This window comes from Tsukamurella sputi (genome assembly GCF_007858445.1).
GTDB lineage: Bacteria > Actinomycetota > Actinomycetes > Mycobacteriales > Mycobacteriaceae > Tsukamurella > Tsukamurella sputi.
The window spans coordinates 1-57,671 of sequence record NZ_VIGV01000013.1 but is presented as its reverse complement, the minus strand read 5'-3'; the positions used below and the strand labels follow the sequence as shown (position 1 = coordinate 57,671).

Sequence of the window (57,671 nt, the reverse complement as noted above, 5' to 3'; positions counted from 1 at the left end):
GTGCGGCTCGCGTCCGCCGCCGACGTCGACGCTGTCGTGGCGCAAGCCCGGGCCGCCCAGGTGGATTGGGGCGAGGCATCGGTCGCCCGCCGCTTGGACGTGCTGTTCCGGTTCCGCGAGCTCCTCACCACCCGTCGCGACGAGCTGGCGCAGATCCTTACCGCCGAGCACGGCAAGGTGCTCGCCGACGCCGCGGGCGAGATCGCCCGCGGGATCGAGGTTGTCGACTTCGCGCTCACCATGCCGCACCTGAACAAGGGCGAGTTCACCCAGAACGCGTCCACCGGCGTCGATGTGTACTCGGTGCGCGAACCGCTCGGGGTGGTCGGCATCATCAGTCCGTTCAACTTCCCGGCCATGGTGCCGCTGTGGTTCTTCCCGCTCGCCATCGCCGCCGGGAACGCCGTGGTGCTCAAGCCGAGCGAGAAGGATCCGTCGGCCTCGAACTGGTTGGCCGCTCTGCTGCACGAGGCCGGCTTGCCGCCCGGGGTGATGAACGTGGTGCACGGCGACAAGGAGGCCGTCGATGCGCTGCTGGTGCACCCCGGTGTGGCGGCGATCTCGTTTGTCGGCTCCACTCCCATCGCGCAGTACGTGTACCAGCAGGCGACCGCGGCGGGGAAGCGAGTACAGGCGCTCGGCGGCGCCAAGAACCACATGCTCGTGCTGCCGGACGCCGATCTGGACCTTGCCGCCGACGCCGCGGTGAACGCCGGATTCGGCAGTGCGGGTGAGCGGTGCATGGCGGTATCCGCACTCCTGGTAGTCGATTCGGTGGCCGACGCACTGATCGAGCGGATCCGCACACGCATGGCGGCCCTGCGCACGGGCGACGGCCGACGGGGGTGCGACATGGGTCCCCTGATCACCGCCGCGCACCGCGACCGCGTGTCCGGATACATCGACGTGGCCGCCGCCGATGGCGCCACCGTCGTCGTCGACGGGCGCGGCGGCGAGTTCGACGGTGCTGCCGACGGCTTCTGGCTCGGCCCCACCCTGCTCGACCGGGTCCCGCTCGACTCCGCTGCCTACCGCGACGAGATCTTCGGCCCGGTGCTGTCGGTGATCCGGGTGTCCGGGTTCGCCGAAGCGATCGACATCATCAACGCCTCGCCCTACGGCAACGGCACCGCGATCTTCACCAATGACGGCGGCGCCGCCCGCCGCTTCCAACGCCAGGTCCAAGTGGGCATGATCGGGATCAACGTCCCGATCCCGGTTCCCGTGGCCTACTACAGCTTCGGCGGTTGGAAAGCGTCGATGTTCGGTGACTCGAAGGCCTACGGCGCTGCCGGCTATGCCTTCTTCACCCGCGAGAAGGCCGTCACCTCGCGCTGGCTGGATCCCAGCCACGGCGGCATCAACCTCGGCTTCCCCCAGAACGACTGACCGAACGACAGGGGCCCGTCATGTCCGAGAAGGTAACCGCGCCCGCCGGTTCGGCACTGTTGAACGCCGATCTCGCACCCACCACCAAGGAGAACGCGACCTGGAAGTCGTGGGACCTGTTCTGCCTGTGGATGACCTCGGCGCACAGCCTGGGCAGCTACGGATTCGCCGTCGGCATGCTGGCGCTCGGTCTGAGCGGTTGGCAGACCGTGGCAGCGTTGTTCGCCGGCGTGCTCATGCTGTGGGCCGGGTCGAACCTGATCGGCGTGGCCGGGCAGAAGGTCGGCGTGCCCTTCCCCGTGTTCGCCCGCGCCACCTTCGGCATCTTCGGCGCCAACATTCCCGCGCTGCTGCGCGGCCTGGTCGCCGTGTTCTGGTACGGCATCCAGACCTACCTCGCGGCGCTCGCAGTGATCGCGCTCATCGTGCGGATCTGGCCCGCCGCCGAGGCGTGGACGCACGGAGGCTTCCTCGGACAGAGCCCGCTCGGATGGATCGTGTTCATGAGCCTGTGGGTGGCGCAGCTGCTGATCCTGTCCTACGGCATGGACATCGTCCGCCGGGTCTCGGACTTCGCGGGGCCGGTGGTGTGGATCGGGATGTTCGCGCTCGCGCTGTGGATGCTGAACAAGGCGGACTGGAGCATCGACTGGAACGCTCGTACCGGATCCCCGCTCTCCGGGCCCAGCACCGTAGCGGCGTTCGTGGCCGTCGCTTTCCTCATGGTGGCATTCATGGCCGGACCTCTCGTGAACTACGCCGACTTCGCCCGGCTGTCGCCCTCTACGCGCGCCATCCGGCGCGGGAACGCGCTCGGGATCCCGCTCAACGAGACCGCCTTCGTGTTGATCTCCCTGGTGATCTCGCTGTGCTCGCTGAAGGTCTTCGGCGACAGCTCGAAGGATCCGGTGGCGCTGGTATCGGAGATCGACTCCGACGTCGTCGTCGTGATCGCCGCGCTCCTGTTCGCGATCGCCACCGTGGGGATCAACGTGGTGCTGAACTTCGTCTCGCCGTCCTACGACATCAGCAACGTTGCACCCAAGTACATCTCCTTCCGGACCGGCGGGATCATCACCGCCGTGCTGTCCATCGTCGTGCTGCCGTGGAAGGTGTGGGGCAGCGAGACCGCGGTGGTGTACTTCCTCGGCGGTGTGGGGGCGCTGATGGGACCGGTGTTCGGCATCCTGGTGGTGGACTACTACCTGATCCGCAGACAGGGCACGCGGATCGCCGACCTGTACTCCACCCGCCCCGACGGCTCCTACTACTTCGTTCGCGGCGTCAATCCCGCAGCGGTGGCGGCCCTGGTGATCTCCGGGGCGGTGGCGGTGGTGATCGCCCTCGTACCGAGCTCGCAGTACGTGACGGCGCTGAGCTGGCCGATCGGAGCGGCCCTCGGCGCGGTGCTCGTCCTCGTGCTGACACCGTTCCTGGGCGGTAGCGGCCGGACCCCGGACCCGGAGACGGTGGCTGCCCCGCCGCAACCGCCTCGGGAGCCCGAGGACGATGCGGGAGCGCCGGCGCAGGGAACGCCGGCGTGAGCCGACGCCCCGTCGCACCTGGACCCGATGGGGTAGTGGTCAGCTGAAGGCGGCCTCGATCGCGATGGCGGCCGCGGCGGCGAAACCGTTCTCCCGGTCCTCGGGCGGCATCGCCTCCTCCCGGAACATGTGATCGGTCACCGTCAGGACGGTGAGTGCCTCGCGCCCCTCCGCTGCGGCGACGGCGTAGAGGGCGGCGGTCTCCATGTCGACCCCGAGGACGCCGTGATCGCGCAGGCCCTCGTGCAGGCCCGGGCGGGCCAGGTAGAAGTGGTCCGAGGAGTACACGGACCCGATCCGGGCCGGTGTGCCCGCCCGCTCGGCGGCGTCCGCCGCGGCGCGGAGCAGGGGGTAGGACGCCGCCGGCGCGAACCGCACGCCGGGGATGCGCGGGTCGTTGATCGCGGAATCGGTGTGCGCGGCGGTCGCGATGATCACGTCGCCGAGGGCCATGTCGTCCTGGTACCCGCCCGACGTGCCCACCCGGATGATCCGCCGCACGCCGTACTCGCGGAACAGCTCCGTCGCGTAGATGGTCATGGTGGGCAGGCCCATGCCGGAGCCCATGACCGAGATCGCCCGCCCACCGACGGTGCCGGTGTAGGCCTCCATGCCGCGCACCTCGTTGACCAGACGGGCATCGTCGAACAGCGTCTCCGCGATGCGGCGGGCGCGCCGCGGGTCGCCCGGCATGAGGACGGCGGGCGCGTAGTCACCGGGGGCGGCGGAGTTGTGCGGAGTCGGCATGGTGCTCCTATCGAAAAGTGTTCAGGCCCAGACCGGGTCGTGGAGTCGGTGGCGGCGGTTCCGGAGGTTGGAACCCGTCCGGTCAGGCCCAGCCCAGGTCGTGGAGTCGGTGGTCGTCTATTCCGAAGTGATGGCCGATCTCGTGCAGCACGGTCACGCGGATCTCGTGACGCAGCTGCTCCTCGGTGTCGCAGATGTCCATCAGCGCCTCGCGGTAGATGGTGATGGTGTCGGGCAGGGTGCCCACGTAGTTCCAGTCCCGCTCGGTGAGCGCGATGCCCTCGTAGAGGCCGAGCAGCGTGGGCTCCTCCTCGTTGCGGTCGCGCACCAGCACGACCACGTTGTCCATGGCCTTGGCGAGCTCGGGCGGGACGTCGTCGAGGGCGTCGGACACCCACTCCTGGAAGGCGCGCCGGGAGACGTGCACGGCTTACCGGCCGGGAGTGGGAGCCGGGGCGGGCGCGCCGGGCAGGGTCGGCATGACGGGCTTCTTGCCGTCGATGAGCAGGTCGGGGGACTTCGCGGAGCCGGTGATCGGGGTGAACGTCCGCCCGTCCTTCGACGAGGCGAGGAAGCAGATCACCGATCGCGAGCCCGCGGTCCAGGACGGCTGCGAGAGCGTGTTCCACGCCAGTTGCAGACCGGACTTGCGGAATCCGTCCTGCGAGCCGAACCACCCCGTCGTCCGCGACGGGCAGATCCGCTCCAGGTAGTCCTTCTGCTGCCGCTCGGTGGGCCACGAGGCGTCGGGGAAGGCCTGGCGCATGTCGATCACGGCGGTCACCTCGATGCCGTGCGGCTGCGCGCAGCCGACGGGGCCGGTGAACTGCCCGCGGTTGTCGAGGCCGATGCAGGTGCCCGGCGGCCAGGTCAGCGACTTGTCCTGGTTCACGACCCTGCCCTGGACCTCCTGCGGCTCGCCGGCCCCGTCGGACACCTGGATGCCGCAGCGCATCGTCCGATCGCCGGACTCCCAGGCCTTCTCGCCGGGCGCGAGCAGACCCATCTGGAACCGGCCCTTCGGATCGAGCCGGGTACCGAGGTACTCCGTGACGACCGGCGGGCAGAGCTGATCGCGCTGCGCCTCGATCACCGATTGGGAGGGATAGGGCGCGTTCTCCGGCAGGGTGCGCGCCGGCTCGCCGGCCACCTCGAACTTGTGCGGCTGGAGGCAGTCGACGGGGGCCATGACCGTGGGGTCCTTGTCCCAGGTCAGGCAGGTTCCGGGCTTGGAGCGGGCGAGCGTGGTGCCCGCGGCCGCGAGCCGGGGCGCCTTCTCCTCGTTCTTGGGCTCGAAGGCGCCGGTGAAGTACAGGCCCGCGCCGATCGCGAGCGCACCCACGATCACCGCGGCCAGAACGACGCGCACGGGCAGGGCTCCGGCGCGGCCGGTCTTCTCGGCGGGCGCGGGCTGGGTATCGGTGTCATCGGCCATCACCTCCCATCATGCCTGGCCCGGGCTGCGACGGGCGCGCGGATATCGATTGGGGTGGCGCGACGGTGCCGTAATAGGCTGGTCGGGTGATCGACGTCAAGCTGGTACGCGAGAACCCCGACCGTGTGCGCGCCTCGCAGCGCTCCCGTGGAGAGGACCCGGCGCTGGTCGACGCCCTGCTGTCCGCGGACGCGGACCGTCGGGCTGCGGTCCTGGCGGCCGACACCCTGCGGGCCGAGCACAAGGCATCGTCGAAGTCGATCGGCAAGGCGGCGCCCGAGGACCGCAAGGCCCTGGTGGCCGCGGCCGCCGAGCTGGCCGCGAAGGTCAAGGAGGCCGAGGCCGCCCAGGCCCGCGCCGACGAGGTCTTCGACGAGGTGGCGCGCAAGATCGGCAATGTCATCATCGACGGTGTGCCGGCCGGCGGCGAGGACGACTTCGTCGTCCTCGAGCACGTGGGCGAGATCCCGGAGATCGAGAACCCCAAGGACCACCTGGAGCTCGCCGAGGGGCTCGGCCTGCTCGACATGGAGCGTGGTGCGAAGGTATCGGGCTCGCGGTTCTACTTCATGAAGGGCCACGGCGCGCTGTTCCAGATGGCTCTGCTGCAGCTCGCCGTGCAGAAGGCCGTGGCGAACGGCTTCACACTGATGATCCCGCCCGTGCTGGTCAAGCCCGAGGTCATGGCGGGCACCGGCTTCCTCGGCGCGCACGCCGACGAGATCTACCGCCTCGAGGCCGACGACCTGTACCTCGTGGGCACCTCGGAGGTGCCCCTGGCCGGCTACCACATGGACGAGATCCTCGACCTGTCGAACGGTCCCGTCCGCTACGCCGCGCAGTCGAGCTGCTTCCGGCGCGAGGCCGGCTCGTACGGCAAGGACACCCGCGGCATCATCCGCGTGCACCAGTTCGACAAGATCGAGATGTTCGTCTACTGCAAGCCGGAGGACGCGGAGGCCGAGCACCAGCGCCTCCTGAACTGGGAGAAGGAGATGCTCGCGGCCGTCGAGGTGCCCTACCGGGTGATCGACGTCGCGGCGGGCGACCTCGGTTCGTCGGCGGCGCGCAAGTTCGACAGTGAGGCCTGGGTGCCGTCGCAGGGCCGCTACCGCGAACTCACGTCGACCTCGAACTGCACCACCTTCCAGGCGCGGCGGCTCGGTATCCGCTACCGCGACGAGGACGGCCGGCCGCAGATCGCCGCGACCCTCAACGGCACCCTGGCCACCACGCGCTGGCTCGTCGCGATCTGGGAGAACCACCAGCAGCCCGACGGATCCGTGCGCGTCCCCGCAGCGCTGCAGCCGTTCATCGGCACGGATGTGCTCCGGCCGTAGGAATGGCCGCACATCGGCGGCACCGACGGCAGCTTGATGTGAATGAATGTTCACAAACTCTTGCGATCGCGTGTGACGTGGTTCACGATAGGTTCATGACTGATTTCTATCGCATGCGGCGGCGGACGCCGGAGACCCTGGACGATCTCGTGACCCTGGCCGGACTGTCGAACAACGCTGCCAACGTGGTGATGCAGCTGGCGATCCCCGGCGTCGGGCACGGCGTGCAGGAGAGCCGGGTGGCCTCGGGAAGGGTCGTCGACCGGCCGTTCAAGCGGGCGCGGACGACGACGCAGTACCTCGCCGTCGCGCTGTACGGCTCCGAGCGGGACCGGTCGGCGTACCGTCGGGCGATCGCGGCGGTGCACGCGCACGTCCACTCCACCGAGAAGAGCCCGGTCCGGTACAGCGGCAACGCCCGCAAGCTGCAGCTCTGGGTGGCCGCGTGCCTGTTCTACTACTACATCGACCAGTACCAGCTGCTCTACGGGGCGCTGGACGAGCCGACCCTCGACCGCCTGACCGCCGACGCCGTCACGCTGGCCACCGGCGTGAACCTGACCGCCGAGGAGTGGCCGGCCACCTGGGCCGAGTTCACCGCGTACTGGGAGTCCTCGCTCGACGACGTCGCGATCGCGCAGCCCGTGCGTGACTACCTCGAGGACCTCGCGACGCTCGACTTCATCAAGGAGCCGATGGGGCCCGTCGGCGTGGTCCTCGCCGGGCTGCTGGGCCGACCGTTCCGGTTCTTCACCCGCGGCACGGTCCATCCGCGCATCCGCGAGGCGATGGGCTGGACCTGGTCGGACGCCGAGCAGCGCCGCCTCGAACTCCTCATGCGTGTGGTGCGCGTGGCCGACCGCTTCTACCCCGCGAGCCTGCTCTACCGCGGCCACCTCGTCGACCTGCGCGCCCGCCTCGCCCTGGGGCTCGACCCCCTCGGCCGCACGCGACTCGACGAGGGTGCCCGAGCAGCCTGATCAGACCTCGATCTGCTCCGCGAGCTTGGTGAGGCGGAAGCGGGCCATCGCGAGGTTGGCACGCGAACGGTCGAGGACCAGGTAGAGGAACAGATCGTCGGAACCCTGATTGATCGGGCGCACGATCTGGTACTGCGAGCCCAGGGTGATCAGGATGTCCTCGATGTGATCGTCGAGGTCCAGATCGCCGAGGGTGCGGCCCATGGCCTGCACCAGCGCCGAATTCCCTGCCGCCGCGATCTCGAGGTTGAAGTCGGCGGGATCGCCGGCCGTCGCGAGCGCCATGCCGCTCTGCGCGTCGACGAGCGCGACGCCCAGCGCACCGTCGATGTTCATGGCTTCGTTCAGGGACTCGTTGAATTCGGTCATGTCGCCGGGTTCCTTCCCTTCGTGCGGAGACTGCGCGTTCTGGAGATTCTGCAACGTCTCCGCGTCGACGTAGGTCTCATCGATCTGCGTGTACGGGAACGGGTCGATGGCGAGAGGCTCCGGCAGGGTCGGCGCGGCCTGCTCGGTGGGTGCTTCCGAGACGGGCGCGTCGGCGACGGATGCCGCGGTGGCGGTCTCCGGGGCGGTCTCGGTGGCGAGATCCCCGGCCGACGGTGCGTCGGCGGCGACCGCCGCGGTCGTCTCCGCGGTCGCTTCAGCGTTCTCGGCGGCGACGTCCCGGGCCTCGCCGTTATCCTCGCCGTCCTCCTCGGCGTGCTCCGCCAGGATCTCGTCGGCGGACTGCTGCGCCGGGACCTCGATGGGCTCGTCGGCCGGCACGTCGAAGGGCACGTCGGTCGCCGGCTCGGGCGCTGCCGTCTCGGCCGTCGGGGCCGCGTGCGCCTCGACGTCCACCACCTCGACATCGATGTACGACTCGTCGGGCTCGTCCAGCGTCTCGGTCGCCGGCTCGTGATGCTCCGCGAACGTCGCCTCCAGCGTCTCACCGTCCGCATGCGCCGACTGCGGTGCGGCATCGGACCACAGGTCCTCCGTGCGGCCCTCGGCGCGCGGCTCGAAGCGCGGCGGCGCGAACTGGTCGACGCCGCCGTCGAAGGCGGTGGCGGACGTGTTCGACGCGGTCTGCGGCCCCGTCGACGCGCTGTAGCCGAACCCGCCGACCACACCCGCCTCGAACGTGTCCGACGCGGGCTGCACCCCCTGGAAGGTCTCCGAGGTCAGCGGGTCGGTCAGGGGATCGGGCTTGGTCCGCGGCGCGTCGGGTGCGGGGCTGCCGGGCTGCGGGAACGACGGTGCCGCGAGGCCGGCCAGCGGGTCCGACGATCCCGGGCCCGGAGTGCCCGGGGCGGCCGGCGGCGCGCCGGCAGCGGCCCGGGCGGCCTCCTTCGCCGCGACCTGCACCTCGGGCGGCGGGATCACCCGCGGCCGGCGCGGAGCCTGCGGCGCCGCTCCCTGCGGAGCCTGCCCCGGAGGCGGGCCCTGCGGCGCACCGGCCGGGGGCACCGTCGGGGGAGCGGGCGGTGCGGCGGGCGCCGGACGCGAACCCATGCCCGTGTCGTGCACGCCGTAGTAGTCCTCGACGCGCTGCCGGTTGTTGCGCGGACGCCGTGGCCCGCTCACGACAGCTTCTTCGCTCGCAGCTCGTGGCCGCTCGACGTCAGGCAGCGGCCCGACTCGAGATCCCACTGCCAGCCGTGCAGGTTGCAGGTGAGCTTGCCGCCGTCGACCACGCCGAACTTCGACAGGTCCGCCTTGAGGTGCGGGCAGCGGCGCTGCACCTCCCAGCCGTCCAGCTCGGTGGATGCGGTGTCGTCGTGCGCCTCGGAGAACCAGCCGTCGGCGTAGGCGATCCGCTCGTCCGTGAGGCACTTGAAGAAGGTGTAGAGGAACTCGTTGTACCCGCCGATGCGCCACGTGGTGAAGCGCGTCGACAGGAAGATCGTGTTCACCCAGTCCGGCTCGTCGTCGCGCAGCACGGTGCGCACCAGCTCGGCGGCGATGCGGAAGCCGTACCGGTACTTGCCGTCGCCCTCCTGCGGCGCGCGCACGATGCGCTGCGGGAAGTCGAGCACCACGGTCTCCACGGAGCCGTCGGCCGAGGCCATCTCCAGCCCGACCGGATAGCCGATACCATCGCTGATCAGCGCGGACGCCTGCATGATCGGCTCGAACTTGGCCTTGAGGGCGGGGAGGAGCGGCGCACCGTCGTCCTTGGCCCAGGTGGCCTTCTCGGCCTCCAGGACCGGGGCCTGCCGCTCCGCGAAGGCGTCCAGGTAGGCCGTCTTGTTCTCGAAGATGTCCATCACCTCGGCCTCGGGGACCGGGTGCGTGAGCGAGACGAGCTCCTTGCCGCGGAACTCGCCGACGGTGCCGGGGATCATCAGCAGGCCCCCGTCGTTGCCGTTCTTGCGCATCTCCTCGAGGAAGGTGATCTGGTCCGGGAAGATGTTCGACGGGTCGCCGCCGATCGTCTCGCGGTCCACCCGGCTCTCGTCGTTGAGGTAGCGCAGCTCGGGGTCGAGGAAGGCGGGCGGGCCCGCCGACGGCACGACCCAGGTGCCGGCCACCTGGTCGACGTAGCTGCGGGCGCGGTCCATGCCGCGCTGGCGCTTCTGCTCGGCGAAGCGGCGCTTGGAGCCCTTCGGCATGTCGTAGACCATCGGGTACCAGATGGCGCCCGAGTACTGCAGCAGGTGCACGTCGACGCCGCCGAACTCGTCGAGCACCTCCATGTCGACGGGGCGGGCGTCGTTCATGTTGAACAGCACCGTCTCACCGTCGGAGACGACGAGGCCCGAGTCGCCGATGGGGCCGTCGGCGGGGGCGCGCAGCGCGATGATCATCACGTCCAGGTCGCCCTTGGGGCCGCTGATCGTGTGCTTCACCGAGTCCTGCGTCTCGAAGAACTTCGTGAAGCCCAGCTTCTCCAGCTCGCGCCGCAGGTCCGGCACGGGGTAGTCGGGCAGCAGGACGGTGGCGTCCTTGCTGACGTTCTCCGCGAGGTTGCGCGCGTCGAAGTGGTCCCGGTGCAGGTGGGAGACGTAGAGGTAGTCGACGTCGCCGAGCGCCTTCCAGTCCAGCTGCGTGTTGTCCGGGAAGGGGAACCACGACGCGAAGTACGCGGGGTTCACCCACGGATCACACAGGATGGTGCCTGCGGCGGTGGAGACGTGGAAACCCGCGTGCCCGACGCTGGTGACCTGCACAGTGGAGCCTTTCGCCTGTGTTCGTTACCGCTACAGCCTAATGGGCGCCCGAGCGCCCGGCTGACACACCGCGGACTCGGGTCCGCGGCTACGCTGGCGGTGTGGAACCCGTCTACGGAACGATTCTCGAAGTTGCCCGCGGTATGTGGGCCTTCCAAGGCATCAAGTTCACCGAGGTGGACTTCCATAAGTTCCCCCGTTCGGGCGGGGCTGTGGTCGCCATCAACCACACCGGCTACCTGGACTTCCCCTTCGCCGGGAAGCCCGCGTACGCGGCCGGTCGCCGCAAGGTGCGTTTCATGGCGAAGAAGGAGGTCTTCGACAACTCCAAGTCGGGGCCCATCATGCGTGCGCTCAAGCACATCCCCGTCGACCGTGAGGCGGGCGCGTCGGCGTACCAGGCGGCCGTCGATGCGCTCAAGGCCGGCGAGCTCGTGGGTGTCTACCCCGAGGCCACGCACAGCCGCAGCTTCGAGCTCAAGGGCTTCAAGTCCGGCGCCGCGCGCATGGCCATCGAGGCGAACGTGCCGATCGTCCCCGTCGTGGTGTGGGGCGCCCAGCAGATCTGGACCAAGGGCCTGCCCAAGAAGCTCGGCCGGAACAAGTTCCGCATCCTCATCGGCGTGTGCGATCCGCTCGACCCCGTCGGGCCGCCCGACGAGCTGACCGCGCGGCTCAAGGAGTCGATGCAGGCCATGCTGCTGCAGCTGCAGGATCTGTACGGCCCGCACCCGCAGGGCGAGCCCTGGGTGCCCGCGCGCCTCGGCGGCAGCGCGCCCACGCTGGAGGAGGCCGACGCAATGGACGCGGCCGATCTCGACGAGCGTCGTCGCGCCCGGGAGGACCGGCAGGCCGACGGTGCCTGACGGCGCCCCGGGCCTCGACGAGCTCGGGTCGGCGCCGCTGCTCGTCGCGAGCGACGTCGACGGCACGCTCGTCGACGATCACGAGCGGCTCACGCTGCGCACCCACGTCGCCGTGAACGCGGTGCGCGCTGCCGGCGGACACTTCGTGCTCGCCACGGGGCGCCCGCCGCGCGCCGTCGACCCGATCGCCGCGCAGCTGGACTTCGCGCCGCTCGCGGTGTGCGCGAACGGTGCGGTGCTCTACGACACCGGGTCGGGCCGGGTGGTCTCGGCGGCGCTGATGTCGCCGGAGCTGCTGGGGACCGTCGCCGAACTCGTCCGCCGGTACCTGCCCGGCGCGGGCTTCGCCGCGGAGCGGGTAGCACAGGGTGAGCACGACTCCGCGACGCCGCGGTTCGCCGCATCCACCGGGTACCAGCACGCCTGGCTCGAGCCCGACACCGTGACCGCCGCCGACGCCGAGGTGCTCGCGCATCCGGCGGTGAAACTGCTGGTCCGGCAGCCGGGGATGACCTCCGACGAGATGCACGCCCGCATCGCGCCGCACCTGAACGGCCTGGCCGATGTCACCTACGCCACGAACAACGGGCTCATCGAGTTCCACGTCCCCGGCGTCACCAAGGCCACGGGGATACGGCTGGCGATCGAGCACCTGGGGCTGACCGACGACGTCCGCACCGCCGCCTTCGGCGACATGCCCAATGACGCCGAGATGCTCCGCTGGGCCAGCATGGGCGTGGCCATGGGCAACGCCCACCCGCTCGCCCGCGGCGCCGCGAACGTGGTGACCGCCACCAACCTGGACGACGGTGTCGCCCGGGTGCTGGAGCGCTGGTTCTAGCTCCGGCACATCTTTTCAAGCGTTCTGCGACGGATCCGGGCCATGTCGTCGCAGAACGCTTGAAAAGATGTCGCCGGAGGATCCGTTCACCGCGCTGGTGCGTCCAATGGGTATGGGGATCCGCACGCGCCAACTGGTGCAGGTGCTGTCGCCGTACGAAGTTCGTGCGCAGTATCAGCAGGTGATCCGCGGTGTCCGAATACCCGCCGATCGGCCGGTGACCTTCCGCGACCGACTCGACGCCGTCCTCCTGCTGTACCCCGACGCCGTCTTCTGCGGGTGGACTGCGGCCGCGCTGCACGGCGCCGCCTACTGTGCGGATCGCCCCGTCGAGATCTGGCTGCCGAACCCTCGCCGTCGCCAGGGGGTGGTCATCCGCGGGGGCACGATGCCGCGCGAGGACGTGCTCGTCGTCCACGGCATCAGGATGACGAGTGGCGTTCGCACTTTCGTCGACATCGCGCGATTCACCGACGGCGACGATGCCGTCGTCGGAGCGGACCAGTGCCTCCGGGTGCGCGACGATGGACGATCCGTGACGACGGTGCGCGACGTCGGCGACTATCTCGATTCTCACGCGCACCTGCACCGATCCCGGCGGGTACGCGCAGTGCTCGCCGAGGCGGACGGTGGGGCGGAATCTCCTCCGGAGACCGTCACCCGGCTCCTACTGCACCGTGACGGACTCACCATGTTCCGGACGCAGGTCGCGATCGACCGCGGTTCCTACCGCCTGGATCTGGGCTCCGAAGAGTTCAAGGTCGCCGTCGAGTACGACGGCCGTGACCACGCCGACCCCGATCAGCAGGCGCTCGACGCGGCGCGGCGGAACACCCTGCGCCACGATCACGGCTGGGAAGTCATCGTCGTCACCAAGAAGATCCTCGCCGAAAGCGCTCACGACCTTCTCCGCCAAGTGCGATCCGCCCTTCGTGACCGCGGGAGGGCGGCTGCATGAACATCTTTCGAAGCGTTCTGCGATGGATCCGGGCCATCTTGTCGCAGAACGGTTCGAAAGATGTGGTCCTTCGCTCTGCGGTGCCGCCCGCACCTCTCGACATGTGACGCATGTGACGACTGTTGCTCACGTGACGATTGTTGCAGATGGTGTTAGTCTCGACCTCACGTTGAGCTTTGCCCGTTCGGGCACGGCTCACCTGTCGAGCTAAGGAGAAGCCATGCCCGTGTGGATCGACGGCGGTCCTCGTCGCCGCCGCGGACGGCGCACCGTCGCGCTCGCACTGCTTCCGGCCCTGGCCGTGGGCGGTGCCGCCGCGCTGCTCAGCACCACGAACATCGTCGGCGATCCGGAGCTGGCCGCCGGCAGCGACGTGACCTTCACCGGACAGGGCAACGGCCACGGCCGCGGCCTGGGCCAGTGGGGCGCGTTCGGCTACGCGAAGTCCGGCTGGAAGGCCGAGCAGATCGTCGCGCACTACTACGGCGGCTCCCAGCTCGCCCGCGCCGACGTGAACCTGCCCGTCCGCGTGCAGTTGACCACCCAGAAGACCGCCAACGTGCTGGCCCCGGCCGGTGCGAAGATCGGCGACCAGCCGGTGGCGGCGGGCCAGGCCGTCCGCCTCGAGGGCGGCAACGCCGTCATCACGACCGGCTGCGGTGGCCCCGTCATCAAGACGATCCCCGCCGGCGACGACACCGTCATCGCCCCGCTCAACGCGCAGGCGGGCCGCCCCGCGGGTGAGCTCCTGAAGTTCTGCGGCACGAACGCCACCTACCGCGGCGGCATCGCGGCCAAGGACGGCAAGGTCTTCAACGTGGTCAACATCGAGGACTACCTCCGCGGTGTGGTCCCCGTCGAGAGCAAGGTCGAGTGGGCCGATCAGGGCGGCTACGAGGCCCTGCGGGCCCAGGCCATCGCCGCCCGCTCCTACGCGCTGGCCGAGGGCTCCAAGCGCGGTGACCGCTACAACGACACCCAGGATTCCCAGGTCTACGGTGGCGCCGGCAAGGAGGACCCGCGTACCGACAAGGCCGTCGCGAGCACCGCGGGCCTGGTCATGGCGAAGAACGGCTACGCCGTGCCGACCGAGTTCTCCAGCTCGACGGGCGGCTGGACCGCCGGTGGCGAGTTCACCGCGGTCAAGGACGACGGCGACGTCGTCTCACCGTTCAAGAACTGGACCCAGAAGGTCCCCGCCGCGAAGATCTCGCAGGAGTTCGGCGTGGGCGAGCTGAAGTCGGTCCGCGTCCTCAAGGTGCAGTCGGCGCAGTCCGGCCGCGTCGAGGCGGTCGAGATCGTCGGCGCGAACCGCACCGTCACGGCGAAGGGCGACGAGGTCCGCAAGAAGCTGGGCCTGCGCTCCGACTGGTTCACGATCGACGGCCAGGCCCCGGCGTCGGCGCCCGCGCCCGGCGCCCCGAGCGCCCCGGGTGCGGCCTCCGCACCGTCGACCGCGACCCAGGCCCCGGTGCCCGGACGCGTGGTGGACCGGCCGATCGTCGCGGCTCCCGTCGACCCGTTCAACCCGGTCCCGACCGCGCCCAATGCAGCGCAGACCGCCCCGGAAGCGACCACCGCGACGGCCACCGCGCCGGCTGCCGGTGCCGTCGCGGCTGCTCCCGCGGCACCCGCCGCCCCCGCGGCTCCCGCCGTCCCGACGGTGCCCGGTGCAGCTCCCGCCGTGGCCGCTGCCGGTTCTCCCGCGGCGCCCGTCGCGCCCGCCGCCCCGGCTGCGCCTGCGGCTCCCACCGCGCCCGCAGCGCCGGGGATCCCCGGCATCCCCGCGCCTCCGGCCGCATCCGCCGCGGCACCGGTCACGCAGGCCGTCACCGGGAAGGCCGCCATCGAGGCCGCGTACGCCGCCGCGGGCGGCGAGAAGGGCACGCTGGGCCGCGCCGTCGCGAACCCGATCACCTTCCCGGACGGCTCGACGCTGCAGTCGTACCAGAACGGCACCATCTACTACACGAAGGCGAACGGCGCCCAGGTCGTTCCGTCCGGTGTCTCCGCACCTGCGACGCTGCTCAACTGGGCCACCGCCTTCGCCTCGGGCGGCGCTCCGAGTCTGCCGCCGCTGCCGCTGCTCAACCTGATCCCCGGCTGGGGCGACGTGCTCGGCATCAATCCGGCGGCGGGTTCGGCGCCGACCGGTGTGCCGGCCGTGCCCGTGACCCCGGGCGACACCGCTGCCGCGGCCCCGTCGGCCACCTCCGGTGCTCCCGCGGCCCCGTCCGCCCCGGCGGCGCCCGCAGCCCCGTCCGCTCCTGCGGCGCCTGCCGCCCCGTCGACTCCGGCGGCACCCGTGACCCCGGCGGGATCGACCCCGCTCGCGGTCCCGACGGTGCCGAACGCTCCTGCTTGATCACAGGGCCGGGCCGGGTGGCGTCATCCACGCCGCCCGGCCGGTACCCTGAACGTCCGTGGCAACCTCTTCTCCCCAGTCCTATGACCTGATCGTGGTGGGCTCCGGCTTCTTCGGCCTGACAGTCGCCGAGCGCACGGCCGCTGAGCTGGGAAAGCGGGTGCTGATCGTCGAGCGCCGCCCGCACCTCGGCGGCAACGCGTACTCGGAGGCCGAGCCCGAGACCGGCATCGAGATCCACAAGTACGGCGCGCACCTGTTCCACACGTCCAACGAGCGGGTGTGGGAGTACGTCAACAGGTTCACCGACTTCACCGGCTACCAGCACCGCGTCTTCGCGATGCACAACGGCCAGGCCTACCAGTTCCCGCTGGGCCTGGGCCTGGTCAGCCAGTTCTTCGGCCGCTACTTCACGCCCGACGAGGCGAAGGCGCTGATCCAGGAGCAGGCCGCGGAGTTCGACTCCAAGGAGGCGCAGAACTTCGAGGAGAAGGCGATCTCGCTGATCGGCCGTCCCCTGTACGAGGCCTTCATCAAGCACTACACGGCCAAGCAGTGGGAGACCGACCCGAAGAACCTGCCCGCGGGCAACATCACGCGCCTGCCCGTGCGCTACACCTTCGACAACCGGTACTTCAACGACACCTATGAGGGCCTGCCCGTCGACGGGTACACGGCGTGGCTCGAGAACATGGCCGCGTCGGACCTCATCGACGTGCGCCTGGACACCGACTGGTTCGACGTCCGCGACGAGGTCCGCGCCGCCAGCCCCGACGCCCCCGTCGTCTACACCGGCCCGCTCGACCGGTACTTCGACTACTCCGCGGGCCGCCTCGGCTGGCGCACCCTCGACTTCGAGACCGAGGTGCTCCCGACGGGAGACTTCCAGGGCACCCCGGTCATGAACTACAACGACGCCGACGTGCAGTACACGCGCATCCACGAGTTCCGCCACTTCCACCCGGAGCGCAAGGACTACCCGACCGACAAGACGGTCATCATGCGCGAGTACGGCCGCTTCGCGAACGACGACGACGAGCCCTACTACCCGATCAACACCCCGTCGGACCGCGAGATGCTCGCGGCCTACCGGGAGCTGGCCAAGCGGGAGGCGGCGGAGCGCAAGGTGCTCTTCGGCGGCCGGCTCGGCACCTACCAGTACCTCGACATGCACATGGCGATCGCCAGTGCGCTGTCGATGTTCGACAACACCCTGCGTCCGCATCTCGAAACCGGTGCCGCGCTCACCGAGGAGACCGCATCGTGACCGATCAGGCCAAGACCCTGCTGCAGCGCGTCATCCTGCCGCGCCCGGGCGAACCGCTCGACGTGCGCTCGCTGTACATCGAGGAGGCCGAGACCAACTCGCGCCGCTCGCACGCGCCCACCCGCACGTCGCTGAACATCGCGGGTGAGTCCGAGGTCAGCTTCGCCACCTACTTCAACGCCTTCCCGGCGTCCTACTGGCGCCGCTGGACGGTCCTGAAGGACGTGGTGCTGCGGATCGAGCTCAAGGGCACCGCCCGCGTGGACCTCTACCGCTCCAAGGTCGACGGTGCGCGCATCGCCCTGGGCGGCGGCTTGGTCCAGACCGACGCTACCGGCTACGGCGTCGCCGAATTCGGCACCGACCTCGGCCCGTTCGAGGACGGCGGCTGGATCTGGTTCGACGTCACCGCCGACAGCGACACCGAGATCATCTCCGCCGGCTGGTACGCCACCGTCGGCGAGGAGGGCCTGCCGGCCAAGCGCGTCACCGTCGGCATCCCCACCTTCAACCGGCCCGACGACGCCGTCGCCGCGATCGCGGCGCTGACCAGCGATCCGCTGGTCGACGAGGTGATCGACGCCGTGCTCATGCCCGACCAGGGCAACAAGAAGGTCATCGACCACCCGGACTTCGAGGCCGCGATCGCGCCGCTCGGCGATCGCTACCGCCGTTTCGAGCAGGGCAACCTCGGCGGTTCCGGCGGCTACGGCCGGATCATGTACGAGGCGCTGCGCCTGACCGACAGCCCGTACGTGCTGTACATGGACGACGACATCGCCATCGAGCCCGATTCGATCCTGCGCGCGCTGGCCTTCGCCCGCTTCGCGAAGTCCCCGATGCTCGTCGGTGGGCAGATGCTCAACCTGCAGGACCGCAGCCACCTGCACTGCATGGGCGAGGTCATCGACCGCAACTCCTTCATGTGGACTGCGGCGCCCTTCGTCGAGTACGACCACGACTTCTCGAAGTACCCGCTGAAGGACAAGGACTACAGCAAGAACCTGCATCGGCGCATCGACGTCGACGGCAACGGCTGGTGGATGTGCCTCATCCCGCGCGTCGCCGCCGAGGAGATCGGCCTGCCGATGCCCCTGTTCATCAAGTGGGACGACTGGGACTACGGCCTGCGCGCCGCCCGCGCCGGCTACCCCACGGCGACGGTGCCCGGCATCGCGATCTGGCACATGGCCTGGTCCGACAAGGACGACGCGATCGATTGGCAGGCCTACTTCCACCTGCGCAACCGGCTCGTCGTCGCCGCGATCCACCACGAGGGCAGCCCTCGCGGCATCATGACCAGCTCCATCAAGGCGCTCATGAAGCACCTGCTGTGCCTCGAGTACTCGACGGTCGCGATCCAGATCGAGGCGATGCGCGACTTCCTGCGCGGCCCCGAGGGCCTGTACGAGTTGCTGCCCACCGCGCTGCCGAAGGTCGCCGCGATGCGCAAGGAGTACCCGGACGCCGTGGTGCTGCCCAGCGCCACCGAGCTGCCGCGGACCTCCGGCCAGGCCACCGCCTTCGGCACGAGGATCCCGCTGAATCCGATCGCCAAGGTCACCACGCTGGCCAAGGCCGTGCGCAACAACCTGCGCCCGGCGGACCCGCGCAATCACGAGGTCCCGCAGGCCAACTACCCGCCGCTCGAGGCGCGTTGGTTCAGCCTGGGCCGGGTCGACGGGGTCACGGTCACCACCGCCGACGGCCGCGGCGTGGTCTACCGCCAGCGCGACCGGGAGAAGATGTTCGCGCTGATGCGCGAGAGCCTGGCCGTGCACCGCGAGGTGGATCGGCGGTTCGCCGAGATGCAGCAGCGCTACCGTGCGGCCTACACGGATCTGACCAGCCGCGAGGCGTGGTCGAAGATCTTCGAGCCCGAGCTGTCGGCGCCGGGAGCGGAGCGAGCGGGCGGGATCGACGCCGCATCCGAGAAGGAGACGACGAAGTGAGCAACGCCCCGGAGCAGGCCCTGAGCCCCGAGGAGATGATCCTCGTGGGCGTGCAGGCGCAGCTGGCCGGTCGCCCCGGCGTCCTGCCCGCCGCGCGCGGCCTCAGCCACTTCGGCGAGCACTCCCTCGGCTGGCTCGGTCTCGCCGCGCTCGGTGCGGTGCTGCAGCCGAAGCGCCGGACGGAGTACGTCACCGCCGGCGTCGGTGCGTTCGTCGCGCACGCCGCGTCGGTCGTGATCAAGCGGATCGTGCGGCGCAAGCGTCCGGACCACCCGTACATCACCGTCGGCGTCGGCACGCCCAGCAAGCTGAGCTTCCCCTCCTCGCACGCCACCAGCTCGACGGCCGGAGCGATCCTCCTGGGCCGCGCCTCGGGCGTCCCCGGCGGTGCCGTGCTGGCGCCCGCCGCGATCGTCCCGCCGATGCTCACCTCCCGCATGGTGCTGGGCGTGCACTACCCGACGGACGTCGCCGCCGGTGCCGCGATCGGTGCGGCGACCGCGCTGGCCGCGATCGAGGGTGAGAGACTGTGGGTCGATCGAGCGGCGCGGCGCGGCTCGAAGAACCGGACGAAGGGATGCAGCAGCTGATGAGCGAGGAGCCGATCGAGCACGGCGAGCCGAAGGCACCGTCGAACCTCGCCACCGGACTGATCAAGGCGATCCGGCCCCGGCAGTGGGTCAAGAACGTCCTCGTCGTGGTGGCGCCGCTGGCCGCCGGCCGGGACCAGCTGGAGTTCGTCAAGTTCGGCAACGTCGGGATCGCGTTCATCGCGTTCTGCCTGGCAGCGTCGTCGATCTACCTGATCAACGACGCCCTCGACGTCGAGGCCGACCGCGCGCACCCGACCAAGCGCTACCGTCCGATCGCCGCCGGCGTGGTGCCGGTGAACCTGGCCTACGTGCTGTCCCTGCTGTTCGGTGCGGGCGCCATCGCGGTCTCCTTCCTCGCGAACTGGCAGTTGGCCGTGGTGATCGCGGTGTACATCGTGATCCAGCTGGGGTACTGCTTCGGTCTCAAGCACCAGGCGGTGCTCGACATCTGCATCGTCAGCTCGGGCTTCCTGCTGCGCGCCGTCGCCGGTGGCGTGGCCGCCGAGCTGCCCAAGGGCCTGTCGCAGTGGTTCCTGCTGGTGATGGCCTTCGGCTCGCTGTTCATGGCCGCGGGCAAGCGCTACGCGGAGCTGCAGCTCGCCGAGCGCACGGGCGCGAAGATCCGCAAGTCGCTGGAGTACTACACCACCACCTACCTGCGCTTCGTGTGGACGCTGGCCGCCACCGCGGTGGTGCTCTGCTACGGACTGTGGGCGTTCGACAAGACCGCGCATCCGAACAACATCTGGTACTCGGTGTCGATGGTGCCCTTCACCATCGCCATCCTCCGCTACGCCGTCGACGTCGACGGCGGCGAGGCCGGTGAGCCGGAGGAGATCGCCCTGGGTGACCGCGTGCTGCAGGTGCTCGCGATCGCGTGGATTGGAACCGTCGTTGCCGCGGTCTACTTCGCCTGACGCCACGGCCGGCGAGAGCGCCGGCACGTCCTCGTCGCACTTCTCCGCACCCCGGGTCAGCTTCTGGCTCGGGGTGGCGGCGTGCGCGGTCCTGTTCGGGTACGGCGCGTGGGAGCGGCGGTGGATCGCCGACGACGGCCTGATCGTGCTGCGAACCGTCCGGAACCTGCTGGCCGGGAACGGCCCCGTCTTCAACGCGGGCGAGCGCGTGGAGGTCAACACCTCCGCCGCCTGGACCTACCTGATCTGGTTCTTCTCCTGGATCAGCGGCGTGCAGACCGAGTACGTCGTGCTCACCGTCGCGCTGGTGCTTTCCGTCGCCGCGATCCCGCTCGCGATGCTCGGCACGGCGCGCCTGTACCGCGGCGGACCCGGCTGGGCGCGGCTGCGCGGCTCCGGCCTGCTGCTCCTGCCCGCCGGCGGACTGGTCTACATGGCGCTGCCCCCGGCGCGCGACTTCGCGACCTCGGGCCTCGAGGTCTCGCTCACCATCTTCTGGGTGGCGCTGCTGTGGTACCTGGCGATCTGCTGGTCGCAGGCCGATCGTGATCCCGCTCCGGGCCGCGACCGGACGCGCTACTGGATCCTCACGTGCAGCACGGCCTTCGTCGCCGGCCTGTCCTGGTTGGTGCGCCCGGAGATGGCCGTCGTCGGCGGCCTGGTGCTGATCGTCATGTTCGCCGCTCCCGTCGGGCTCAAGCTGCGTCTCGCGCTGACCGCCGCCGCCGGGCTGCTGCCCGTCGGGTACCAGATCTTCCGGATGGGCTACTACGGCCTGCCGGTCCCGAACACGGCTGTCGCGAAGGACGCCAGCGGCTCCAAGTGGGGCCAGGGCTTCACCTATCTGCTCAACCTCGTCGAGCCCTACTCGCTGTGGCTGCCGGTGCTGGCACTGCTCATCGCGATGCCGCTGATCCTGCTCCCCGCACGCGGCGCCCGCACCCCGCTGACCGGCGGTTTCCGCCTGCCGCGCGGCGGCATCACGGGCCTGCGCGACCAGCTGCAGCGCCCCGCCGTGATCGTGGCAGTGATGTTCCTCGGCGGCGTCATCGAGACGCTGTACTGGCTGCGTCAGGGCGGCGACTTCATGTCGGGCCGCGTGCTCCTCGCGCCCCTGTTCCTGCTGCTCCTGCCGGTGATGGTGATCCCGCTGCGGATCCCGTCGCGCCGCCCCGAGGATTCGACGGTCCGCGGCATCGCCCGCCTCGCGACCGGCACCGCGGGCGCCGCGGTGGCCGCCGTGCTGTGGGTGCTGGTGATCGGCTGGGCCCTGCACGCCACGACCTTCCGCGGCCAGCCCGACGGCACCGCGATCGGCACCACCGGCATCGTCGACGAGCGGGCCTTCTACTCGCTGCAGACGGGCCACGCGCACCCGCTCACCGCGGACGACTACCTCGACTACCCGCGCATGAAGTCGTTGCAGGAGATCCTGCGCACCACCCCGCGCGGCGGCGTCTACCTGCCGTCCTTCGACTACGACTGGTGGTTCATCGATCCGCTGCCGTACCCCCGGCCGGACGATGTGCCGCTGCGGCAGACGGTCTTCTTCACCAACCTCGGCATGACCGGCATGAACCTGCCGCTGGACGTGCGCGTATGGGATCAGATCGGCCTCGCGTGGCCGATGGCCTCGCACACGGCGCGGCTCGAGGACGGCCGCATCGGGCACGACAAGGAGATGTTCCCGGACTGGGCCGTCGCGGAGGCGAAGGCCTACCCGAAGCGTCCCGCGCTGCCGCCGTTCATCGACCCGGACTGGGTGAACCAATCGCGAGTCGCGTTGACCTGCCCGCAGATCCAGCAGCTGCAGGACTCGTATGCCGCGCCGCTCACCTTCGACCTGTTCAAGCGCAATCTCAAGCTCTCGCTCGCGAACATGAAGCTGCGCATCGACCGGGTGCCGGAGTACACGCTGCGCATGTGCCGCCTGGACGTGCCGCCGCCGCTCACCGACGACCAGAAGTCGATGCCGAAGCCCTGATGGACCTCGACGGGACGCTGCGGGAGATCGCCGACTGCTCGGTGCTCTCCGACGCGGATGCCGTCGCCGGGTACGCCGTCGATTGGACCGGCCGCTGGCGGGGCGGGCCCGCGCTCGTCGCGCGCCCGCGCACCGTGGAGGCCGTCGCCGCCGTGCTCGCCGCGTGCGCCCGGGCGGGCGTGCCGGTGGTGCCGCAGGGCGGCAACACGGGTCTGGTCGCCGGGTCGGTCCCGCCCGCCGGGGCGGTCGTGCTGTCCCTGACCGGGCTCGACGCGATCGGTTCCGTGGTCGACGGTGTCGTCACCGCCGGTGCCGGCGTCACGCTCGCCGCACTCGAATCCTTCGCGGCCGCACGCGGCCTGACCTGCGGCCTGTCGCTCGCCTCGGGGGAGTCCGCCACCGTCGGCGGCGCGGCCGCCACGAATGCAGGGGGAGCGGAGGTGCTGCGCTACGGCACCGCGCGCGCCCGCATCGCCGGGCTGCGGGCCGTCCTGTCCGACGGTGCCGTCCTCGACCGCTGCCGCCCGCCCGCGAAGGACAACACCGGCTACGACCTCGTCGACCAGCTCATCGGCTCCGAGGGCACCCTCGCCGTCATCACCGACGTCACCTGGCGCCTCGACCCGGCCCCCGGCGAGCGCACGGTGCTCGCGCTCGCCTTTCCGTCCGTGAGCGAAGCCGTCGCGGCCGTGCCCGTGCTGCGGGGCCTCCCGGGTCTCCTCGCCCTCGAGTGGTCCGACGGTGCCGCCGTCGCCCGCGTCGCCGCGCATCTGGACGCGCCCGCGCCGCTCCCGACGGACGGCTGCTGGGTGTTCGCCGAGTTCGACGGTGCGCCCGAGGCGGCGGGTGTCGTCGCCGGACTGCTGCCCGACGACCGGATCGCCGTCGGTGCCGGACCGGAGGATCGAGTCAGGTTGTGGCGCTACCGCGCCCGCACGACGGAGGCGGTGAACGCGGCCGGGGTGCCCGTGAAGCTGGACGTCGGTGTGCCGCTGGAGGAGTTCGCGGCCGCTCGCGCGGCCATCGTCGATGCGGTGGCCGCTGTCTCGCCGGACGTCGAGCCCGTGCTCTTCGGGCACCTGGCGGAGGGCAACCTGCACGTGAACCTCCTCGCCCGCGCCGGCGACAGGATCCCAGAGGGCCTGGCGGAGGAGTTGGAATCGGCTGTGCTGGAGCAGGTCCTGACCTTCGGTGGCACCGTCAGCGCCGAGCACGGCATCGGCCGCGCCAAGCGCGCCTGGCTGGCCCGGCAGCGCGGCGACGGCCAGGTCGCGCTCATGCGTCGCCTCAAGTCCGCGTGGGACCCGTCGGGACTGCTCAACCCCGGCGTCCTGTTCGAGCGTGAGGACCGGTGATCCGTCATTCAGCGATGACCCTAAAAATACTGCGGCGACATCCCACCTACAGAGTTGGAAGCCGCGTACTGAGCTGCGAGAGCAACCCTCACCATCAGGTGCAGGTGACTGTTTGTGTCAGTCTCCGGTATCCGGGACGGTTCACCTTTGTTGGACAGTGCCCGCTTACCTGTTCTGTTCGGGGCGGGTGAGGAAGATCGGTTTGCCGAAGGTGGTGAGGGTGTCGTCGGTGGCGTCGGTGCTGATGGCGACGGTGGCGTAGGTGCGGACTTGGACGCCGCCGATGCAGTTGTCGACGGCGATGCGGATGTCGCGGGACATGACCTGGGCGTTGGGGCCGACGACGGCTTTCTTGGCGTAGGGGATGTCTTTGGTGGTGCCGGGTTTGAGGATGCCGGAGATGTTGCCGGTTTCGGTGACGGTGTCGGACAGGGTGCCGGAGAGGCTGCCGGTTCCGGTGCCGGAGACGCTGCCGCCGCCGGAGCCGCCGTTGGAGCCGCCTTGGCCTTGTCCGGTGACGGTGCCGGACGCGGTGACGGTCGGGGTGATCGACGCGGTCGTGGCGTTCGACAGTGACCCACCAACGGTCAAGCTATCGGCGGTCACGGCGCAGCCGACTTGGACTCCTGTTGTGAGAGTTGCCGACTTGATTCGACTGGTGGGCTTGCGTTTCGGGTCGTTGGGGTGTTCGGCTTCGATCTTGGCCTCGCCGCCCACGGAGCTGAAGCCCTCGAAGCTCTGGGGCGATCGGTTCAGCGGTGGAACGGAGTCGAGCTTCTCCCCGAACTTGGAGACGGTGACTTTCCAGCCGTCGCGGGTGATCAGTTCGCGGCTGGTGTCGGCGAATTCGCCGTCGCGGATCTGCCCGGGGATGGGCACCCGCATCCGCGGTGCGGGCGGCGGGGTCACCGCGGCCGGCGCGGCGGGCTTCACGTCCGCCGCGGCGGGGGCCGGCTTGGGTGCCGGTGCCGGGGCGGCAACAGCGGGGCCGGCGGCGAGCGTGGCCGCTGCGGCGGCGGCGCAGAGCGCGACGAGTGTCTTCGATGCCGCAGACGTGCGGGTGCGTGCGGTGTTCATGTCCGAGAAGTCTCCCCTGGTGAAGTCAATCAACGATGTCACATCATTAACATTGGTCTCAATAGCACTATACGTCACATAGTTTGACAACCCAACGAGCTACAGCCATCCGGGAAAGGCAGGATTTTAGCTGGTCAGCATGCCTGCGATGCCGCCGGCGATGACAGCGATGACGATGAGGCCGATGACGGTGGCCATGATCAGCCGGTGTGCTGTCAGTTGCCGCTGCGCGGCGGCGTGGGAGGCGTTCCAGAACGGCAGGGCCGGGCTGGGGATGTGCTGGGCGGTCGCGCCGCCGCCGAACCGGTACGGCTGTGCTTGCTCGGGGGCGGCGATGGCGCCGATGGGCAGGGTGTGTAGGTGGCGGCCGCACACGGTTAGTTGCTGCCAGGTGTAGAGACTTTGAGGGTTGGGGGCGGCTTTCCAGCGGGCGGCATCAGCGAGGAGCGCGGTGCGTGCGGCAAGGGCGGGGCGGTACTGCTCGATCAGCGGCGCGGCCCGGCCCCAGAGGACTGGGAGTTTCGGGTCGACCCATCGCATCAGACCGTTCGACGAGGGTTCGGATGTGGCGCTCTCGGTGGTGGTCAGGCCAGCCGCGGACAGGAGGTCAGCGGCGTCGGCAGGAAGCGCCGAGGTCGGCACGTCGGTAGCGACAGCGGCGTTGGTAGCGGGGTCTATGCCGGTTAGTTGCAGGATCGCGGTCGTGAGCTCCTCTCCGGCCGAGGCGCCATCCTGCGCCGTTCCTGCCGTGGCGGCGATCGTGAGCGCGGTGTCCGGGTCGGGGTGGGCGAGGAGGTACTCGGCGGCGTCGATCCGGGCTTGTAGGTCGAGCGGTGCCGCGGTGGTGCTGGAGTGTCGTGCTGCGATGAATTGGCGGTACCAGTCGCGGATCGTCCGCAGCGCCACCGGGCTCCGAGATCCCGGTGCTGTCTTGCCGTTGTCGCGGGCGCGGACGGTGAGCCAGAGCAGGACCGGTGCGATGGTGTCGAACTGGTCGGGCAGGTGACGTCCGGAGCACCAGTTCGAGAGCTTCTGCACGCTCACCCGATCACGACCAGCGGCGTTCGCTGCCGCGGCGGTCGCAGTCAAGGTCGGCCCGCCGGCCGCGGCGAGCAGGTCCCGCAGCGCCACTCCGAAGTCCTGCGCGGTTCCGCCGGTCGCCGCCCTTCGGGGCTCGGCCGGTGGTGGCGGTGGTGGCGTCGCAGTCATCAGCGCATGGGTGGCCGGATGGCTTGCCACAACGCGGTCACGCCGGCCACGGTGAAATGGCTGGCGATCATCATCGCGAGCACGAAGGCGAGGAACACCCACGGCGTCCCCACCGTCTCACCCCACGCGTTCAGGTGGGAGACGGTGAACGCGCAGCCGATCAACAGTGCAACGCCGAACAACAGGCCGATCAGCTTGATCGCCATCGCCCGCTGCTCCGCCGTCGAATCCCCGCTCGCACCGGTAGCGGCCGGTGGACTCACTCCCTCGTCAGACATCGTGCAACCTCCATACCCAACCCGATCTAGTGAACCGATCATTGTCGTCACCGAATACGGCACGAACGTTACACGGAGGTTGATTCGCACGCGTCACGACACCGGAATGCCGTCTTTGTCCGAATTACAAACCTTCCTCAGAGGTCTGTAATTTACAGAGCCTGGTCTGTAAATCGGTCATTTTTGTGGCGTCTAGCTGCGACTATGCGATTCAGTGTCAGTTTGGGGGTTGACAAACCGTGCTGGTGTGGTTGATTGCCGGGCATCACGCGACAACTCGTCGCATCCAACCCGTGCAGATCCCAGATTCGAGGAGCTTGTCGATGCCCGACAACCCCAACACCACTCCTGCCGGCGGCCCGGCAGGTGGAGGCTTCAGCAGGCCGCCGCGGCCGACCCCGCTCCCCGCCGGCGGGCCCCGGCACACCCGCAGCGCCGATGACACCGCGCAGCTGCCGGTTCAACGACCCAAGCCAGCTTCGGCCGGATCGGGAGAGCAGCGACCGCGTCTGTTGCAGCAGCGCCTGCAGGGCGTGTTTCTGACGATCATCGGTATCACCGGGATCGTCGGCGGCGTCCTGTTCTCGATCGAGGCGCCTCGGTTCACCCCGGTGCCGGTGGTGTTCCTGACCTTCTGGCTCGTCATGGTCATCGTCGGCCGGATCCTGTTCACCGGCCTGAACAAACTCCGTGCCGCCGGTGTCACCGCCGCGCCCGCGCCTCATCAGGTGCGTGCCGCTGCCGCCGTCGCCGCGATCGTCGTCGCTGTCGGGATGATGGGCTTCGCCGCCACCAGCGCCGGCAGCGGTGTCGCGCAGGCAGCACCGTGCCCGGGCGGAGGCCCCGCCACCTGCGGACCGGACCCGAACGGTCCCACGCTCACGTTCACGCCGCCGCCCGCGCAGACCAACGCGCCGGGAGGGCAGCAAGGCGGTCAGCAGGGCGGGCAGGACAACAACGGGATCGCGACCTCGCCCGCTCAGGGCGGCAACAACGGCCCCGGCATCCAAGCCCAAACACCCGAGTTCGGCACCCCCGGCCAGCAGGCCCCAAACATCCCCGGCAACGAACAACCCGGCCAGGGCGGCCAGCAGCAGCCGGCACAGGGACAGCAGACCGGGCAGCAGAACCCCGTGCAAACCACTGCCCCTGGTCAGCCGCAACAGACTGAACAGCCCACGCAGTCCGGTCAGCAGCCGTCCCAGTCGACGGTCACCGTCACCCAAACCCAGTCCCAGTGCCCCGCCCCCGGCGCAGCCGGCGCACCCGGAGCGGGGGGCCCCGGCGGCGGGGCACCCGGCGGTGACGGCGGCACCACCGGCGGACCCGACGGCGACAACAAGGACGGAGCACCCTCCTGGGCCTACCTCGTCGCCGAGGCGACCGGAGTAATGGCAGGACGGCGCCGCAACACAGGCGGCGCACCGACACCCTCCGCAGACGCGCCGACTGACGCAGCCTCGCTCGTCGACGACGCGGCGGACCAGACGCCCGTCGGCGAGCAGCCGACCACCTCCACCCCGGACGCCGGGTCAGCAGACACCACAGACGAGTCGAACGGAGCCGATCCCGCACCTGAGCAACAGCCATCAGACGGAAACATCACCAAGGATCTTCCCGAAGACGACTCAACGAGCGTGTACCACGCTGGTTACGACTCAACAGGGATGTACATCCCATCGCCAGGCGAGGCCGGACCATTCACCCCAGCGCAGCAAGCAGCACAACAACAGCTCCCGGACCTCAGTGATCCCTTCCCCACACCACCTCAAGCGCCGACGCAACCTGAAGTCCCGACGGATCCTCCCCCCGTCCTAACGCCCACCCCCAATCCGCTAGGCCTGGTGGATCCCACACTGCCTGCGCTCGAGCCCGGAAACGGGTTGGTCTACGGACCTCCGAGCAATCCGAATCTCCTCGCGAGAGTGCCCGGCCCTGCTCCGGACCGGTCTGCGTCACAGACTTGGACTCCGTCTCCAGACGTCGACGGCGCCATAGTTGGAGGCGGATTCAGCGGTTCCTCCAAGGGGCTCGGTCGAGCATCCGAGATCCGTACTAATCCAGGTGCCCATGTGCCAGCCGCAGAAGCTTCCGCGTCAAGGACTATCGGTACAGCAGCGGGCAGGGCCGCAAGGGTAATTGGCCCTGCCGGCAACCTCATTACTGTCGGCGTTGGCGTAAACAATCTAGTTAACAATAATGCCCCTATTCCTGAAACTTTGGGTAGCATTGGTGGCACGCTCGCGGGTGCTTCGTACGGAGCATCCCTTGGTGCTCAGATCGGTATCGTGGGGGGCCGATCGGAGTGTTTGCGGGAGCGGCGGTCGGGGCGGCCGTAGGGGGACTGCTCGGTGATACAGGTGGGCAGGCGGTTGGGCGAGGCCTGAGAAACGCATGGAAGGGACTGTTCGGATGACCTCGAACCAGGAGAACAGTGAGCTTCAGAGTGAAGCGGCAGATGCACGCGGAAAGCTTCTTATCGGTCAGAGGGTCACTGTGTCAGGCAAGCCTGTTATTATTCCAGATGCCTTTGTCCCGCCTGAGTTCGCCCGAGACGGATTCGCTGCAAATATTGACTTCGGGATTAAAGCATCGCAGTGGACACCGAATTCGCTTGTGGAAAACGAAGTTCAGGCCATCTCGAAGGAGATGTGCGAAGGCGGCGGACTGCGCGACTTTAGGATCGTACAGCTTCCGAAGCGGAGGAATTCGACCACCTGGGTGGCCGCCATCGAGGGAACGTACTCTTATGGCGCGTGGACACTAGCTTTCCTTGAGGTCTTGATACTGATCTCCGAGACACCTCTCGAAGCGGACAGTAACGGAGAGTTTCTTGTCCACGTAACCGGCACGCACATCTTATCGGATGGCATGGCGAGATCTGCAATTCGATCCGCTATGTCGAGTATTTGTATCGATGGAGCCCCCATGTTATCTTCCTTGCAATCATGACACTTAGATTGGCGACCGCTATTGCAGTAGGGTCCCCGGTTGCAGTCGGTCTGATCGGGTTCTTCGTTCTGACGATGCTGCAGCCCGAGTCCGATCCTGGCCAGCAGTCCAAGCAACGGCGGTGGTACTGGGCTTGCTGGGCAGCGTGCACCCTCTTCCTGCCACTATGCATATATGTGGCGAAGCCGGAGGTGAATCTCGGGGCCGTGTTGGCGACGGCGTTCCTCCCCGCTTTACTGTTTATAGTCAACGGAGTGATGCGTACAAGTTACGTGCTTATTCCACTAACGGGAGGCAGAACAATTGGGCCGGTGTGGCCGAACAATCTTTAGCACCGCCGCCCCGTACGCATCGATTCGATCGATGGGCTCGAATCGTAGCTTATAGAAAGGAACGTTGCGCGTTCGATCGTTCATGAGGGCCCCTGCGAGTGCCTTTTCTCCCAGGTAGCGGGTGTAACGCGTCCAATGCCCGCAACATTGTCAAGTACTAGGTCGTTTGCGACGCGCACGGTGGCGCCGGGGGTGCGGCGGTCGCCGGCGCACCGCCAAGGGGAGTGGGCTGACGGTGACCATGATCAGCCGGTGTGTGGTGAGTTGTCGTTCGGCAGCGGTGTGGGAGGCGTCCCAGAACGGCAGAGCTGGGCTGGGAATGTTCTCGGCGGTGGCCCCGTCGCCGAATCGGTATGTCCGCGGAGCGGGCAAGGCCGCGGGGCGCGCGCTACTGCCGGGGGTCGCTGTGGTGGCGACGATGGCTGAGGGGAGGGTGTGTAGGTGCCGGCCGCATGCGGTAACTACCCCCGCAGCTTCGGTGGCCTCTGGGTTTGAGGCTCAGCTGCAGCAATCAGCCAAGGATTCAGCACGCAGGGCTGCGACTCCGGGGATATTCTCACCCCGAACCGGCTCGCGATGCTGCGTTACGCGCCGAAGAAGCTGCGCTCGGTCGCACTGCCAAAAACGCTGTTCCTATTCCCAAGGTTGGCGGCGCTCTCCTAACTGCCGCCGGAGCGATATACGATGTGAGTAGCGGAACGAGGACCGTCGCAGATGCCGCAGGGAATACCGCCGCCGCGACAGTCGGCGGCATCGCCGGCGCAGCGCTACTTGCCCCAATCCCCGGAGGCGCCTTCCTATGAGCGATGATTGGATCCTATGCCGGCGGGCTAATCTGGGACAACAAGGACGCAATCATCAACGGCGCTGTTAACGGCACCGGAAAGGTCATCGACGGCGTGAAGAGTGGGTGGAAGAAGCTCTTCGGGTAACATTGAGGTCGCGTCCAAGGATCCCCAGTTTGAGACATAATGGATACAAATCTTCTCACGATGTGCGTGCTGGCAGCCGTCAGCTTCGCCTCCGCATGGGCCGTTTGGGGCTCACCTACCTCAACCTCTGCGCTGCGGCGTGTGTGCGCTCTGCCATTTCTGATTCTCACGGCCGTCCTTTTTCCAATATTCGGCGGACGGCTTCTCGACGGGCTCCTCTTTCTTGCGGCCGCAATTATCGTAAGGCTTAGGTTTATGCCGGTCGACGACATCAAGTCCCTATTCACGGCAATCGATCGACCATCAGGGCGTCTGCGCCCCGCGAGACAGGAGAGGATGATTGATGATTCTACGGAAAGTCGAGTGCTTCACTTCACGTCGCGGCGGTGAGGCTCAATGATAAGCTTACCAGCTCCTTACTCTCTAATCATCTTGTCATTCCAGCAGTCTTAGTGTTGCTACTTGCGATCACGCTGCGTTCATTGCCAATGACAGCAAGCCTGTCGCTATGGGGCGGTGTTGCGGCGTGCGCTCTTTTCGCTTCGGCAGCCTTCGCTGTCTTCTACTCAAGCGATTTAAGGGAGGGTGCTCTTGGATTTATCGCGCCAGCACCGTTGGATATTGTCGTGGTCGTAGCTGGTCAAGAGGCGGTTAGAAGGATCACCCTCCGACGAGTCGGGCACTAATTCGTCTTTTCGGGCAGTTCGATCGGTGTTGCGCAGTCGATCGTTTATGAGACACCCTGCGGCTGACCTGTCTGCCCAGGTCGATGGTGTAACGCGACTCGTATCTGCAACAATGTCACGCACTTCTTCGTTGGCGACAAGTCATGACCACGCGAGTCGGATGCGGACGGATCTCGATTAGGCGCCATTACTTCTGAAGCGCAGAAGCTAGTCCGCCGATCATCCGTGTTGTCAGCCGGTATGCCCTTGGCCACTACGACGTACGGCGCGGTGTCGTAGGACCGAAGACGTCGTCCGACGACCAGTTCGAGCAGGTGCTGGGTGACCTGCGCGGTCGGCGACTACGACAAAATCGCGGAGCGGTGCCGCACAGACCTCGCCCGAGCCGTGATCGCCATGTCTCAGAGTCGGTGCCGGTCCAGGAACTCCTCGATCGCTGATGCGAAGACCTGGTTGTCGTCGCCCGCCACCATGTGCCCGGCTCCACTGACATCGGCGACCTCCGCATGCGGCACGCGCTGCAGCATCTTCTCGACGCCCTCGTCACTCACCACGTCGGACTTCCCGCCGCGCACGATCAGCGTGGGGATCGTGACCCCAGCGGCTGCGGCTCCGAGGCGGTCCTTGTCCTGGATGCGGGCCTCGCCCCGATCGTCACCGCGGATGAACGCGGGGTCCCAGTGCCAGTACCAGCGGCCATCGGCCCGCTGCCGGACGTTCTTCTTGAGCCCTTCGAGGTTGCGTGCGCGCTTGCGGGTGGGGTTGTACGCGGCGACGGCGTCGGCGACCTCGTCGAGCGTGGCGAAACCGTCGGTGTGCGCGGACAGGAACTCGGTGACCCGGTCGATCCCCTTCGGTTCGACGTCCACGACCACGTCGACCAGGGCGAGGGCCGAGGCGATGCCGGGATTCTCGCCGACCGCGCACAGGCTGGTGATCCCGCCGAGTGAGGCCCCGATCAGTACCGGAGGCGGACCGTCGACGGTGCGCAGGACGCCGAGCAGGTCCCCGACGAAGTCTCCCAGCGCGTACGAGCCGTCCGGCGCCCAGGCCGTGTCGCCGTGGCCGCGCGCGTCGAGCGTGAGGACCGTGTACCCGCGTCCGGCCAGCGCCGCGGCGGTGCGGTCCCAGGAGTGCCGGGTCTGGCCGCCGCCGTGCAGCAGCACGAGCGTGGTCCCTCCGTCACCCCAGCGGTCGCCCGCGATCGACAGCCCGTTCACGCTCAGCGTGAAGGGCGTACCCACGGCGTCCGCCATGCCATCACCTCGTCCGACGTCGAAAACTCCGATCACGAAGTCGTATCACGTCCGTGCGTCAAGGGTGCCGGGAGTGATGACCACAACTCCCGCCACCGGTTGCAGGCCCACCGGAGCTCGTATGTAGTGAGGCGAGCAATCGAGTTCGCCGGATCGACAACGACGTCGGGAGTGGTAGTCCGTGGTACGTGCACTGTGGCCGTTCATCATCGGAAGTGTGGCGCTCGGTCTCGACGCCTACGTGATCGCGGGGCTGCTCCCCACCATCGCGAGCGACCTGCACACGACGCAATCGCTCGTCGGACTCGGCGTCACGGCGTTCACCGGCGCGTACGCGATCGCCGGGCCGCTGCTCGCGGGGCACGCCGGGCGCGACTCCGGCAGGTACCTCGCGGTCGCGCTGACCGTCTTCGCCGCGGGCAACCTGCTGACGGTGTTCGCCCCGACGATCGCCGTCTTCATCGTCGCCCGCGTGATCGCCGGCGCCGCCGCCGGCGTGTACTCGCCGTTGTCGTCCGCCGTCGCGGCGCACCTGGTGGCACCGGAGCGGCGGGGCCGCGCGCTCAGTCTCGTCCTCGCCGGGATGGCGACGGGCAGCGTCTTCGGCGTCCCGCTCGGCCTGTTCGTCGCGCAGCGGGTGGACTGGCGCGCGACGATCGGGATCATCACGGCGCTCGGCGTGATCGCGCTGCTCGGCGTCCGGTTCCGCGGTGGCGAGCCGCTCCCGCGCATCGAGGCGCCCGGCCTGGGCGCCCGCCTGCGCTCGTTGACGGCGACGCCCACGCTGCTGACCGTGCTCGTCACGCTGTTCACCGGCATCGGCTCGCTCGGCCTGTACACCTACATCAGCCCGCTGTTGTCCACGTCGTCGCTGTCCGAGCACCTGACCCTGTCCATCTGGATCTGGGGAATCGGCGGCGCGGTGGGTGTCTTCGCCATCGGGCGGATCGTGGACGCGCTCAAGAACACGCTCGCGATCACCGCGGCGATCACCGCCGCCCTGGCCCTCGTCCTCCTCGTCATCGGACTGGAGCCCGCCGCGGTGATCCTCGCCGCCGGCCTGTTCCTGTGGGGCGCGCTGGGCTGGTCCTCGCTCGCGCCGCAGCAGCACACCCTGCTCGCCGCGGCCCGCGAGAACGGCGCCACGGCGGTCGCCGCGAACGCCTCCGCGAACTACCTCGGCTCGGCGATCGGTTCCGCCGTCGGCGCACTGCTCGTCGCCGGCGGGACGGCCGGTGGCTCCCTCGCGCTGCTCGCGGCGTGTCCGCTCCTCCTCGCGTTCCTGATCCAGCTCGTCCGGATCCGCATCGCTCGCGGTGCCGCCGCGGAGCAGCCCGCGCCGGTCGCCTGACGCTCCGCACCATCCCTCTCGGCCCACCCACCGCACCACCACTTCGACGAAAGTGAGTACCGGCGTGTCTTCTTCCCTGCTCGAGACCCAGAACCGCTACGAGAACGTCGCCCGCAGCAGACTCGACCGGCTGCGCGCCGTCGGCGAGTACCGCACGTTCGCGAACATCAACCGGCGCGCCGGAGCCTTCCCCGCCGCGGCGGTCGGCGCCGACGGTGCCGGCGACCCGGACGTGGTGGTCTGGTGCAGCAACGACTACCTCGCGATGGCGCAGCACCCGGAGGTCATCGCCGCGGCGCAGGGCGCTCTCGCCGAGTACGGCGTCGGCGCCGGGGGCTCGCGGAACATCGGGGGCACCAATCGGGAGACCGTCGCGCTGGAGTCGGTGCTGGGCACGTGGTTCGACAAGGAGCGCGCCCTCGTCTTCCCCACCGGATACGGCTCGAACGACGCCACCATCGAGGCGCTGAGCCTCGTCTACCCGGAGCTGGAGATCTTCAGCGACGAGCTCAACCACGCCTCGATCATCGCCGGGGTGCGCCGGAACCGGAACGCGCGTCACGTCTTCCGGCACAACGACGTCGACGACCTGCGCGCCCAACTCGCCGTGGCCGACCCGTTGGTGCCGAAGCTCGTGGTCTTCGAGTCGGTGTACTCGATGGACGGCGACATCGCGCCGATCGCCGAGATCCTGGCCGTCGCCAAGGAGTACGGTGCGCTCGTCTTCCTCGACGAGGTGCACGCGATCGGCATGTACGGGCCGCAGGGCCGGGGCATCGCCGCCTCGCTGGGTCTGCTCGACGAGATCGACATCGTGCAGGGCACACTCGCCAAGTCGATCGGCGTGATCGGCGGCTTCATCGCGGGTAAGGACTGGCTGATCGATGCGATCCGTTCCTTCGCGCCGGGATTCATCTTCACCACCGCGCTCCCGCCCGCGACGTGTGTCGCCGCCCGTCGCAGCGTCGAGATCGTCCGTGACGCCGACGATCTGCGGGCCGATCTGCAGGCGAAGACCGAGCTGTTGCGGCAGCGGTTCCGCGCGCACGGCATCACCGTCATGCCGGCCTCGACCACCCACATCCTGCCGGTGCGGATCGGCGACGCCCTGCTGTGCACCGCCGCAGCGCGGAAGCTGTTCGACGAGTACCGGATCTACGTGCAGCCGATCAACCCGCCCACCGTGCCCGCGGGCACGAGCCGGTTCCGCATCAACGTCACGCCGGCGCACTCCTACGAGCACATCGAGCACCTCGCGACCTCGCTCGGCGCCGTCTTCCGCGACCTGGGTATCGGATGACCGCCGCGGCGTCGCTCGCCGTCCGCGCCGCCGCGCCGGGCGACGCGGACGCGTTGGTCGCGCTGCGCGAGCAGCTGTTCGCCTCGGACCCGCAGGCGCACTGGGCGGAGGGTGGCGGCGACTGGCGGCCGCGCTACCGGGAGCAGCTCGACGAGGAGTTCCGGAACGCTGACGCGGGCGTGCGCACGTGGGCGGGGACCGTCGACGGCGCCGTCGTGGGGACGCTGACGGCGATCGTCGACCGGCGGCTTGCGGGCCCCGCGAACCCGACGGGCCGGACCGGGTGGATCCAGGGCGTGTACGTCGCCCCGGCGGCGCGTGGCCGCGGCCTCGCCGCGCGTCTCACGGCCGCGGCTGAGGAGTGGCTGCGGGAGCGGGGCGCGCGCACCGTCGTGCTGGCGTCCACGCCCGCGGCGGAGGACCTCTACCGCGGCCGGGAGTACGTGGAGGACCGCGAGACCCACTTCCGGAAGGACCTGCGATGACCCGGGCGGACCTGTTCGGCACCGGCTACGAGGGCACCCGCCTGCGGGAGTCCCTCCATGCGGCGGCGCGCCTCGCGGGTGACGGTGAGCCCGTCGAGGTCCGCGAGTACGGCCGCGAGGACGCGGCCCGGCTCGCCGCGCTGACGCCGGCGGAACGCGCGGAGGCCTTCCGGGGCGCGCGCTTCCTGATCAACGCCACGAACGACGATCAACACGAGTCGATCCTCGAGCTCCTCAGCGCGGCACCGGGGTTCGTGGTCGCCGAGAAGCCGCTCGTCGCGCCGCACCAGGGCGTCGCGGAGTCCTGGTCGCGGGCCTGGGGTGATCGGGACGGCTTCGCCCTCAACACCGTCGAGCGGTACTCGGCGGCCGTGGACCACGTGCGAGCGCGGATCGCGGCTGCGGACCTGCGGATCGCGCGGATCAACTTCGTCTGGGCCAAGAACAGGTTCGACGATCCGCGCCCCACCGTGGGCGTGGTCTCCGAGGTGATCCACCCGCTCGACCTCGCGATCCACCTGCTCGGCGGCAGCGCGACCGACGTCCGGCTCCGATCGGCGAGTGTCGTCGAATCCGACTACGCCGCAGCGGGCACCGTTCTCCCCGAGACTGTCCAGGTGTCCTTCGAGCTGGGCGGTGCGGTGGTCACCGGGTACTCCAGCTTCGCTCACCCGAGCCGCTCCCGGGTCTTCGAGATCACCGCCGTCGGTCGGGGCGGAGAACGGGAGTACTTCGAGATCCGGTTCGACGATCCGGCCTGGGACCACGACCGCGTCCGGCACTGGTCCACCGCCGGTAGCGCCCCGCCGGCGGTCCTCGATCTCACACCGCCGGCCGACGGGAGCCCCGCGGGCACCGCGAAGCTCGTGCGGTTCTGGCTCGACCTGTTCGACGGCAGGTTCGGCCGGCGGTACACCCGGTACCCCGAGGCCGTCGCGTTGCAGGACCTCCTGGTCGCGATCTCGGAGGCCGGACGGTCCGCCGTCGACTACGGCGGGGGCCCGGCGCGATCCGTGCTCGACCGCCTCGACCCGGAGAGGTTGGGGTAGGTGGGATTCACCGGACGCTGCATCGGTGTCCACGAGTTCGGCGGCCCCGAGGTGCTCAGCGTCTTCGACGACGTCAAGTCCGCGGCCGCCCCGGAGCGCGTGGTACTGCGCACCCGTTACTGCGGCGTGAACCCCGTGGACGTGAGCTTCCGCGTCGGCCGCATGCGCGGCTACGCCGGTGATCCGACGCCCGGCCTGGTCCTGGGCATGGAGTGCGCCGGCGAGGTGGTCGACTCCCGCGACCCCGGCCTGCCCGTGGGCGCGCTCGTCAACGCCCTCACCCTTCCGGGCGAGGGGCCGCACGCCGGGAGCTACGCCGAGTACGTCGAGGTCGACGCGCGCCGTGCGGCTCTCGTGCCCTTCGGTCTCGCGGCCGACGCCGCGGCGGTCATCCCGCTCAACGGCGTCACCGCGTCGTCGATCGTGGACGAGCTCGCGCCGGGCGGCACCGTCGCCGTCACCGGGGCCGCGGGCGCCCTCGGGCGCTTCCTGGTCGCCGCCGCGAGCGGTGCCGGGCTGACCACGATCGCCATCGCCCGCGCGGCGGACACCGCCCTGTTGCTCAGGCTCGGGGCCGACCGGGTGCTCGACACCGCCACGCTCGGGTCCGACGGTGCGCCGCCGGTGGACGCCGTCGTCGACGCCGCGAGCCTGGGACCGGGCTTGACCGACTGGTTCGCCCCGGTGGACACGATCGTGAAGGTGCGCGCCGACGCCGAGTACACGCTGCCGCACCGGCGTCTCATCGAGGCCAACGTCCGCCGGGCGACCGACGTCGCGGGGCGGATCGCCGTGTGGAACCGCCGGGTCCGGCACCGGCCGGAGATCGTCGGACCGATCGAGCGGTTCGTCCCGGACGAGGTGGCCGCCGCGCAGGAGCGGCTCGCCACGCGGCACCGACGGGGCCGCGTCGTCCTGCGCTGGCGGGAGTGCGGTCCCGTCGGGCGGCCCGGTGGGTCGCGCTCGTCACAGCTCACCCTGGCGCGGCACCGGGACGGCGAATGACACGCGTGTAACACTGGTCCCATGTCATCGCTGGGCCGAATCGGAACGTTGCTCGTGGCCGGGGCCGTGGCGGCCGGAACCGCCGTGGCGGCACCGTCGGCCCTGAACCCCGCACCCGCGCACGCCGACCCGGCGCCCGCGAAGTCCCGGATCACGGACGTCCAGTGGCAGGGCGATCACCAGGTGGACCTGTCGGTGTACTCCGCGGCGATGAACGACACGGTGAAGGTGCAGCTGCTGCTCGCGCGCGACTGGCACGCCGATCCGAAGGCGAAGTTCCCCACGCTGTACCTGCTCGACGGGATGCGGGCGCGCGAGGACCGCAACGGTTGGCTGCTGGAGACGAACGTCGCGGACTTCTACCGTGACAAGAACGTCACGGTCGTGCTGCCCGTCGGCGGGCAGTCCAGCTGGTACACGGACTGGAAGCGCCCCGACAACGGGAAGAACTACCAGTGGGAGAGCTTCCTGGCCAAGGAGCTCCCGCCGTTGCTGCAGCAGGGCTGGCGCACCACCGACGCCCGCGCCGCCGCGGGCGTCTCGATGGGCGGCACCGCCGCGTTCACGCTGGCCGCGCGCAACAAGGGCCTGTACCGGTTCGCCGGCTCCTACTCGGGCATCCTCTCGACGAGCACGCCCGGCACTCCCGAGTCGATCGCGATCGCCATGCGCGACGCGGGTGGCTTCAACGCCGACGCGATGTACGGCCCGCCGACGGATCCCGCCTGGGCGCAGCATGATCCGCTGAAGTTGGCGGAGAAGCTGCGCGGCATCAGCCTGTACTTCAGTTCGGGCAACGGCTCGGGTGGCACCGGCGCGCCGACGGATCTGCAGGCGATGGCCCTCGAGGTGCTCTCGCGCTCGTCGAACCAGGCCTTCGCGATCGAACTCAATCGGCTCGGCATCCCCGCGAACGCCCTGTACCGCCCGTCGGGCAACCACAGCTGGCCCTACTGGCAGTTCGAGAACGGCCAGGCCTGGCCGCAGGTGCAGTCGGCGCTCGGCGTCGCCAACCCGAAGCCCTGCGCCGTCGGGGGCGCGATCGCCGAGGCCGCACCGAAGGCACCGGCCCTCGGGTCGTGCGTCACCGTCGAGTACGCGGTGCCCGGCGGGCGGGCGCAGGACTTCCGCGGCGGCCAGATCTTCTGGTCCGCGGATACCGGCGCACAGGTGGTCGGCGGCGCGATCGGCGGCGCGTACCTGGGTACGGGCGGCCCCGGCGGTCCGCTCGGCTACCCGATCGGCGGCGAGCAGGCCCTGCCCGATAAGAAGGGCCGCTACCAGCAGTTCCAGCGCGGCACCGTGTACTGGTCCGCCCAGACCGGCGCGCGCGCCGTGCGCGGGGCGATCCGTGACAAGTACGCCGCGCTGAACTACGAGCGCTCGCCGCTGGGCCTGCCGCTCGGCGACGAGACGAAGCTCCCCGCCGGTGCCTTCCAGCGCTTCCAGGGAGGCCAGGTGTACTGGTCGCCGAAGACCCCGGCGACGGTCGTGAACAACGGGCCGATCTTCGTCGAATGGGGGCGGCAGGGCTACGAGGGCGGCCGCCTCGGCTACCCCGTCGCCGATGCGACGCCGATCCCCGGCGGTTTCGAGCAGCGCTTCGAGCACGGTGTGATCGCACTGGTCAACGGGGTTGCTACCGCACGCTGACGCCCGCCCGGGGGTTGCGCTTCCGCGCTGCCGGTAGCCTGGGCAGCGCCTACGTGCGGGACGTCACTTTCAAGGAGAGAAGACATGGCTGGACTTCGGGGAGCCCTCGCGGCCGCAGTGATGACGGGCGGCGTGCTGTTCGGTGCCGTCGCGTGCGGCGGCAGTTCGACGGTGGACGCGCCCACCACCCTGGTGGAGGGCGGCGGAACGTCGCTCCCGGCCACCGCCCCCGGATCGGCCACGGCGCCGTCGGGCTACCCGGGCGGGAGCTCGGTCGCGAACACGGCGCTCACCCAGAAGGACAAGGACTTCATCACGAAGGTCCGCGCGGACGGCGTGAAGGCCCCCGATGACGTGGTGATCAACGCCGCGCAGTTCGCGTGCGAGTACGACAAGTCGGGCCGCGACGCCAAGAACCTCGAGCCCTTCGTCGTGGGCATCCTCGGCCCGTACGACGGTGACGCCGCGTCCGGCAATGCGAAGAAGTTCATCACGGAGGCGCGGGCCTCGTACTGCAAGAAGTGATCCCGTGACGCATCAGGAGCCGGGGAAGTCCGGCGGTGGGCGCAGGTTCTCGCCGCTGACGATGGTCGTGGTCGTCGTCGTGGTCATCGCGCTGATCCTGCTGGCGATTCTGATCGGCACGTGGCTCCGGCCAGGACCCTCGCTGCCGCCGACCTCGCCGGGAGGCTCGTCGTCGAGCACCTCGGCGACCGCGGCGCGGCCCACCTCGCAGCCGGCGGACTGCCCGGACGTGCAGGTGATCTCGGTGCCGGGCACGCTGGAGTCGTCGTCGAAGGACGACCCCTACCGGCCGACGTTCAACCCGAACTCGCTGATGCTCAAGATCACCGCGCCGCTGGCGCAGGCCTTCCCCGCGGCGCGGGCGGACGTCTGGACCACGCCGTACGTGGCGCAGCTGTCGAACCCCGTCGCCATCCCGCCGGACGGGCAGGTCTCGTACGAGAAGTCCCGCACCGAGGGCTACGACAAGTCGGTCGCCCAGATCAAGAAGGTCTACGACAAGTGCAAGCTCACCGGCTTCGTGCTGATGGGCTTCTCGCAGGGCGCGGTCATCGCGGGCGACATCGCCGGCGAGATCGGCGCGGGGAGGGGAGTGATCCCCGCGGAGAACGTGCTCGGCGTCGGGCTGATCTCCGACCCGCGGCGCGAGCCCGGTGACGCCCGGACCGCGGGCCCCAACCCGCCCGGCGTGGGAGTCGAGGTCGCGTACGGCGGCTTCAGCTTCGGCAGCCTGTCACTGCGCGGCAAGCGCGAGGGCGGCTTCGGAGCGGTCAAGGACCGCGCCGTCTCGCTGTGCGGCAACAACGATCCGATCTGCAACCAGCCCAAGGACATCTTCCAGGCGGGCAACATCGCGACCACGCTGCCGGAACTGCAGAAGGTGCTCACCGGCAACTCGCACGCGCTCTACGCCACGACCACCGATTGGGCGGCGAACGGACAGACCGCCACGCAGTGGCTGCAGAACTGGGCGCGCGGCGTGATCGACAAGGCGCCTAAGCCTCCCCACAGCTAGCCCTGGTATCCACATAGGAATGGCAGGCACGAAGAGTCAGGGAGCGCGGAAGGCCGGACGGGTCTTCGGCATCGCGGTGATCATCGCCGCGATCATCGCGATCATCGTCGTCATCACCCTCATCATCACGATGATCCGCAAGCCCGAGCCGACCCCGCCCGGGCCGCCCACGGGCACGCAGAGCGCCGATTGCCCGGACGTGCAGGTGATCTCCTTCCCCGGTACCTGGGAGTCCTCGGCGACCGACTCGCCCGAGGCGCCGAAGTTCAACCCGCGATCGCTCATGCTGCAGGTCACCAACCCCCTGCAGAAGCGGTACAACGGCGCGCGCGCGAACATCTGGACGGTGAACTACGCCGCGCAGTTCCACAACCCGATCGCGGTCCCGCCGGACGGCCAGATGACCTACCAGGCATCGCGCCAGCAGGGCACCGACCGTGCGGTCGCGCAGATCACCAAGGTCAAGGAGCACTGCCCGCGCACCGGTTTCGTCCTCATGGGCTTCTCTCAGGGTGCGACCATCGCCGGCAACATCGCCGCGCAGATCGGTGCCGGCAAGGGCCCGATCGCCGCGGATCGCCTGCTGGGCGTGGGCCTGATCTCCGACAGCCGCCGCGTCCAGGGGCAGGGCAAGGCGATCGGCGTCGACCCCGAGGGCGAGGGCGTGGAGGTCACCTTCTCCGGCTTCAGCTTCTCGGGCGTCGATCTGCAGGGCAAGCGCGACGGTGGCTTCGGTTCCGTCAACGATCGCGTCGTCACCATCTGCGGCTCCAACGACCCCATCTGCAACCAGCCCAAGGGTGGGCTGCTGGGCCTCGCGACGGGGCTGCCGCAGGTGATCTCCACCATCACGCAGAACTCGCACGCCGCGTACGGCACCACCGCCAACTGGTCGCTCGACGGCAAGACCGCCACCCAGTGGCTCACCGGCTGGGCCACCGGCGTCATCGACAAGGCCCCGAAGACCAAGTAGCGCGGCCCGTGCTGTGAATCCACGGCTGACAACGGTACGAGGCAGGATCTGACTTCGTATCGCGCTGAGCCGTGGATTCACGGGCGGGTCCGGAATCGCGGGCCGGCCGAAGCACCGTCGGGCAGCGGTTAGGCTGTGCGCAACGTTTCGACCGCACCACAGCCGACCAGGAGTACCCACACGTGACCACTGAGCACCGCAAGTTCCGGTTCGCGGCGGGCGGCGCCGGTAATGCCGACGAGGGCGGCGCGCGCAAGTTCGTCAAGCTGGCGCAAGAGGCCGAGGAGCTGGGCTTCGACACTTTCGCCATCCCGGACCGCCTGGACGCGCAGGTGGGGCCGCTGGCGGCGCTCGGCGCGCTCGCCGTGAGCACGTCCACGATCCGACTGGCCACGTCGATGCTCGCGATGCCCTTCCGGCACCCCGCTGTGCTGGCGAAGGAGCTGACCACCATCGACGTGCTGTCCAAGGGCCGGCTCGAGATCGGCCTGGGCCTCGGCGCCTTCAAGGACGACTTCGACCAGTCGGGGATCGAGTTCGAGGCGCCGTCGCGCCGGCTGCAGCGCCTGGACGAGGGCCTGACGGTGCTCGACGCCCTGCTCCGCGGCCAGGAGGCCGAGTTCGAGGGTGAGGTCTTCCAGGTCAAGGAGCTCAAGGGCTACCCGCGGCCCCGGCAGGGCCCGCGCCCGCCCATCGCGATCGGCGCCGGTGCGCGCCGGACGCTGGAGCTGGCAGCGCGCCGCGCCGACGTGGTCTCCATCAATCCGCGCAGCTCGGCCGAGGGCAAGCTCAAGATCTCGGACATGTCCATGGACGCCGTGAAGAACAAGGTCGAGATCGTGAAGGCCGCCGCGGGTGATCGCTTCGCGGACCTCGAGCTGTCCTGGAGCATCGCGACCATCGTCGTCACCGACGACCGCGAGCAGGTCGCCGACTTCGCGCTCAAGGCCATCGAGCGGGGCCTCTCGGCCAACATCGAGGTCGACAAGGAGGTGACGATCGACGACGTGCTGGGTTCGCCCTACCTCGCGATCGGCACCTTCGACGAGATCGCCGACCAGGTCCGCGCCACCCGCGAGGCGACCGGCATGTCCTACGTCGGCGTCGTGCCCACCCAGATGGAGGCGTTCGCACCCGTCCTCGAGCAGCTCAAGGGCGAGTGACCCCACCTCACCTTTTTCGCCCGGCCGCTACCGCGCGGTACGATAGTCGGGTTTGCGGATTTTCACAGCATGTGAACGCCCCGAACGGGTGAAACATGTTGCGGATATCAAGCACTATGAGGTGGCGCACAGGCCCGCAACGGGATGTGGCCGTCACACGATGTACCACTGTCTGCGGGACCCGCCCGGGTCTGGCACCGAGGAGCGATGCATGAACAACGAGTTTGACCAGTTTCTGGACGAAGACGGCAACATCTTCTTCCGCCCCGGAACCACGCTGGTCGACTTCGTCGAGCGCAACGCACGGGAGCGTGCCGACACCCTCGCGTACCGCTTCATCGACTACAGCCGCGAGCGTGACGGCGTCGTCCACGAGCTGACCTGGTCGCAGTTCGGCGCCCGCCTGCGCGCCATCGGCGCCCGCCTGCAGCACATCACCAAGCGTGAGGACCGCGTCGCGATCCTGGCCCCGCAGGGCCTCGACTACGTGACCGCCTTCTTCGGCGCGCTGTACGCCGGCAACATCGCGGTGCCGCTGTTCAGCCCGGACGAGCCCGGCCACACCGACCGCCTGCGCATCGTGCTCGAGGACTGCAAGCCGACGGCGATCCTCACCTCCTCGGGTTCCGCCGAGGCCTGCCGCAACTTCTTCCGCCACCTCCCGGCCAAGGAGCGCCCGCGCATCATCGCCGTGGACGCCATCCCGGACTCGGTCGGCTCCACGCTCAAGCCCTTCCCGATCTACCGCGACACCATCGCGTACCTGCAGTACACCTCGGGTTCCACGCGTAACCCGGCCGGCGTGCAGATCACCTACGAGGCCGTCGGCACGAACGTGATCCAGATGATCCACGCGCTGGACCTCAACGAGAACTCCCGCGGCGTCACCTGGCTGCCGATGTTCCACGACATGGGCCTGCTCACGGTGATCCTGCCCGCGCTCGGCGGCAAGTTCATCACCATCATGAGCCCGTCGGCCTTCGTGCGCCGCCCCGGCCGCTGGATCAACGAGCTCGCCGCCGTCGAGGACGGTGCCGAGACCTTCGCCGCCGCCCCGAACTTCGCCTATGAGCACGCCGCCGCCCGCGGCCTGCCCAAGGAGGGCGAGACCCTCGACCTGTCGAACGTCAAGGGCCTGATCAACGGCTCGGAGCCGGTCACCGTCTCGTCGATGAAGAAGTTCAACGAGGCCTTCGCGCCCTACGGCCTCTCGCCGAAGGCGATCAAGCCCTGCTTCGGCATGGCCGAGGCCACGCTGTTCGTCTCCTCGACCCCCGTCGAGAACGAGGCCCGCGTGGTCTACGTCGACCGCGACCAGCTGGCCGCCGGCACCTTCGTCGTCTCCGAGGAGGGGGCCGAGGGCGCGGTCCCGCAGGTCTCCTGTGGCGACATCGCGCTGAGCCAGTGGGCCTGCATCGTCGACCCGGAGACCGGCAAGGAGGTCCCGGACGATTCCGTCGGCGAGATCTGGCTGCACGGTATGAACATCGGCTCGGGCTACTGGCAGCGCGACGAGGAGTCCCGCGAGACCTTCCAGAACTACCTGACCCCCCTCTCCGAGGGCAGCCACTCCGAGGGCGTGAAGAACCTCGAGAAGGCCAAGTGGATGCGCACCGGCGACTTCGGCGTCTACCACGGCGGCGAGCTGTACATCACGGGCCGCGTCAAGGACCTCGTGATCGTCGACGGCCGCAACCACTACCCGCAGGACCTGGAGTTCACGGCGCAGGAGTCGAACACCAAGTACATCCGCACCGGCTACGTGGCGGCGTTCTCGGTGCCGGCCAATGAGCTCCCGGCGGCGGTCTTCGAGAACGCCCACTCGGGCCTGACCTTCGACCCGAACGATCAGAGCGAGCAGCTGGTCATCGTCGCCGAGCTCGCCGCCGGCGGCGCCAAGCAGGACCAGCAGGCGCTGGCCGACGGGATCCGGTCCGCGATCGGCGCGGCGCACGGCGTGCTCGCGCGCGACGTGCTGCTCGTCCCCGGCGGCTCGCTGCCGCGCACCAGCTCGGGCAAGATCGCCCGCCGCGCGGGCCGCGCCGCCTACATCGACGGCACGCTCCGTGGCGGTTGCACCCAGACGGCGTTCCCCGACGCCGACGCGAACAACGTCCAGTAGCGCCCACCGGCGCCGGACACCACAACTTCATCACACGCGACTGCGCAACCCACGGTCTCGACGCGAAGGGTAGAAACACCATGGCTGAGAACGAGTACACCCCCCATGAAGGCCCGACCGGCAAGGCCCGCGAGGATCTGAGCCTCGAGGAGCTGCGCGCCTGGATGCGGCAGTGGATCGCCGACGCCACCAAGCAGCCGCTGGAGAACATCACCGACGACAAGTCGCTCGACGAGTTCGGCCTGGGCTCGCGCGACGCGGTCTCGATGGCCAGCGATATCGAGGACTTCACCGGTGTTCAGCTGACGGCCACCGTCGCCTTCCAGCACCCGACGATCGCCCTGCTCAGCCAGCGCATCATCGACGGTGACCCGGTGGTCTCCGACGACGACCTCGCGGCCGAGGCGGCCCAGTACGACCGCGGCGAGGAGTTCGAGGCGAACCGCGGCACGCACGACGTGGCCGTTGTCGGTCTCGCGACCCGCTTCCCCAAGGCCGGCGAGACCCCCGAGTCGACGTGGGAGTTCCTCATCGGGAACGGCGACGCCACCACGGATCTCCCCGAGGACCGCTGGCTCGAGTTCAAGCAGGACCCGCGCCTGAAGGCCGTCCTCGACGAGGCCAACACCTTCGGCGGCTACCTCGACGACGTGGCCTCCTTCGACGCCGAGTTCTTCCAGATGACCCCGCGCGAGGTCGAGATGGTCGACCCGCAGCAGCGGCTCGCGCTCGAGCTCACCTGGGAGGCGCTGGAGCAGGCCAACATCCCCGCCAGCTCGGTGAAGGGCACTCGCACGGGCGTGTGGATGGGCAGCTCCGCCAACGACTACCAGATGCTGGCCGTCGCCGACCCGACGAAGGCGAATCCGTACGCGCTCACCGGCACCTCGACGTCGATCGTCGCGAACCGGGTCTCCTACTTCTACGACTTCCACGGCCCGTCGGTCACCGTGGACACCGCGTGCTCGTCGTCGCTCGTCGCGATCCACCAGGCCATCCGCAGCCTGCGGGACGGCGAGACCGACATGGCCGTGGCCGGCGGCGTCAACATGCTCATCGTCCCCGCGGCGACGCTCGGCTTCGACAGCATCGGCGCGCAGGCGCCCGACGGCAAGATCAAGGCCTTCAGCTCCGACGCGAACGGCATGATCCGCGCCGAGGGCGGCGGCGTCGTGCTGCTCAAGCGCCTCGCCGACGCCGAGCGCGACGGCGACGAGATCCTCGGCGTGATCGCGGGTTCCGCGATCACCTCCGACGGCAAGTCCAACGGCATCTTCGCGCCGAACCCGGAGGCGCAGGTGATGAACCTGCGCGACGCCTACATCGACGCCGGCATCGACCCGCGCACCGTCGACTACCTCGAGGCGCACGGCACCGGCACGATCCTGGGCGATCCGCTCGAGGCCGACGCCATCGGGCGCGTCCTCGGGCGCGGCCGCGACGCCGAGAAGCCGCTGCTGCTGGGCTCGGCCAAGACCAACTTCGGGCACCTCGAGGCCGCCGCGGGCATCGCCGGTGTCGCGAAGGTGTTGCTGGGCATGCGCAACGGCCAGATCCCCGCCTCCCTGAACTTCGCGGGCCCCAACCCGTACATCCAGTTCGAGGCGAACCGCCTGCTCATGGCGGCGCGGAACACCGAGTGGCCCAAGTACTCCGGCGCGAAGCTCGCCGGCGTCACGGGCAACGGCTTCGGCGGCACCAACGCCCACGTGGTGATCAAGGAGTACATCGCTCCCGAGATCGTGGAAGGCGCTGCGGGCGAGGCCGATTCCTCCCAGGGGAACGCGGCGCCCGCGTTCTACCCCGCCACCGTCGACGGTGCCGCGGTCCCGCTCGTGCTCACCGCCTACGTCCCGTCGCGCCGGCGGGCCGCCGCCGCCGAGCTGGTCGAGTGGCTCGAGTCCGACGAGGCGAAGCAGTACACGATCGCCGAGATCGGCCGCACGCTCGCCAGCCGCAATCACGGCCGCGTCCGGTCGGTGGTCCTGGCCAAGGATCTCGACGAGGCGATCAAGGGCTTCCGCGCCATCGCCGACGGCAAGAACGCCCCGAACGTCATCTCCGCCAACCAGCCCGACGCGGCGGGCCCGGCGTTCATCTTCTCGGGCTTCGGCAGCCATCACCGCAAGATGGCCAAGCAGCTCTACACCGAGAACCCCGTCTTCAAGCACTACTTCGACGAGGTCAACGAGCTCATCATCGACGAGTCGGGCAACGACTACGCCGACATGATCACCGATGACGAGCAGACCTTCCACATCGAGACCGGCCAGGTGGGCATCTTCGCCATCCAGGTCGCGCTCGTCGGCCTGTTCCGCCATTACGGCATCGAACCCGGTGTGGTGCTGCCGCATTCGATGGGCGAGGCCACCTCGGCCTGGGTCACCGGCGGTCTCTCGCTCGAGGATGCGGTGCGCGTCATCTGTCAGCGTTCGCGCCTCATGGGCGAGGGCGAGGAGATGCTGCCCGAGGAGATGGAGCGCTTCATGGCGCTCGTCGAGTACAGCGCCGAGGACATCGAGACCGTGCTCGGCGACTACGAGGGCCTGGAGATCTGCGTCTACGCGGCTCCCGCGCACACCGTGCTCGGCGGCCCCGGCAAGGTCATCGACAAGATCGTCGCCGAGACCGAGGCCAAGGGGCTCATGGCGCGGAAGCTGGTGACCCGCGGCGCTTCCCACACCTCGCAGATGGATCCGCTGCTCGGCGAGCTGCAGGCCGAGCTCATGGGCATCGAGCCGCACGCGCTGCAGTACCCGATGTACTCCACCGTGAACAAGGACGAGTTCTACAAGGCCGGCCACGCGCCGGTGCACGACGTGGACTACTGGATCAAGGGCCTGCGCCACAGCGTCTGGTTCACCCAGGCCGTGGAGAAGGCCGTCGAGGCCGGTTACCGCACCTTCATCGAGTTCTCCCCGAACCCCATCACGCTGATCTCCGTCGCCGCCGTCACCTTCGGCTCGGGCATCCAGGACGCCGCGCTGGTGCAGACGCTCAAGCGCAAGGAGGACGAGCCCGGCACGATCATGACCGCGCTCGCCACCGTCTTCGCGCGCGGTCACCACGTGGACGTCGCGGCGCTCTTCGGCCCCGGCCGGTACGCGCCGGTGCCGCGGACGAGGTTCCAGCGCAAGCACATCTGGATCCAGACCAAGCTGCCCGACGGTGGTTCGGGCGTCGTGCCCGGCAGCCACGTCGCGCTGCCCGACGGCCGGCACGTCTGGCAGCTGGACGCCGCCGCGCTGACTCTGGGCGATCAGACCACGGTCTCGCTGGTCGATCTCGCCAAGCACGCAGCGGTCCAGGTCCTCGACGGTGCCGCGGTCACCGCCGCCGTCGAGCACGGCGAGCCGAAGGACGGGCTCACGCTCACCACGACGCTGACCCCGCATCCCGGTGGTGCGTCGATCCAGGTGCACGAGAACACCGGTAAGGGCTTCCGGCTGCTGCTGGACGCGGTCGTGGTCGGCGGCGAGGCCTCCGGCACCGCAGCCGCGCCGCTCATCACCAAGGCCGCTCCTGCGGTGGAGGAGATGGACGAGCTGGACGAATCGGAGCCGGAAATCACCGTCTCCGAGGAGACCGAGGCACCGGCCCCCGAGGGCAGCGTCGAGCGCTGGTCGCCCGAATCGGGTGAGACGGTGGAGCACCGTCTGGGCCTGATCATCGCGGAGACCATGGGCTTCGAGATCGAGGACCTGCCCAAGGAGATCCCGCTGATCGACCTCGGCATGGACTCGCTGCTCGCCATGCGCATCAAGAACCGGGCCGAGTACGAGTTCGACATCCCGCCGATCCAGATCCAGGCGGTGCGCGACGCGTCCTTCAACGACGTGGTGCAGTTCGTGGAGTACGCGGTCGAGCACCGTGACCAGGTGGACGCGCTGGCCGAGCACCAGTCCGGCACCGGCGAACTCGCCGACGCCGGCCAGCTGGCCGAGATGATGAAGGCCGCCAAGGCGGAGGCAGCGGCGAAGGCCGAGGCCGCCACCCCGCCCGCGGAGAGCCCGGCCGAGCCGGCTGCCGCGCCCGCCGAGGCACCGTCGGAGGAGAAGGTCGACACCCCGGACCTGCTCGACGGCGCGGCCATCGCCGAGGCCGTGGGCGACGGCGTGCCCCCGCGCGACGCCGCGGAGCGCCTGACCTTCGCGACCTACGCGATCGTCGTCGGGAAGTCGCCGGGCGGCGTCTTCAACGAGCTCGACGTGCTGCCCGAGGACGTGGCAGAGAAGCTGACGGCGCGCCTGTCCGAGCGGGCCGGCGGTGAGATCGACATCGAGGACGTCATCGACTCGAAGAACATCGAGGAGATGGCCACCTACGTGGGCGCCGTCATGAATGAGGCCACGCCGGTGGACGGCTTCGTCCGTACGCTGCGCAAGCCGGAGAACACGGATCGCAAGCCGCTGTTCCTGTTCCACCCCGCGGGCGGCAACACCACCGCCTACGAGGCGCTGCTGCGCAAGCTCCCGGAGGATTTGCCGATCTACGGTTTCGAGCGCATCGAGGGCGAGATCGAGGAGCGGGTGGCCGCGTACCTGCCCAAGCTCAAGGAGATCCAGCCGGAGGGGCCGTACCGGCTCGCGGGCTGGAGCCTCGGCGGCGCCTTCGCGTACGGCCTGGCGCGCGCGCTCGAGGACGAGGGGCAGGAGGTCGAGTACATCGGCCTGCTCGACGTGGTGGCGCCGACGGTGCCGCTCACCGACGAGCCCGCCGAGAAGCGGGCCCGCCTGGAGCGCTGGGAGAAGTTCGCCCGCAAGAACTACGACATCGGCGACGAGATCGAGCTGCCGATGGACCGGCTCGCGGCGGCGGACGACGACGGCCAGTTCAGGATCATCATGGAGCTGGTGCAGCTCTCCGACAAGAAGATCCCGACGTCGATGATCGAGCACCAGCGCACGTCCTTCGTGGACAACCGCATGCTGATCAAGGTCAACCCCGCCGACTACGGCCGGTTCGGGGGCACGGTCACGCTCTACCGCGCGGACCGCATGCACGACGGGGCGATCGAGCTGGAGCCGAACTTCGCCGACATCGCGCCGGACGGCGGGTGGGCGCCGGTGGTCGAGGACCTGCGGATCGTCAAGATCGGCGGCGATCACCTGCAGCTCATCGACGAGCCGTACATCGGCAGGATCGCGGTGCACATGACGGACGAGCTCAACCGGGCCGACGGCGGTCGGTGAGCTCCGGGCAGGGGATAGGGTGGCAGACGTGACGGACGTATCGGACCAGGTGGATCTCAGCACCACCGCCGGCAAGCTCGACGACCTGTACCGCCGCCTCGAGGCGGCGAAGGACCCCGGCAGCGAGCGGGCCAAGGCCCGCCGCGACGCGAAGGGCCTGCCCAGTGCGCGTGCCCGCATGCGCATGCTGTTCGACGAGGGCACCTTCGTGGAGCTCGATCAGCTCGCTAAGTCGCCGGGCGACGACAAGATCAAGGACGGCGTGGTCATCGGCTACGGCCTCGTCAACGGCCGGAAGGTCGCGGCCTTCAGCCACGACCAGACGGTGGGTGCGGGCACCGTCGGCGAGATGTTCGGCCGCAAGATGGTCAAGCTCTACGACTTCGCGGCCGCCGCCGGCCTGCCCGTGGTCGGCATCAACGACTCGGGCGGCGCCCGGATCCAGGACGCCGCCACGTCGATCGCCTGGTACGCCGAGCTCGGCCGGCACCAGGACGGCCTGTGCGGCCAGGTCCCGCAGATCTCGATGATCCTCGGCACCTGTGTCGGTGGCGCCGTCTACGCGCCGGCCAACACCGACGTGCTCGTCGGCGTGCAGGACAACACCTACATGTTCGTCACCGGCCCCGAGGTGATCCGTCCGACCACGGGCGAGACCACCTCCGCGGAGGATCTCGGCGGCGCGATCAAGCAGGCCCAGTGGGGCAACCTGCACCACATCGCGGTCGACGAGCAGGCAGCCTTCGACTGGGTCAAGCGCTACCTGTCCTTCATGCCGGACTCGGTGCACCAGCGTCCGCCGCTGATCAACCCGGGCCTGGAGCCCGAGATCACCGAGTCGGACCTCTCGCTCGAGTCGATCATCCCGGACTCCGACACCGCCGGGTACGACATCCACGACGTGATCCTGCGCGTCTTCGACGACGGTGACTTCCTCGAGTACGCGGAGCTGTGGGCGCCGAACATCGTGACCGGCTTCGCCCGCGTCGACGGCCAGCCCGTGGGCGTCGTCGCCAACCAGCCGATGCACATGGCCGGCACGCTCGACACGCAGGCCTCGGAGAAGGCCGCGCGGTTCGTGCGCCTGTGCAACTCCTTCAACATCCCGCTCGTCTTCCTCGTCGACGTGCCCGGCATCCTCCCCGGTGTGGAGGAGGAGAAGATCGGCACCATCCGCCGGTCGGGCAAGTTCATCTTCAGCTACGTCGAGGCGGCCGTTCCGAAGGTCACCATCATCCTGCGCAAGTCCTACGGCGGCGCGTGGGCGGTGATGGGCTCCAAGCAGCTGGGTGCCGACTTCGTCTTCGCCTGGCCGACGGCGCGCCTGGCCGTGATGGGTGCCGAGGGCGCCGCCGCGATCATCAAGCGGCGCGAGATCGAGGAGGCCGGCGAGAACGGCCCCGCGATCCGGCAGGCCTTCATCGACTTCTACAACCAGTTCATGGCGACGCCGTGGCTGGCGGCGGAGCGCGGCTACATCGACGGCGTGATCGAGCCCAAGGAGACGCGCCTGCTGATCCGCAAGTCGATCGCGCAGTTGCGTGACAAGGAACTGCAGCGCGTGCCGCGCCGCACCTACCTCATGCCCATGTAAATGGTGTCGCTGCAGAGCTTTCCGGAGATCACCGGCTCGGTGCTGACCGATCCGGACGTGATGGCGGCGTACGCCGTCGACCACTGCTCCCCGGTGCACGGCGCGGTCCCGCTCGCGGTGGTGCTCGCGGAGACCACCGAGGACGTGGCCGCCGCTGCGGGCTGGTGCTACGCCAACGACGTGGTGATCGTGCCGCGCGGCGCGGGCAGCGGCCTGGCGGGCGGCGCCAGCGCCATTGAGGGCTGCGTGATCATCTCGCTCGCGAAGATGAACGCGGTCAAGGAGATCAACGTCGCGGACCAGTACGCGATCGCCGAGGCGGGCGTGATCAACGCCGACCTCGATCGCGCGGTCCGCGAGCACGGGCTCATGTACCCGCCGGATCCGTCGTCCTTCGAGATCTGCTCCATCGGCGGCAATGTCGCGACCAACGCCGGCGGCCTGCGCTGCGTCATGTACGGCGTCACCCGCGAGTACGTCCTCGGGCTCACCGTCGTACTGCCCGACGGGCGGATCATCACGACCGGCCGTCGCACCGTCAAGGGCGTCACCGGTTACGACCTGACCCAGCTGCTGTGCGGCAGCGAGGGCACCCTGGGCATCGTCACCGAGGTCACCGTCAAACTCCGTCCCGCGCCGGTGATCCCACCGACCACGGTCGCGGCGTCGTTCCCGGACGTGGTGAGCGCGGCGGCCGCCGTCGCCGCGGTCGTGGGGACCGGTGTCGTGCCCGCGCTGATGGAGCTCATGGACCGCCGCACGCTGGAGTGTGTCGAGGACCTGCGGCCCTTCGGTCTCGAGGACGAGACCCGCGCCATGCTCATCGGGCAGGGGAGCACGCCCGAGGACGCCGCCGTGCTGGCCCGCGAGTTCGAGGCCGCCGGCGCGCACTACACGGTGGTCTCCGACGATCCGGTCGAGGCCGCGGAGCTGCTGGCCGTTCGTCGCGCGGCCTTCCACGCCTACGAGCATGCGGGCAACATCTTCTCGGAGGACGTGGGCGTTCCCCGCTCGCAGCTGCCGGAGATGTTCGCCCGGATCGAGGCGATCTCCGCGAAGTACGACGTCGACATCCCCACCTGCGCGCACGCCGGCGACGGCAACCTGCACCCCACGCTGATCTACCCGCGCGGCGAGCGCGAGGTGCCCCAGGCCATCTGGGACGCCGCCGACGAGGTCTTCCAGGCCGCCCTCGAGCTGGGCGGCACCCTCACGGGCGAGCACGGCGTCGGCGTCCTCAAGGCGCGCTGGGTGGGCGAGGAGCTCTCCGACGACGTCCTCGAGCTGCACCGCGGCATCAAGGCCGTCTGGGACCCGAAGAACCTCCTCAACCCCGGCCGCGGCTTCTAGCGGACGCCGGGACCCAGCGACTCGACGAAGACGGCGGCGACGGCCTCGAGGCCGCGCTGGTCGTCGTCGGTGAACCGCGCGAGGCGCTCGCTGTCGAGGTCGAAGACGCCGATCAGCTCGCCGTCGCGCACGAGGGGTACGACGAGCTCGGAGTTGGTGGCGCCGTCGCAGGCGATGTGATCGGCCACGGCGTGCGCGTCGTCCACCCGCTGCGTCGCGCGCGTACGCGCCGCCGCGCCGCAGACGCCCCGGTCCAGGGGGATGCGGATGCACGCCGGCAGGCCCTGGAACGGGCCGACGACGAGTTCGGCACCGTCGAAGAAGTAGAAGCCCACCCAGTTGAGGTCCGGCACCGTCGCCTTCACGAGGGCCGAGAGGTTCGCGGCGTTGGCGACGCGATCGGTTTCACCGTCGACGAGGGCCCGGGCGTAGGCGGCGAGCTCGGCGTAGCGCTCGGCGGGGACGTCGGAGAGTTCGGGGAGCGAGAACGACACGCCCCGACGGTACCGGGCTTCGACGGTGCGCCGACACCCTCCGGGGAGGCCTGATTCTGGGCGTAGGCTGAGAGCCGTGACCACGTCGGAATCGGCATGATCCGGACCGAAAAACAGCTCGTGTACAGCGCTGAGCTGGAGGATCGAACAGGCTTCACTCGGCGGTGTAACGCCCCCGCGCGCCACTCCGACTAAGAGTTTGTCAGGAACTGAGATCTCGCATACAGTGCCTGGCGAGCACTGATCCGCTCGCGTTGCTCTGCCACGGGGTCTTCCTGTGGTACCGACGGGGCCGGTACGCCGGACCCGCGCAAGCGGTGCACGCGCCCACCGGGCGAAAGTTTACGAGGAAGAGAGTCTCGAATGCGTATGCGCAACGGCTGGGCCAAGAAGGCCACCGCCGCCGCGGTCACCGTGGCTGCCATTCCGGCACTGACGATCGCCGGCACGGGCGCCGCGAATGCGTGGGGTCCCGGTAGCGCCAAGAACCCGCCGAAGGGCTTCAAGCAGGCCTTCGTCAACGGCGCCGGTATGCCGAACGTGAAGGTCCGCAGCTGGGCGTCCACCACCACCGACCCCAAGAAGGCCCCCACCGTCGTCCTGCTCGACGGTCTGCGCGCCACCTGGGACGTCTCGGGCTGGGAGCGCGACTCCAACGTGGCCTTCCTGTCGCAGAAGGGCATCAACGTCGTGACGCCCGTCGGCGGCACCTCGAGCTGGTACACCGACTGGCAGGCGCCGTCGTCGACGAACCGCCAGCCCTACCGCTACACCTGGGCCTCGTTCCTCAAGAACAGCCTGCCGCAGTACATCCGCAGCCTCGGCTTCAGCGACAACGTCTCGCTGGTCGGCCTGTCGATGTCCGGTAGCGCCGCGATCATCAACACCGTCGAGTCGAACGGCTACTACAAGCGCGCCGCGTCGCTCTCCGGCCTCAACAACATCTCGGCCCCCGGCATCCCGATCGCCGTCGGCATCGCGTCGCTGGACTCCAGCGGCTACAACGCCGGTCTCGACATGTGGGGCGGCCCGTTCGACTCGCGGTGGGCCAAGAACGACCCCACCGTGCAGGTGAACCGCCTGAAGAACATCCCGCTGTGGATCTCGGCCGGTAACGGCGTCTTCGGCAAGTACACCCCGAACCCGGGCCCGGCCGACGTCATCCAGGGCGTGCCGCTCGAGTGGCTCGCGCTGTCGCAGTCGCGCTCGTTCCAGGGTGCGGCGCAGCGTGCCGGCCTGACCAACGTGCACTACGACTTCCCGCCGGCCGGCACCCACACCTGGGGCTACTGGCAGGACCAGGTGTGGCAGATGCAGCGCACCGGTTGGTTCTCGAAGTAATCCTTCGGGGCATCACGAACAGATCACATGACAGGCGGCCTCGTTCGGACGGACGGGGCCGCTTGTCGTATTGTGAGGTGGATGACTTTCCTGAGGAAACCGGGAGCGTCTGTAACGCCTTACCCTGTGATTTCGATGAGATCCAGGGAGAGCGTCACTCATGTGATTGATGTGAATCATGTGACATGTGTGACGAACGATGTTAGAGTGACGGCTGTGACAAGGCTGGTCGAGATCGACCACCCGTCCGGTCCACCAGCTACTGCGCGGAGACTCCGCGTGAATAAGGAGAGGTCAGCAATGCGAGCAGCCTGGGGTAAGCGAGCGGGAGCGGCGGTTCTCACCGCGGCCATGGTGCCCGCCCTCGCCGGTATGGGTGCCGGTGTCGCCGGTGCCTGGGGTCCGGGGTCGGCGAAGAACCCGCCCAAGGGCTTCAAGTCCGAGAAGGTCGACGGAGCCGGCATGCCGGCCGTCACGGTCCGTTCGTGGGCCTCGACCACGACCGATCCGGCGAAGGCCCCGACCGTCGTGCTTCTCGACGGTCTGCGCGCCACGCAGGACGTCTCCGGCTGGGAGCGCGACTCGAACGTCGCCTTCCTGTCCGAGAAGGGCGTCAACGTCGTCATGCCCGTCGGCGGTACGGCCAGCTTCTACACGAACTGGGCCAACTCCTCCAAGCAGGGCAACGGCACCTACAAGCCCACCTGGGGCAACTTCCTCGCGACCAGCCTGCCGAACTACATCAAGTCGCGCGGCTTCTCGAGCAACCTGTCGCTCGTCGGCATCTCGATGGGTGGCGGCGCCGCCCTCATCAACGCCGCGAACAACCCGGGCGTGTACAAGCGCGCCGCTGCGCTGTCGGGCTTCCTGAACACCTCGGCCCCCGGCATGCCGGTCGCCGTGGGTGTCGCGATGCTGGACGCGGGCGGCTACAACGTCCTCGACATGTGGGGCGGCCCGTTCGACGCCAACTGGGCGAAGAACGACCCGACCGTGCAGGCCGGCCGCATGAAGGGCCTGAAGCTGTGGATCACCGCGTCGACCGGTGAGCCCGGCAAGTACACCCCGAACCCGTCGCCCGCCGACATCGTTCAGGGCGTGCCGCTGGAGATCCTGGCCAAGTCGCAGTCGGAGGCCTTCAAGGCCGCCGCCGACAAGGCCGGCGTGAGCGCTCACTACGACTTCTCGTCGGTGGGCACGCACACCTGGGGCTACTGGAGCGATCAGGTGTGGCAGATGCAGCGCACCGGCTGGTTCAACAGCTGATACGCGCTTCGTGATCGCAAGGAAGGCCCCGGGCACATGCCCGGGGCCTTCCGGCGTATCGGTACCCTTTCACCGAACCCACACGAGAGAGTCGAGGTTGCAGCCCTCATGACCCCGCCGGCCCCGCTCACCCCCTCCGCCGACGCCGACGAACCCGTCGGCTTCCGCATCGACCCCGTGCTCGCGCGCAGCTGGCTGCTCGTCAACGCCGCGCAGCCCGAGCGTTTCGATGCGGCGGCCCGCTCGCGCGCGGACATCGTGGTGCTGGACATCGAGGACGCCGTCGCGCCCAAGGACAAGACGGCCGCGCGCGACAACGTCGTGGACTGGCTGAACCGCGAGGTCGACGGGAAGCCGAACGACGGCTGGGTCCGCGTCAACGGCTTCGGCACCCAGTGGTGGGCCGACGACCTCGAGGCGCTGCGCGGGGCGAAGCACCTCGGCGGCGTGATGCTCGCGATGGTCGAGTCGATGGACCACGTGACCGAGACCGCCAAGCGGCTGCCGGACACGCTCATCGTGGCGCTGGTCGAGACCGCGCGCGGGCTGGAGCGGATCAGCGAGATCGCGTCCGCCAAGGGGACCTTCCGCCTCGCCTTCGGCATCGGCGACTTCCGCCGCGACACCGGCTTCGGCGGTGACCCGACGACGCTGGCCTACGCCCGCTCGCGGTTCACCATCGCCGCCAAGGCCGCGCATCTGCCCGGCGCGATCGACGGGCCGACCGTCGGCTCCAAGGGCCTGTTGCTGACGGAGGCGACCGCGGTCTCCGCCGAGTTCGGCATGACCGGCAAGATCTGCCTCACTCCCGACCAGTGCCACCCGGTCAACGAGGGGCTGAGCCCGTCGCCGGAGGACATCCGCTGGTCGCGCGAGTTCTTCGCGGACTTCGATCGCGACGGCGGCGAGATCCGCAACGGCTCCGATCTGCCGCGCATCGCACGCGCCACGAAGATCCTCGACCTGGCGCGCGCCTACGGCATCGTCGTGGCCGACGGGCTGGAGGGCGAGCACGCTCCGGCACCGTCGGACACCTTCCACTACTGACCCGACGACGAAGCCCCCTACCGCGCTCCTGGGCGGTAGGGGGCTTCGTCGCGCTGGGATCAGGCCTGGCGCAGGGCCTCGATGTCGAGCGTGAGGGTGATCTTGTCGCCGATCACCTTGCCGCCGGTCTCGAGCGGCATGTCGATGGTGATGCCGAAGTCCTGGCGGGTGATGACGGTGCTGGCCTCGAACGCGGCGACCTCGCCCTGGTGGCTATGTCAAGTTGATCTGGCCCCGGTAGGGCGGTTTCATTCGGCCCCACCTGAGTGGGGCCCTGAGCCGCTAGAGTCCGGGGTGTGGATGGGCGGCCGCGGGTGCGCAGTGTGGTTGCGCCGA

The 57,671-nt window shown here is 69.3% G+C and carries 44 protein-coding genes and 1 pseudogene (1 of these 45 running past the window's edge); 34 read left to right on the top strand and 11 right to left on the bottom strand.

The features are described from left to right. Both FK268_RS21830 and FK268_RS21825 read left to right on the top strand, forming a co-directional pair. Nucleotides 1–1,389: the 3' portion of a CoA-acylating methylmalonate-semialdehyde dehydrogenase gene (locus FK268_RS21830; protein WP_146437562.1), read on the top strand. The gene continues 108 nt to the left of window position 1, outside the view; 1,389 of the gene's 1,497 nt are visible here — the last part of the coding sequence; its start codon lies off the left edge, out of view; the stop codon is at nt 1,387–1,389. Between the two features lie 20 nt (nt 1,390–1,409). Then, nucleotides 1,410–2,933, top strand: a complete 1,524-nt coding sequence (locus FK268_RS21825) for an NCS1 family nucleobase:cation symporter-1 (protein ID WP_231707213.1) — start codon at nt 1,410–1,412, stop codon at nt 2,931–2,933. Between the two features lie 39 nt (nt 2,934–2,972). On the opposite strand, the gene deoD is transcribed toward FK268_RS21825, so the two are convergent. The 3 genes from deoD to FK268_RS21810 all read right to left on the bottom strand — a co-directional run bounded on the left by deoD (nt 2,973) and on the right by FK268_RS21810 (nt 5,115). Then, nucleotides 2,973–3,680 carry a purine-nucleoside phosphorylase gene (gene deoD / locus FK268_RS21820; RefSeq protein WP_146437561.1) on the bottom strand — a complete coding sequence of 236 codons (708 nt, stop codon included), beginning with the start codon at nt 3,678–3,680 and terminating at the stop codon, nt 2,973–2,975. Nucleotides 3,681–3,762: 82 nt separating this feature from the next. Continuing rightward, complete coding sequence (locus FK268_RS21815; protein ID WP_146437560.1) at nt 3,763–4,107, bottom strand: metallopeptidase family protein; 345 nt, start codon at nt 4,105–4,107, stop codon at nt 3,763–3,765. Nucleotides 4,108–4,110: 3 nt separating this feature from the next. Further along, nucleotides 4,111–5,115 (bottom strand): septum formation family protein, encoded by a 1,005-nt coding sequence (locus tag FK268_RS21810; RefSeq protein ID WP_146437559.1) that lies wholly within the window; start codon nt 5,113–5,115, stop codon nt 4,111–4,113. A gap of 86 nt (nt 5,116–5,201) precedes the next feature. Between FK268_RS21810 and serS the strand changes: the two genes are divergently transcribed. Together serS and FK268_RS21800 are read left to right on the top strand one after the other, a co-directional pair. Next, nucleotides 5,202–6,455 carry a serine--tRNA ligase gene (gene serS, locus FK268_RS21805; RefSeq protein WP_146437558.1) on the top strand — a complete coding sequence of 418 codons (1,254 nt, stop codon included), beginning with the start codon at nt 5,202–5,204 and terminating at the stop codon, nt 6,453–6,455. A 95-nt stretch (nt 6,456–6,550) separates the two neighbouring features. Next, nucleotides 6,551–7,435 (top strand): oxygenase MpaB family protein, encoded by an 885-nt coding sequence (locus FK268_RS21800; protein WP_146437557.1) that lies wholly within the window; start codon nt 6,551–6,553, stop codon nt 7,433–7,435. Here the strand turns inward: FK268_RS21800 and FK268_RS25135 are convergent, their stop codons facing one another. Continuing rightward, complete coding sequence (locus tag FK268_RS25135; protein ID WP_231707212.1) at nt 7,436–9,004, bottom strand: roadblock/LC7 domain-containing protein; 1,569 nt, start codon at nt 9,002–9,004, stop codon at nt 7,436–7,438. Next, nucleotides 9,001–10,590 (bottom strand): Rieske 2Fe-2S domain-containing protein, encoded by a 1,590-nt coding sequence (locus FK268_RS21790; RefSeq protein ID WP_146437556.1) that lies wholly within the window; start codon nt 10,588–10,590, stop codon nt 9,001–9,003. The genes FK268_RS25135 and FK268_RS21790 overlap by 4 nt, the downstream gene beginning before the upstream one ends. A 101-nt stretch (nt 10,591–10,691) precedes the next feature. On the opposite strand from FK268_RS21790, the gene FK268_RS21785 reads away from it, so the two are divergent. From FK268_RS21785 to FK268_RS21740, 10 genes are all read left to right on the top strand, one after another. Continuing rightward, on the top strand, nt 10,692–11,456 hold the full coding sequence (locus tag FK268_RS21785) for a lysophospholipid acyltransferase family protein (protein WP_146437555.1): 765 nt from the start codon (nt 10,692–10,694) through the stop codon (nt 11,454–11,456). Next, nucleotides 11,449–12,297: an HAD family hydrolase gene (locus FK268_RS21780; RefSeq protein ID WP_146437554.1), complete on the top strand. Its 849-nt coding sequence runs from the start codon at nt 11,449–11,451 to the stop codon at nt 12,295–12,297. Before FK268_RS21785 ends, FK268_RS21780 begins: the two co-directional genes overlap by 8 nt. Before the next feature lie 67 nt (nt 12,298–12,364). Further along, nucleotides 12,365–13,255, top strand: coding sequence for a type IV toxin-antitoxin system AbiEi family antitoxin (locus tag FK268_RS21775; RefSeq protein WP_146437553.1), 891 nt, complete (start codon nt 12,365–12,367; stop codon nt 13,253–13,255). 220 nt (nt 13,256–13,475) lie between these two features. Further along, nucleotides 13,476–15,620, top strand: coding sequence for a SpoIID/LytB domain-containing protein (locus FK268_RS21770; RefSeq protein WP_146437552.1), 2,145 nt, complete (start codon nt 13,476–13,478; stop codon nt 15,618–15,620). A 58-nt stretch (nt 15,621–15,678) separates the two neighbouring features. After that, nucleotides 15,679–16,887: a UDP-galactopyranose mutase gene (glf, locus tag FK268_RS21765; RefSeq protein ID WP_146437551.1), complete on the top strand. Its 1,209-nt coding sequence runs from the start codon at nt 15,679–15,681 to the stop codon at nt 16,885–16,887. Next, nucleotides 16,884–18,839: a glycosyltransferase gene (locus tag FK268_RS21760; protein ID WP_166443518.1), complete on the top strand. Its 1,956-nt coding sequence runs from the start codon at nt 16,884–16,886 to the stop codon at nt 18,837–18,839. The genes glf and FK268_RS21760 overlap by 4 nt, the downstream gene beginning before the upstream one ends. Before the next feature lie 35 nt (nt 18,840–18,874). Beyond that, nucleotides 18,875–19,429 (top strand): phosphatase PAP2 family protein, encoded by a 555-nt coding sequence (locus tag FK268_RS21755; protein ID WP_146437600.1) that lies wholly within the window; start codon nt 18,875–18,877, stop codon nt 19,427–19,429. Further along, nucleotides 19,429–20,349 carry a decaprenyl-phosphate phosphoribosyltransferase gene (locus FK268_RS21750; protein WP_146437599.1) on the top strand — a complete coding sequence of 307 codons (921 nt, stop codon included), beginning with the start codon at nt 19,429–19,431 and terminating at the stop codon, nt 20,347–20,349. Before FK268_RS21755 ends, FK268_RS21750 begins: the two co-directional genes overlap by 1 nt. Then, a complete protein-coding gene (locus FK268_RS21745; RefSeq protein WP_146437550.1) occupies nt 20,327–22,333 on the top strand; it encodes an arabinofuranosyltransferase AftB family protein in 2,007 nt (668 codons plus the stop codon). Before FK268_RS21750 ends, FK268_RS21745 begins: the two co-directional genes overlap by 23 nt. Continuing rightward, nucleotides 22,333–23,688, top strand: a complete 1,356-nt coding sequence (locus FK268_RS21740; RefSeq protein ID WP_146437549.1) for an FAD-binding oxidoreductase — start codon at nt 22,333–22,335, stop codon at nt 23,686–23,688. Before FK268_RS21745 ends, FK268_RS21740 begins: the two co-directional genes overlap by 1 nt. Nucleotides 23,689–23,853: 165 nt before the next feature. On the opposite strand, the gene FK268_RS21735 is transcribed toward FK268_RS21740, so the two are convergent. From FK268_RS21735 to FK268_RS21725, 3 genes are all read right to left on the bottom strand, one after another. Then, nucleotides 23,854–24,765 carry an MspA family porin gene (locus tag FK268_RS21735; protein WP_146437548.1) on the bottom strand — a complete coding sequence of 304 codons (912 nt, stop codon included), beginning with the start codon at nt 24,763–24,765 and terminating at the stop codon, nt 23,854–23,856. A 126-nt stretch (nt 24,766–24,891) separates the two neighbouring features. Beyond that, nucleotides 24,892–25,896: a hypothetical protein gene (locus tag FK268_RS21730; RefSeq protein WP_146437547.1), complete on the bottom strand. Its 1,005-nt coding sequence runs from the start codon at nt 25,894–25,896 to the stop codon at nt 24,892–24,894. Nucleotides 25,897–25,973: 77 nt separating this feature from the next. After that, nucleotides 25,974–26,180 carry a hypothetical protein gene (locus FK268_RS21725; protein WP_146437546.1) on the bottom strand — a complete coding sequence of 69 codons (207 nt, stop codon included), beginning with the start codon at nt 26,178–26,180 and terminating at the stop codon, nt 25,974–25,976. Between the two features lie 395 nt (nt 26,181–26,575). On the opposite strand from FK268_RS21725, the gene FK268_RS24330 reads away from it, so the two are divergent. The 3 genes from FK268_RS24330 (at nt 26,576) to FK268_RS25255 (ending at nt 30,468) form a co-directional block, all read left to right on the top strand. Next, nucleotides 26,576–28,591: a hypothetical protein gene (locus FK268_RS24330; RefSeq protein ID WP_158636186.1), complete on the top strand. Its 2,016-nt coding sequence runs from the start codon at nt 26,576–26,578 to the stop codon at nt 28,589–28,591. Nucleotides 28,592–28,664: 73 nt separating this feature from the next. Beyond that, on the top strand, nt 28,665–29,204 hold the full coding sequence (locus FK268_RS21715) for a hypothetical protein (RefSeq protein ID WP_146437544.1): 540 nt from the start codon (nt 28,665–28,667) through the stop codon (nt 29,202–29,204). A gap of 1,138 nt (nt 29,205–30,342) precedes the next feature. Then, complete coding sequence (locus FK268_RS25255) at nt 30,343–30,468, top strand: hypothetical protein (RefSeq protein ID WP_269434245.1); 126 nt, start codon at nt 30,343–30,345, stop codon at nt 30,466–30,468. A 1,087-nt stretch (nt 30,469–31,555) separates the two neighbouring features. On the opposite strand, the gene FK268_RS21710 is transcribed toward FK268_RS25255, so the two are convergent. Next, nucleotides 31,556–32,410 (bottom strand): alpha/beta fold hydrolase, encoded by an 855-nt coding sequence (locus FK268_RS21710; protein WP_146437543.1) that lies wholly within the window; start codon nt 32,408–32,410, stop codon nt 31,556–31,558. A 217-nt stretch (nt 32,411–32,627) separates the two neighbouring features. Between FK268_RS21710 and FK268_RS21705 the strand changes: the two genes are divergently transcribed. The 14 genes from FK268_RS21705 to FK268_RS21640 all read left to right on the top strand — a co-directional run bounded on the left by FK268_RS21705 (nt 32,628) and on the right by FK268_RS21640 (nt 53,187). Continuing rightward, the gene (locus tag FK268_RS21705) at nt 32,628–33,761 is read left to right on the top strand and encodes an MFS transporter (RefSeq protein ID WP_231707211.1); all 1,134 of its coding nucleotides are present in this window, start codon (nt 32,628–32,630) and stop codon (nt 33,759–33,761) included. A 64-nt stretch (nt 33,762–33,825) separates the two neighbouring features. Then, nucleotides 33,826–35,061 (top strand): 5-aminolevulinate synthase, encoded by a 1,236-nt coding sequence (gene hemA, locus FK268_RS21700; protein ID WP_231707210.1) that lies wholly within the window; start codon nt 33,826–33,828, stop codon nt 35,059–35,061. Then, on the top strand, nt 35,058–35,546 hold the full coding sequence (locus tag FK268_RS21695) for a GNAT family N-acetyltransferase (RefSeq protein WP_146437541.1): 489 nt from the start codon (nt 35,058–35,060) through the stop codon (nt 35,544–35,546). The genes hemA and FK268_RS21695 overlap by 4 nt, the downstream gene beginning before the upstream one ends. Further along, entirely contained in the window at nt 35,543–36,595 is a 1,053-nt protein-coding gene (locus FK268_RS21690; RefSeq protein ID WP_146437540.1) for a Gfo/Idh/MocA family oxidoreductase, read from the top strand. The genes FK268_RS21695 and FK268_RS21690 overlap by 4 nt, the downstream gene beginning before the upstream one ends. Further along, nucleotides 36,596–37,600: a quinone oxidoreductase family protein gene (locus FK268_RS21685; RefSeq protein ID WP_146437539.1), complete on the top strand. Its 1,005-nt coding sequence runs from the start codon at nt 36,596–36,598 to the stop codon at nt 37,598–37,600. Nucleotides 37,601–37,621: 21 nt separating this feature from the next. Then, nucleotides 37,622–39,253: an alpha/beta hydrolase-fold protein gene (locus FK268_RS21680; protein WP_146437538.1), complete on the top strand. Its 1,632-nt coding sequence runs from the start codon at nt 37,622–37,624 to the stop codon at nt 39,251–39,253. An 84-nt stretch (nt 39,254–39,337) separates the two neighbouring features. Further along, on the top strand, nt 39,338–39,778 hold the full coding sequence (locus FK268_RS21675; RefSeq protein ID WP_146437537.1) for a DUF732 domain-containing protein: 441 nt from the start codon (nt 39,338–39,340) through the stop codon (nt 39,776–39,778). A gap of 4 nt (nt 39,779–39,782) precedes the next feature. Continuing rightward, nucleotides 39,783–40,793 carry a cutinase family protein gene (locus FK268_RS21670; RefSeq protein WP_231707209.1) on the top strand — a complete coding sequence of 337 codons (1,011 nt, stop codon included), beginning with the start codon at nt 39,783–39,785 and terminating at the stop codon, nt 40,791–40,793. 19 nt (nt 40,794–40,812) lie between these two features. After that, nucleotides 40,813–41,766 (top strand): cutinase family protein, encoded by a 954-nt coding sequence (locus FK268_RS21665; protein ID WP_146437535.1) that lies wholly within the window; start codon nt 40,813–40,815, stop codon nt 41,764–41,766. A gap of 182 nt (nt 41,767–41,948) precedes the next feature. Continuing rightward, entirely contained in the window at nt 41,949–42,929 is a 981-nt protein-coding gene (locus FK268_RS21660) for a TIGR03621 family F420-dependent LLM class oxidoreductase (protein ID WP_146437534.1), read from the top strand. A gap of 211 nt (nt 42,930–43,140) precedes the next feature. Beyond that, the gene (fadD32, locus tag FK268_RS21655) at nt 43,141–45,051 is read left to right on the top strand and encodes a long-chain-fatty-acid--AMP ligase FadD32 (RefSeq protein ID WP_146437533.1); all 1,911 of its coding nucleotides are present in this window, start codon (nt 43,141–43,143) and stop codon (nt 45,049–45,051) included. An 80-nt stretch (nt 45,052–45,131) separates the two neighbouring features. After that, complete coding sequence (gene pks13, locus FK268_RS21650) at nt 45,132–50,243, top strand: polyketide synthase Pks13 (RefSeq protein ID WP_146437532.1); 5,112 nt, start codon at nt 45,132–45,134, stop codon at nt 50,241–50,243. 19 nt (nt 50,244–50,262) lie between these two features. Further along, entirely contained in the window at nt 50,263–51,837 is a 1,575-nt protein-coding gene (locus FK268_RS21645) for an acyl-CoA carboxylase subunit beta (RefSeq protein WP_193560316.1), read from the top strand. Beyond that, nucleotides 51,838–53,187, top strand: coding sequence for an FAD-binding oxidoreductase (locus tag FK268_RS21640; RefSeq protein WP_146437531.1), 1,350 nt, complete (start codon nt 51,838–51,840; stop codon nt 53,185–53,187). On the opposite strand, the gene FK268_RS21635 is transcribed toward FK268_RS21640, so the two are convergent. Further along, complete coding sequence (locus FK268_RS21635; protein ID WP_146437530.1) at nt 53,184–53,681, bottom strand: GAF domain-containing protein; 498 nt, start codon at nt 53,679–53,681, stop codon at nt 53,184–53,186. The two genes, FK268_RS21640 and FK268_RS21635, sit on opposite strands and share 4 nt — an antisense overlap. Before the next feature lie 363 nt (nt 53,682–54,044). Here FK268_RS21635 and FK268_RS21630 point away from each other — a divergent pair, with 363 nt between their 5' ends. The 3 genes from FK268_RS21630 (at nt 54,045) to FK268_RS21620 (ending at nt 57,335) form a co-directional block, all read left to right on the top strand. Further along, nucleotides 54,045–55,022: an alpha/beta hydrolase gene (locus tag FK268_RS21630; RefSeq protein ID WP_146437529.1), complete on the top strand. Its 978-nt coding sequence runs from the start codon at nt 54,045–54,047 to the stop codon at nt 55,020–55,022. A gap of 300 nt (nt 55,023–55,322) precedes the next feature. Next, on the top strand, nt 55,323–56,288 hold the full coding sequence (locus FK268_RS21625; RefSeq protein WP_146437528.1) for an alpha/beta hydrolase: 966 nt from the start codon (nt 55,323–55,325) through the stop codon (nt 56,286–56,288). Between the two features lie 108 nt (nt 56,289–56,396). Further along, nucleotides 56,397–57,335, top strand: a complete 939-nt coding sequence (locus FK268_RS21620) for an HpcH/HpaI aldolase/citrate lyase family protein (RefSeq protein ID WP_146437527.1) — start codon at nt 56,397–56,399, stop codon at nt 57,333–57,335. A gap of 59 nt (nt 57,336–57,394) precedes the next feature. Here FK268_RS21620 and FK268_RS21615 read toward each other — a convergent pair. Further along, a pseudogene (locus tag FK268_RS21615) lies at nt 57,395–57,541 on the bottom strand (YceI family protein); the annotation flags it as partial. Nucleotides 57,542–57,671 lie beyond the last annotated feature (130 nt).

What these genes read in the sequence shown, in the direction of transcription:
- FK268_RS21825 (WP_231707213.1), top strand. Translation starts at nt 1,410, where the DNA reads ATGTCCGAGAAGGTAACCGCGCCCGCCGGTTCGGCACTGTTGAACGCC.
- deoD (WP_146437561.1), bottom strand. Translation starts at nt 3,680, where the DNA reads ATGCCGACTCCGCACAACTCCGCCGCCCCCGGTGACTACGCGCCCGCC.
- FK268_RS21810 (WP_146437559.1), bottom strand. Translation starts at nt 5,115, where the DNA reads ATGGCCGATGACACCGATACCCAGCCCGCGCCCGCCGAGAAGACCGGC.
- FK268_RS21800 (WP_146437557.1), top strand. Translation starts at nt 6,551, where the DNA reads ATGACTGATTTCTATCGCATGCGGCGGCGGACGCCGGAGACCCTGGAC.
- FK268_RS21775 (WP_146437553.1), top strand. Translation starts at nt 12,365, where the DNA reads ATGTCGCCGGAGGATCCGTTCACCGCGCTGGTGCGTCCAATGGGTATG.
- FK268_RS21770 (WP_146437552.1), top strand. Translation starts at nt 13,476, where the DNA reads ATGCCCGTGTGGATCGACGGCGGTCCTCGTCGCCGCCGCGGACGGCGC.
- FK268_RS21755 (WP_146437600.1), top strand. Translation starts at nt 18,875, where the DNA reads ATGATCCTCGTGGGCGTGCAGGCGCAGCTGGCCGGTCGCCCCGGCGTC.
- FK268_RS21750 (WP_146437599.1), top strand. Translation starts at nt 19,429, where the DNA reads ATGAGCGAGGAGCCGATCGAGCACGGCGAGCCGAAGGCACCGTCGAAC.
- FK268_RS21740 (WP_146437549.1), top strand. Translation starts at nt 22,333, where the DNA reads ATGGACCTCGACGGGACGCTGCGGGAGATCGCCGACTGCTCGGTGCTC.
- FK268_RS21735 (WP_146437548.1), bottom strand. Translation starts at nt 24,765, where the DNA reads ATGAACACCGCACGCACCCGCACGTCTGCGGCATCGAAGACACTCGTC.
- FK268_RS21725 (WP_146437546.1), bottom strand. Translation starts at nt 26,180, where the DNA reads ATGGCGATCAAGCTGATCGGCCTGTTGTTCGGCGTTGCACTGTTGATC.
- FK268_RS24330 (WP_158636186.1), top strand. Translation starts at nt 26,576, where the DNA reads ATGCCCGACAACCCCAACACCACTCCTGCCGGCGGCCCGGCAGGTGGA.
- FK268_RS21715 (WP_146437544.1), top strand. Translation starts at nt 28,665, where the DNA reads ATGACCTCGAACCAGGAGAACAGTGAGCTTCAGAGTGAAGCGGCAGAT.
- FK268_RS25255 (WP_269434245.1), top strand. Translation starts at nt 30,343, where the DNA reads ATGATTGGATCCTATGCCGGCGGGCTAATCTGGGACAACAAGGACGCA.
- FK268_RS21710 (WP_146437543.1), bottom strand. Translation starts at nt 32,410, where the DNA reads ATGGCGGACGCCGTGGGTACGCCCTTCACGCTGAGCGTGAACGGGCTG.
- FK268_RS21695 (WP_146437541.1), top strand. Translation starts at nt 35,058, where the DNA reads ATGACCGCCGCGGCGTCGCTCGCCGTCCGCGCCGCCGCGCCGGGCGAC.
- FK268_RS21690 (WP_146437540.1), top strand. Translation starts at nt 35,543, where the DNA reads ATGACCCGGGCGGACCTGTTCGGCACCGGCTACGAGGGCACCCGCCTG.
- FK268_RS21680 (WP_146437538.1), top strand. Translation starts at nt 37,622, where the DNA reads ATGTCATCGCTGGGCCGAATCGGAACGTTGCTCGTGGCCGGGGCCGTG.
- FK268_RS21675 (WP_146437537.1), top strand. Translation starts at nt 39,338, where the DNA reads ATGGCTGGACTTCGGGGAGCCCTCGCGGCCGCAGTGATGACGGGCGGC.
- FK268_RS21665 (WP_146437535.1), top strand. Translation starts at nt 40,813, where the DNA reads ATGGCAGGCACGAAGAGTCAGGGAGCGCGGAAGGCCGGACGGGTCTTC.
- fadD32 (WP_146437533.1), top strand. Translation starts at nt 43,141, where the DNA reads ATGAACAACGAGTTTGACCAGTTTCTGGACGAAGACGGCAACATCTTC.
- pks13 (WP_146437532.1), top strand. Translation starts at nt 45,132, where the DNA reads ATGGCTGAGAACGAGTACACCCCCCATGAAGGCCCGACCGGCAAGGCC.
- FK268_RS21640 (WP_146437531.1), top strand. Translation starts at nt 51,838, where the DNA reads ATGGTGTCGCTGCAGAGCTTTCCGGAGATCACCGGCTCGGTGCTGACC.
- FK268_RS21630 (WP_146437529.1), top strand. Translation starts at nt 54,045, where the DNA reads ATGCGTATGCGCAACGGCTGGGCCAAGAAGGCCACCGCCGCCGCGGTC.
- FK268_RS21625 (WP_146437528.1), top strand. Translation starts at nt 55,323, where the DNA reads ATGCGAGCAGCCTGGGGTAAGCGAGCGGGAGCGGCGGTTCTCACCGCG.
- FK268_RS21620 (WP_146437527.1), top strand. Translation starts at nt 56,397, where the DNA reads ATGACCCCGCCGGCCCCGCTCACCCCCTCCGCCGACGCCGACGAACCC.